Raw genomic sequence first — 47,119 nt, 5'->3', positions numbered from 1 at the left:
TACAAATATTTTACGCGATCAAACATTTTTTGTATTTATTTATGTGATTGCTTTTAAGCGAATAGATAGATTTTATGGAGGTGTAATGTTGAGGAAGAGAAAAGAAGTATTGATCGTGTTGTGTACAATAGCGATAATCATGATGATAGGTATTGGAATAGTTAGCCCTATATTACCGCATTATGCGAGGTCATTTGGAGTAAATATCGCTATGGTCGGACTTTTGATTACAGGATTTGGCGTTGCAAGAATTTTGGTGGATATTCCTGCCGGAAGATTGGTCGAGGTATTGGGAAGGCGGCCCATGTTGATTGCCGGGCCAGCTTTACTGGGGGGAGCGTCCTTTTTTTGCGCCCTGGCCAAGACCTATCCGCAACTGTTGTTTTTCAGATTTTTGCAGGGTCTGGGCTCCGGTTTATATACAACAGCTGCGATGGTCATGCTTGCCGATATCAGCAACGTTAGGACCAGAGGTCCCATGATGAGCTTTTATCAAGGCGCCATATTAATCGGTGCAGGGCTTGGTCCGACTCTTGGGGGGTACATAGCTGATATATGGGGCATTCGAGCTCCCTTCATAGTCTATGCATTCATGGCGGCTTTCGCTACAGCCTGGGCTTACTTTAAACTACCTGAAACTAAGTCCCCTAAGACGGTAAGGGAGATTTGCGACGACATTTCTATCGATGAAAGCGGAGATGCCAGGCCTGGAGCAACGTTTATGGGAAGCATATTGAAGTTATTTGAAAAGAAAGAATTCCTGCTTGGTTCGCTTGTGACCTTCGGTATATTTTTCACCCGTACCGGCACGCAAAACCAACTCATACCCTTGCTTGGAGCAGATAGATTGGACCTTTCGGCCTCGCTCATAGGTACAGTTTTGACTGTGGTAACAATTTTTCAGTTTTTGGCGCTGCTTGTCGCTAGCAGGCTATCCGCCAGACTTCCTAGGAAAATTTTAATAACGCCTGGGAGCGTTGCTTTGGGCATAGGATTGGCATTGGTGGCCTTCAGCAGAAGCTATTGGTCGTTAATCGTTAGTGCTATGGTTATGGGTATCGGCATAGGCTTAGCGGGGCCCGTTATATCTGCTTACGTCGCAGATACCCTGTCGCGGGAGGAATACGGGATAGGTATGGGATTGTACAGGGCAATAAGCGATATTGGCTTCGTGGTTGGGCCGGTTATGTTGGGTTGGCTTGCCGATAGGGTAGGTTTTTCGACACCGATACTTTTGAACGCTTCATTTGTTATATGTATAGCCTGTGTTTTTCACATCTTTGCCCGAGAGACCGCTAAGTAATAGAGCACTGAATAACAAATGGATATTGCATCTCATTAGCTCTTCTTGACAAAGTAGGGATGCTTTGCGAGAATTAAAAAGAGGTAGTGTATCTATGAATTCATTCAAAACAGAGGGGGTGAGAAAGGGGATATAAAATTTGCTCTATATTCCGCTAGAGAAAAACTTAAAAACTGAGGAGGGGGAAGGGTTTCATGGTTACTTTAATTGAAAAGATGCTTAATGAAGCAATTGATGCCACAAAATCCGTTTTTCTTGTGATAAAAGAAAAACGCGGTGGTCAGTTTAGGCTGGATGACTGCAAGCCCTATGTCGATGCGGTCAACAAGATGTCCGTAGGCGAGGGTCAGTGCAAGGAAGTCATCGATCTTCACGTCCAGTCGGTCAATGCCCATTACGAGATTTTAAAGGGCATGACGGACTACATCCGGCCGGAGGACGATCCCTTTGTAGAGCATTTCCAGACCCCGCCCATTCTCGAAATACTGTATGAGGAAGATCCGGAATTCAAGAAATCGATGGAGAAGTTCATCGAAGCTATCGGTGAAAACAGGGCGTTGATTGGGCGCGAGGCAGCACGCAGATATGGCGGCATGTACGGCCCTACATGTGTTGTTGATTTTGCGATGTCCGTAGGTTCTGTGCCTAATCTTGTGAATAAAATTTTACTCGGATTAGATATTCCGGACAAAGACAAAAAGACAATCCTTGCTTGCAAATCCTGGGGCATGAATACATCCTACGGCTTTGGTGCTGCCTTTCGGGCTGCCATTGAGGCAGGGAAATCGGCTGCCGAGGCGGAAGATGCAGAGATAAAACAGTTCCAGTTCATATATAAGGAACCTGTGGAAGCTCAGGCGAGGCTCATGGAGACTCATAACCTTGGCGGACACGGTCCTCACAGCTCCTTCGATGTGAGAAAGTATATGGCACAATATAAAGAAAGAATGCGTCCCTATGTTGTGGCTGCCTTGAAGGCCGGCGTGCATCCGGCCAACATAACGGCTGTTCCGGCTTATTGCGTCGGCGATGTGGGACATCACATTTCACAATCGGCGTACAATATGTTTAAAAACGACATGGTCTTTGGAATATACGATGCTGTAATGCAGGTCTTCGAAAACACCCTTAAGAAGGGTTTGAAAGAAGGGGCTTTCAAAAGCGAGTGGGACGTTTTGGCAGTCGCTACTGGGGCCCCGGCATGCGCCGTGGCTTATATCCTATGGCTTGACAGCTTCACTGTTCCTATGGTGATTGACCTTCTTACAAAGCGGTTCTATAACTATTGTGCCATGAACCCGAAGAGAGGGGAGGCCGACGAACTTCACAACGTGGATTTCATGGACGTAATATTGAGAGGGGAAGAAATTTTGGATATCAGTCCCCTTGGAGCAGGTGGTAAAATTAAGGGAATCGAGGTAGACCTTTCGCCAATTGACAAACACGAAATAGTGAGCAATCCTCAAAGGTACACCTATCCTGCCTGTGCCATAACTCAGAGGTTTGCTGCTTTGATGGCGCTGGCAGATTTTCCGTGCTACTTGACACCAGAATGTACTACCGCCACTTTGATGACAAACATCGTGGCCAAGAATCCCGGTATGCCCGGTGCTCCTGTTAGAGCCTGCAAGGGATGTGCCGTGACGAAGCTCATCAAGAGAAACGTCCCGTACGTCAAAGGTGAAGGGGCAGGCCCCTGCGGATACTGCGAATGGTATAGAGCTGTTTAGTTAGGGTCTTGTAGAATGGGGGGTTCGGAGAAATTCCGGCCCCCCTTAATATGCAAAGGGGGTAAATGTCTTGAAAAAAATCCTGCTTCAATTGGATTGCGATTCTTTGCCCAGCGTTTTCGATGCCGTAACAGCTTATGACGCCGGAGCTGATGTCGTCCTGCAATATGGAAATGTAACGAAAGAAAACGTCAGGGATTTAGTTTATGGAGTTATGTTTACCCGCGGAGGAGACAATTTGAAATTCAGCACCATCTTTATAGGCGGTTCCAAGGTGATTGAGGCTGCCGAAATAATTGAAATAGTCAAAAGTACATTTTTCGGTAACGTGAGGAATTCAGTCATGTTCGATCCCAGTGGTTGTAATACCACAGCTGCTGCTGCAGTTGCAAAGATGACCAAAGAATGTGACGTAAAGGGGCAAAAGGTAGTTGTTTTGGCGGGTACCGGTCCCGTAGGACAAAGGGCAGCAGCGATGTTTGCCATGGAAGGGGCAAAGGTCTTTGTTACATCCAGAAAGCTGGAAAAGGCAAAAAGGTCTGCGGAAGAGATAAAGGCTATGTTTGGTTTGGAAGTAAACGCATGTGCCGCCTTCGACGATGAAAGCACGAAAGAAGCCCTGGATAGTGCTGTAGCCGCTCTTTGCACCGGAGCGCCCGGAGTTACTTTAATCGGGGAGGAGTTGTGGAAGGGTCATCCTACTTTGCGAGTCCTTGGGGACGTCAACGCTGTGCCGCCCCTTGGCGTGGAGGGGATGAAATCTTCTTTCAACGGAGAAGTGATAGAGGGGAAGGTATTGTTTGGTTCCATGGGAATCGGCGGACTTAAGATGAGAGTGCACAGGGCATGCGTCGCAAAACTTTTCGAAAAAAACGACATCGTTTATGACGCAAAATCGATATTAGAGATGGCCAAGGAGCTTTCCTAATTGAGGGTCTTACTCGTAGGGGTGAGCACAAGGGCTATAGCGCAGTCTGCGTTAAAGGCGGGCCTAAATATCGTTGCTGTCGACTACTTCGGAGATCTTGATCAAAGGCTCATAATTCCCAGTTTGGCAGTAGGAAGGGATTTTGGTCTTCCTTTTAGCGAGGAATCGATCGTTAAAGTTTGTTCCTTGATCGAATATGATGCCGTTATTTATACCGGGGGAGCAGATATCAAGCCCTCTCTTATAGACTTTATTTCGAAAGACAAATTATTGTTAGGCAACGATTCTGAAGTTTTGCGCGACATTAGAAATCCTGTAACATTGCGCGACGCCTGTCGCACAATGGGGATTAATTTCCCAACGACCTTGCTGCCCGATGAAACGAGCAATATGGATCTTAATGAAAGATGGTTGATGAAACCGGTGTATGGTGGAAGCGGTTTTGGCATCCGTTTTTATGAGGGGGAGGAGCTAGGAGAAGGATTTTACATTCAAGAGTTCGTGTCAGGTCTTCCAGCCTCAGCGTCTTTCTTGTCTAACGGAAAGGACTGTCGACTTTTAGGCATGACACGACAGCTTATAGGTGATGAATTGCTTGGGGGTTCGGGCTTTAAGTGGTGCGGCAACGTGTTTCCCCTTTCGCCTGCTTTTGCTGGTCTGGCAGATGTGATATCACAATGGGGAGAGAAAATGGTGGGTCATTTTGGCCTAAAAGGCCTGTTCGGTATAGATTTTATATTAGGTGGAGACGAAAGACCCTGTTTAGTGGAGATCAATCCTCGATACACGGCTTCTATGGAGCTGATTGAACCCTATGTCAACATGCCCTTACTTGCCCTCCACAAATTGGCCTGCGAGGGCAAGTTGGAAGAGGTATCCTTGGTCAATACGTCAGAATGCGTCTCTAAAGGCATAGTTTATGCCAAAGCAGATTCAGTGACCCCCGATACATCCAGTTGGCTCGGGGTGCATGCCGACATTCCATTTCCAGGCGAGAGCATTCCCAAGGGTTCTCCTGTATGTAGCGTATTTGGTAAAGGTATAAGCGAAGGAGGCTGTCTTTTCCATCTATATGAAAGAGCAAATGAGGTATATCGAGAGTTAAGAAGCGACGATTATCATGAAAGGCGGAAAGATTGACGTGCAAGTTTGTACTTTGATATCCGGACGGACGCTGGAGCAGGCCAAGGGCATGCATGGCGGTAAAAATAATGACGGCTATAAAAAAGCAGTCGAAAAGGCCTTTTTATCGCCCCTGCTTCTGGAAAAACTTGGTTTAAGTGAGGGAGAGGAGATTTTATTGACGACTCCTTATGGAAGTGTGCGGGTAAAGACGTGCGCAGACATGGGATTGCCTGAAGACGTGGTTTTCATGCCCATGGGCCCAATGGTTAACCTTCTGGTAGGACCCGAGACTGAGGGGACAGGTATGCCATCCTTTAAGGGCTTAAAGGTGGAGGTCGACAAGGCGCGATGAAGATCGAAAAGAACGTCGTATGTACCTTTTGCGGTTGCCTGTGTGACGATATAACCCTAACTATTGAGAATAACAACATAACCAAGGTAGAGAAGGCATGTGCCAACGGAAGAGGTTTGTTCGAAGGTTACGATCCTCATTTCCGTGCGCCCCGAGTCAACGGTAAGGAGGTTGCCTTTCCGGAGGCGATAAAAGAAGCCTCGAATATTCTCTCCTCTGCTAGGTATCCATTAATATATGGTTTATCTTCCACATCGGTCGAAGCGCAACGCATCTCGGTGCAGCTCGCAGAAACTATCGGTGCTTCAATAGATTCTACTTCTTCTGTATGTCATGGGCCCACGGGTCTAGCCATGCAGTCTGTTGGAGAGTCAACCTGCACCTTGGGGGAGATAAAAAATAGGGCAGATTTGCTTGTATTTTGGGGTTGCAACCCTCTTGTATCTCATAGCAGACACTTCGCCAGGTATTCAGCCATGCCCAAGGGGCGTTTCATCTCAGAAGGGAGGAAAGACCGCAAAGTCGTAGTCGTTGATGTCCGTCGTTCAGAGACGGCCAAGTCGGCAGACCTATTTATACAAATAAGGCAAGGATATGACTACGAGGTCCTTTTAGCGATAAAGGCTCTTTTAAAAGGGAAGGTTTTAAGCGCAACCGAGGTTGGAGGGGTTCCGACAGAACTATTACAACAATTTGTTCATACGATGAAGTCATGTCGTTATGGTGTCATCTTTTTCGGAATGGGTTTGACCATGACGAAAGGTAGGGATTTAAACGTTCGCGAGGTCTTTTCTCTGGTCAGGGAGTTGAATAATTATACGAGATTTTCTGCTATGCCGATGCGAGGTCATGGCAACGTGACCGGAGCGGATCAGGTTATGTCCTGGCTATGCGGGTATCCTTTTGCCATCAACTTTTCCAAGGGGTATCCCAGGTACGGCCCCGGCGAGTTTACCGCTGTTGATTTATTGTCCGGCAGAGAGGCAGACGCTTTGCTAGTCATAGCATCAGATCCGGTTGCACACTTTCCTGCTGAGGCAGTAAGGTATATCGAGAATATTCCATCCATAGTGATAGATCCCGTGGAGAGCTTGACCGCGAAAATCGCTACTGTTTATTTTCCAACTGCTATGTATGGGGTAGACTGCGAAGGCACTGCCTATAGAATGGACAGTGTACCCTTGCGATTAAAAGCTCCTTTGGAACGGCAGAGAAAGAGTGATGAAGAGGTTTTGGAAGCTATCTTTGAGGGCGTGAAAGAATGTTAGTGATAAAAAACGGTCGGGTATATGACCCGATAAACGGTGTAAAGGGAGAAATTAGGGACATTTACATTGAGGGCGGCAAGATTGTGGGAAAGCCCGAACACATCACTAAAGATACAATATCAATAGATGCAGATGGCATGATTGTGATGCCGGGTGGTATTGATATGCATGCTCATATTGCAGGGTCAAAAGTGAATATGGGCAGAAAGCTCTGCCCCGAAGATCATTATGAGCATTTTAGGGTTGCCGAAAGGGGATTGAGGTCCGGCGTCGGTTCCAGAGTGCCTACGACTTTCATGACTGCCTACAGATACGTCGAGATGGGGTACACCACGGTCGTAGAAGCTGCATCTGCCCCACTGGTAACACGTCATACACATGAAGAATTAAGAGACATGCCTTCTGTGGATAAAGCAATATTAATTACCATGGGTAATAACGAAATTTTAATGGATAGGATTTCGCAGGGCAAAATCGACGAAGCAAGGGATATCGTGGCCTGGCTGCTGAAATCAACTGGAGGTTATGGCGTTAAAGTAGTAAATCCAGGCGGAGTGGAGAACTGGAAGTGGGGAGGTAATGTAGAAAGTTGGGATGACGAAGTACGACATTTTGACATTTCATCGAGAAAATTGATAAATACTCTAGTCACTATAGTTGATGAGCTCAAACTTCCCCATTCGGTGCATCTACACGGAATTAACTTAGGGTTGCCCGGAAACGCAGATACGACAGCGGAGATCATAAAAGATATCCCCGGCAGACTTCACCTCTGTCACCTGCAGTTTATGAGCTATGGAAGGAACAAAAAAGGTGGGCTTCGCAGTGACGCCTGGACTGTTGCCGAAGTTTTAAATGGGCATCCCAACGTGACAATGGACGTCGGCCAAATCGTTTTCGGCAATGCCGTCACTATGACGTCCGATGGGCCTCTTGAGTATAGAATACAAAAAATGACGGGCCATAAGTGGTGTAATGATGATGTGGAGTGTGAGACCGGCGGCGGAATAGTTCCTTTGGAATATAAAATTAAATCGGTCTCGTCGGCAGTTCAATGGATTACTGGTATGGAGCTTTTTTTACTGACTAAAGATCCGTGGCAGTTGGCTCTCACGACAGATCATCCCAATGCAGGGCCTTTCTTCTGTTATCCTCAGGTTGTAAGGCTTTTGATGGATAAAGATTACAGGGATCACTTTATAAGCTTATTGCCTCCTAAGGCCTTCAAGGGGTCGGTCTTGAGGGAATTGAATCGAGAGTATACTCTTTATGAAATAGCGATAATAACGAGAGCTGCTCCAGCAAAGATATTAGGCTTGCCGGAAAAGGGACATCTGGGCATTGGAGCCGATGGAGACGTGGCGGTATATGATCCTAATCAGTTCGGAAAAAGAAAGTGTCTCTGCAGCTTTAAACCTTGTCTCCGAGCCCTTGATTTTCCGTCATGGGTTATTAAGGGTGGAGAAATAGTCGTGAGGGATGGTGTGATTTTAAGGGATATCCCCGGGGTGGTATATAGGGTGAATCCTTCTTATGACGGGCTAATCGAAGATAAAATAAGAGAAGATTTTGAGAGATACTATACCCTTTCTTTTGATAACTATCCCGTCCAGGAAGAGTACTTAAAAGACACTAAAGGGGTGGCCTGCCAATGAACTTACAGGAACAGAGACACGCTGCCTTTATCCTTTTAGGAGCCAACTTAGGCGACAGACAAAGCAATATTTTGCAGGCGCTTCAATATATCCAGGTAAGAGCGAAAGTAGAAAGGGTATCTTCTTTCTACGAAACGGAGCCGTTAGACGGAAGTGACCAGCCGAAGTACCTGAACATGGCTTGTCAAATTATCACCGACGATTCGCCTAAAGACCTGTTGGCTTTTTTGAAGTGGATAGAGAGGAGGATGGGACGCACCTTTGCTGAGAGAAATGCCCCCAGACCCATAGATATAGATCTTTTATTTTACGATGATCTCATAATAAAGGAAAGTGATATATGGATACCTCATCCTAGAATGCAGGAAAGAGCTTTTACTCTAATTCCCTTGGCTGAAATAGCTCCAGACTATGTTCACCCCCTTACAAACGAGACGATAAAAGATATGTCTCAAAAAATAGATGCTTCAACTGTGAAAAAGGTAGACAGAAGCCTTAAATTCAAACTGGAAAGCGATATACAGGGTGGTCGACCCTCGATCAATGTCGGCCTGTCCAGGGTGGGCATTACAAATTTGAATAGGGTAATAAGGTTGGGGGTTAAGGGTAAGGTGGAGCTTTTTTACGCCACGCTTGATTTTTTTGCCTACCTCGATCCATACAAAGCAGGTGTGCACATGTCAAGATTTACAGATGTATTGGAAGGCATAGTAGAAGAGATTTCCCTGGAACCTTCTCCGGATATTGAAAGCCTTGCCGAGAGGCTTGCCCTTCAGGTTGTTCAGTCTCAGAGAGCTAAGAAAGCCGAGGTGCGGATAAAAGCGAAGTATCCAATGGAAAGGGTGACTCCGATTTCGGCCAAGAAGACCGAGGAATTGTTTACATTCATCGGTATCGCATCGACTGACGGCAAAATGTCTCGCAGGGTTATCGGCGTAGAAGTTGATGGGATGACTGCCTGTCCCTGCGCTCAAGACATGATGGCTTCACATTCGAGGATGTTGCTTAAGGAAGCAGGTTATACTTCAGAGGAAGCAGCAAAGATCGTCAGTTTGATCCCGATGGCTACTCATAATCAGAGGGCAAGGGGGACGCTGCTCGTCGGTTCTGACATGTCCGTTCGAGCGGAGCATCTGGTACATATTATAGAGGCATCAATGAGTTCTGAGACATATGAACTGCTTAAGAGACCTGATGAGTTTTTTGTTGTCAATAAAGCTCATCAAAATGCCAGGTTTGCTGAGGACGTTGTTAGGCATATGCTGTTGAATTTGGTGGAAGTTTACCCCGATCTTCCCGATGATACTTTTGTATTGGCTAGAGAGGAGAGCTTGGAAAGCATCCATCAACATAATGCCTTTGCGGAAAGAAGCGGATTACTGGGCGATATAAGAGGTGAAATACGCTTAAAAGATGATATCTTATGTTCAAGTGTTACTATGGAAGAGTGGTTGAAGCTATGAAAGTCGCATGGGTTGTTACCGGGGCAGGACATTTTCTAAAAGAATGTTTGGAAATTGTCGAAAAAAACAAAGACAAAATAGACCTTTTTTTATCAAGCGCCGGCATTGAAGTAATAAAGATGTACAAATACGGCGATTTCTTAGAACGTAGGGACATCAACATAGTAAAAGACTACAAATCGAGCTCGCCATCCTGTGGAGCATTTGCTGCCGGAAGATACGATCTTTTGGTCATAGCGCCTGCGACCTCGAATACAGTGGCTAAGTGCGCTTTAGGGATAGCCGATTCCCTTCCGTCAAATCTATTTTCCCAGGCTGGAAAATCAAAAGTTCCGATATTTGTTTTACCAAGCGACGTATCTCCAAAGATAGAGTCTCTTACGCCAACGGGAAGAAAAATTATGGTGTACCCCAGGCCCGTCGATTTGCAACACCTCCGGACTCTGAAGACTTTTCCGGGTGTAGGGGTAGCAAATGATCTCAGGGAGTTGGAAGATTGTCTAAGATTTTATTTGTAACTGGCAGGTTAGCCCATAACGCCTTGCTTAATATTCTGAAGAATATGGACCCTCCTTTTTCTTATGAAGTGTCCGTTTTACCTATCTCCGTTGCGGCTCTTATGAACGTTACCTGGGTTATGTCGCAGTTGAGGAGCGTAGGGGATGCGGATGTCGTCATTTTGCCTGGCCTGTGTCAGGGCGATGAGAAGGTGCTTGCCGAAGCGTTGGGCGTGGAAGTCAAGAAGGGTCCTAAGGACCTAAAAGACCTCCCCAGCTTTTTCGGTTTTTCGACGCATTTGAAAAAGACAAAGCCCAATATAAGGATATTGGCCGAGATAGTTGATGCCCATAAGATGACGTTAAACGAAATTGTCAATAAAGCACTTGATTACAAAGCCAAGGGAGCAACGATAATTGACATTGGCGGACCAAATAAGGGGTCTATCTCCAACATTGGCGACATTGTGTCGGTTTTAAAGGAGTTGAACTTATGCGTTAGCCTCGACACATTTGACGAAAAGACAGCCCTAGAAGCTGATAAATTCGGCATCGACCTTTATTTGAGTGTCAACAGTTTTAACATAGATCTTGCCTTCAGGCTGTCATGTCCGGTGGTTGTAATACCCGATTTTGAAGACAAAAACCTTAATTCATTGGAAAGAAACGTGGCCAGATTAAGGGATAGAGGCAAGAAATATCTGGTTGATCCCATTCTTGACCCCCTTCCCTTTGGCCTTTCCGAGTCGATCGGACGCTACGTGGAATACAGAAGGCGCTTCCCTGATGATGAGATGCTTATGGGGATCGGAAATCTGACAGAACTTACGGAAGCAGACTCTACCGGAATAAATGCCATTCTTTTGGGTATTTGTGCGGAGCTCGAGATCAATTATGTCTTGACAACTGAAGTGACAAGTTGGGCTAGGGGTGCAGTAAGGGAAACATACCTGGCAAGCTTAATGCACGAAAGTGCAAGGGAATCGGGGGTGTTGCCCAAGGGTTTTAACCTGGGATTAGTGACAGCCAAGGATATTCCTTTCGAGGTCTATAGCGAAGAGGAGATAATCGACATTCATAAAAAAGTAACGGATAAAAACTTCCGTATTTTTGTAGCAAATGAGTATATATATATCTTCAACAATTCGATATTTTTGAAGGGCAAAGATATTAATATGCTTTTTCAATCCATTGGTGTTAACGATCCGGGTCATGCCTTTTATTTAGGGAGAGAGCTCGAAAAAGCTTCTTTGGCCGCGAAATTGGGCAAAAAATATATGCAGGAGCGCCCCTTGGACTGGGGTTATTTGTCAGACGATGATTTATGAAGTTATAGTTTCCACCTTGAATGCCGACGGATCTCCCAATTGGGCACCTATGGGCTTAAGGGAAAGTGAAGGCCGATATTTTTTGTACCCCTATAAATCCAGCCATACATACAGAAATCTATTGAGATTTGGCTACTTTGTAGCCAATATGACAGATGACATTTTATCCTTTTGCCTTAGCGCCCTGGATGATCCTGATCTTCAATGTCGACAAGCTCAAAAAATAGCCGGATTTGTATATGTAGATGTTTGTTCCTGGATTGAATTTGATGCCTGCGAAGTGAGCGGAGAGGCAGATAGAGGAAGCTTCCTCTGTTCTGTTCTTTATTATGGAATAGGGCGTCCCTTTAAGGGCTATAATAGAGCTAAATGTTCAATTATGGAACTTTTGATAGCAGCAACAAGATATCAATTTTACAAAAAGAGTTTTTTTGATAGGTGCATATCCGAGGCGAAGATCATAGTAGAAAAGACTGGAGGAGAGCGGGAAAGGGAAGCGCTTGCCGTCATAGATAATTATCTTAAGGGGGTATTTAGTTGAGGGCTGTTCACGTCGAGACAGGCGCTAGACTGCATTTTGGTTTTCTTGATTTAAATGGGAACCTTGGAAGAATTTTCGGCGGCATAGGCGTGGGCATAAATGAGCCAAAGGTAGTGCTGGATGTCTCCTTGAACGACATTTTGACAGGAGAGGGACCGGATGCTGAAAGGGCATTGCAGTACGCAGAGAAGTTTTTGTCTTTCTTCGGCATTCAAGGAGGTGTTGCCATAAAAATCATTTCCTCCATACCCTCCCACGTCGGGCTGGGATCGGGAACGCGATTGGCCTTAGCAGTAGGCAGGGCCCTTTCTGCCCTCTTCGGGATAGACGTATCGGTGAAGGATTTGGCAGGCATAATGGGAAGAAGCAAAAGGTCAAGTGTCGGTACTGTAACGTTTGAAAGAGGAGGGTTTGTCTTGGATGGGGGGCACAAAAGGTGGGACGGAACAGGTTTTCCTCCTTTGCTCTTTCACAGCCTGCTTCCGCGAGAGTGGGCCTTTGTCGTTGCAATACCTTTGTTTCTTGAAGGAATAAGCGGTGCTGAAGAGGACGAAAAATTTCGATCCCTAAGCATACACGAGGAGTTGTCTTCAAATATATGTCGAATTACATTGATGAAACTGTTGCCTTCCATTGTAGAAAAAGAAATCTGTGGTTTTGGTGAAGCTGTTACAGGAATACAGGATTTGGTTGGCCGTTGTTTTTCTAAGGCACAAGGGGGGAATTTCAACTCACAACTGTCTGAGGACATGGCGCTTTGTATGAAAAAAGAAGGAGCTGTAGGCATCGGGCAAAGTTCATGGGGGCCAACCGTTTACGGCATAACGCAAGATCATGGGACTGCACGAGTTATTTGCGCGAAGCTTAAAGACACATTTGGAGATGGCTCGTTGATATTTGTTACTTCCTGTGCGCAGGAAGGGGCAAGCGTGGAAGTGAGAGGGGATCGATGTAATGATTTATAATGGAGTTAATGTCGAAGATACTTACGCAGAGGCATTTTCAATGTGGGGAAGCCGCCTCGTAGTTACGGCAGATACCCCTGAATGGGCCATGACGGCAGCGGTGTCTGCCACAGGATTTGCTACATCCGTCATTGGTTGTGGCTGTGAGGCGGGAATAGAGGGGGAGTTGAATAGTACTCAGACGCCGGACGGCCGTCCCGGAACAAGCATTTTGATCTTTGGCGTTTCCAAGTCAGCTTTGGAGTCTCAGCTCATCTCTAGAATAGGCCAATCCATAATGACCTGTCCCACTACGGCCTGCTACAACGGACTTGATGAGGGAGAGCAGATAGACGTTGGCGGAAAACTCAGATATTTTGGGGATTCTTATCAATCGAGCAAATTTCTCGACAAGAGGAGATTTTGGAGGATTCCCGTAATGGATGGGGAGTTTTTGGTCGAGCAAAAGTTTTGCGTGAAGAAAGGCGTGGGTGGCGGAAACTTGTTGATTTTGGCTAAAGACGTTACCTCTTGTCTCGAAGCTGCCCAAAGGGCCGTAAAGTCCATGAAGAAAGTGCTAGGGATAATTCTTCCCTTTCCCGGCGGTATCGTCCGAAGCGGTAGTAAAGTTGGCTCTACATACCCTTTTTTGAACGCTTCCACAAATGTTTCTTTTTGTCCCACCCTGAAAAGGCAAGTAAAGACTTCGTTGTCAGAGGAAGTGAATGCCGTTTATGAAATAGTCATAGACGGTTTGGATGAAAAGTCTGTAAGAGATGCGATGGGCTACGGCCTCCTGGCCGTATGTGCCGCTGATGTAGTCTCGGTAACAGCAGGAAACTACGGCGGAAGTCTTGGGCAGTACAAATTTTATTTGCTCGATATTTTAAAAAATATATGATTTGATAATATATCATAAAAATATTAAGGTATATTCAAAAAATATCGATAAAAGACCTGTATTTATATATTTTAGGCTTAGCATATTAGGATGATCGTATTTCAGGGCAACTGCTCAAGGAAATTGCCAGGCAATTCTGGTGGGAATCGCAATAAGTTAATATCGGAGGATTCGGTAGTTAATTGGTCCCTGCTTTTTGAGGGGATAGGTTGCAGTAATTTAAGACCGAAGGCCGGGGTGAAATTTATGAGAGGTTGTGCCCTATGCACCTTGGGGAAAATCTATTCGGTGAATGAAAGGGGCGTTACCTTAACCTTGAAAGAAATCGGTAAAGTTCCTGTCGAAGTCGACGGAATTTTACCTGATACGGTGTTGAGCCTGGGTGCAAGGGAGATTGGCCAATTAAAGGTGCAAATTGGAAAGCAAACAGTTGAACTTGGGGATGTCTTTGATATCAAGTGCGACGGAGACGAGGCTTTGATATTCGAAGGAGACCTAAAACGCGTAAAGCGAATAGGCGAAAACATGTCTCAGGGACGAATCATGGTCAAGGGAGATGCAGGCATGCACTTGGGCCAACGCATGAAAGGCGGAACGATTGTCGTTAATGGTAATTTAGAGCCACGGTGCTGTTGTGAGATGTCGGGCGGGACGGTAATCGTAAAGGGCAATGCGAAGGCCATGCTAGGCTCTCCTCTTCCGGGAAACAGCAAGGGCATGAGAGGCGGTATGATCATGGTCTTCGGCTCTGTCGGAAACAGGGTTGGAGAGGGGATGAGGAGAGGCCTCATAGCAGTGACGGGAGATGCCGGAGATTTTGCTGGAGCCAACATGATAGCAGGTACGATCGTCGTATTTGGAAAATTGGGGCTCAACTCAGGCGGTGGCATGAAGAGGGGGAGCATAGTATCGATAGGAGGAACCGATAGAGTGCTTTCAACGTTTGGCTATAGTTGCCTTTATTCGCCCACATACCTGAAGCTTTATTTTAAGTATTTAAGGGATTGCGGTTTTCCCATGAACGATGAAATTTTTAACGGTCTTTACAGAAGGTATGTTGGAGATATGTCTTCGCTGGGGAAGGGGGAGATTTTGACTCTTGAAAACTCTTAATGAGGGAGCGTATGAACGCGTAAGCGAAATGATCGAAAAATCTCATGAATTGGGCATATCCGTTATTAAGACAAAGGCAGGATCGACAGTTTTAGACGTTGGCATAGGTTCGAATGGTTCTTATGAGGCAGGCAGACTTTTCGCAGAGGCATGCATGGGAGGCTTTGGAGAGGTAAGTTTCGGGGTCTATCCTGAATTATCAATCCCTAGCGTTACAGTGCAGGTTGCAAATCCTGCAGTTGCCTGCCTTGCTTCGCAATATGCTGGTTGGGCCCTGAAAGAGGGAGATTTTTTCGCACTGGGTTCCGGCCCCGCCAGGTCGCTTTACTGCAACGAGCCCTTGTATTCTGTGCTTGAATACAAAGAAACTTCGCCCGTTGCCGTGCTAGCGATCGAATCATCTATACTTCCCCCTGAAAGCTTATTGGATTCGATATCAAGAAAATGCGAAGTCGATCCGAGGGATCTGTACGTTTTGGTGGCACCCAGCAATTCCTTGGCAGGAGCCGTTCAGATCGTATCGAGAGTAGTTGAAACAGGGGTTCATAAACTATTCGAACTAGGTTACGATACGACGATGCTCATCCACGGTTACGGAATTTGCCCCATTCCCCCGACACCAGGAGATTTTATGACTGCTATGGGTTGGACTAATGATGCGGTATTATATGGTGGCAAGGTGTGGTTTACGCTCTGCGACAAAGATTCTGCAATCGATTCCATCGCCGAAAAACTGCCTTCCGCATCTTCTAAAGATTACGGTTTACCTTTTTCGGAGCTTTTTAAAAGATATAATTACGACTTTTACCATGTCGACCCCATGCTTTTCAGTCCGGCAAGCGTATCAATAAACAATATTGCTACAGGGCGTTGGCAGAACTTCGGAAGAGAAAACCTCGAGCTTCTGAGGCGCGAATGGTTTGAACAATGAAGGTAACGATATTGGGATCGGATAACGCCTGGCACGTTGAGGCACTGATAAGGGCATTTCAAAAAAGAGGTGTTGTCGTTAACGTTCTTCGCGCCAAAGAAATGAAGGCTTTTATAAAGGGCGATACACCTTGTCCGGGCGTTGGGACAGATATTGGAGATGTGGTTTTAGTACGTTCCTTGCCTGGAGGTTCGTTGGAGCAGGTGATATTTAGGGTCGACTTGCTTCATGTGCTGGAGGAAGTTAAGGACGTAGAGATTGTAAATTCCCCTCGGGCTTTGGAGAGGACTGTGGACAAGATGTATACTACAGCCTTGCTCTCCCGGGCAGGATTGAAAGTTCCGGAGACTTACATTACTGAAAGATATGAAGATGCCATGGCTGCCTTTAAGGAACTGGGATGTGATGTAGTGGTTAAGCCTCTCTTTGGTTCGGAAGGCAGGGGTATGATAAGGGTGACGGATCCCGAGACTGCTCATAGAGTATTTATGGCATTATATCAATGTAGATATGTATACTATCTTCAAAGGTTCATTCCCCACGAAGGTAGTGATATAAGGGTCTTCGTGGTAAATGGGCGTGTTATAGCGGCGATGAAGAGGCACTCATCTGATTGGAGGTGCAATGTGGCCCTAGGAGCAGAGGTTAGCCCTTTGGATCCGGACACCAGTATAGTCGATTTAAGCCTACGCGCTGTCGAGGCCGTTGGAGCATTTTATGCAGGAGTTGATATTTTGCCCTCCAAAGAAGGAGAGCTTTACTTATTGGAGGTTAACGGAATACCAGGTTGGAGAGGGCTCCAGCAGGTTGCGCAATCGGACATAGCATCGACCATTGTCGATGCTATGTTGTGATAGAGTGATTAAACATGATGTATGCTATAGACGAGATTCTCTGGGCCGCTCAATTAGCTTCAATCGTTGAAGTATGCTCAAAGAAACCTGGCAACGTTCATATAAACAGATCTTTTCACGACACTAACCCCTTTGATTTTTTTGCAGGGGCTGTCGCATTGGGTTCGGCCTTTCAAGAGCTTGACAGATTGTCCGTGGGAGAAATCGTTTTGGAAAGCATTAAAGCAAGAGCAAAGCTCACCTCTGCAAATGTGAATTTAGGCATTATATTGCTATTGGCTCCCCTTTCTAAGGCTGCCCTATGTTGCGATAACGATTCTGATACCGAAGCTATTCGCAATTCCTTAAGAGGTGTTCTTGGCAGTCTAAGCGAAAGCGACGCCGTCAAGACATATGAAGCCATAAGGATGTCGGGCGCAGGCGGTATGGGTCGGGTGGACCTATATGACGTAAATGAGATGCCTCAGGGAATCACTTTGAGAGAAGCAATGGCTGCTGCTTCGGATAGAGATTCTATCGCAAGGGAATACGTGACCGATTTTTCCATTACCTTCGAGCTCTCCTTGCCATCCTTTGCAGACGCGCTGGAGAGGGGGTTGAGATTGCGAGATGCAGCTGTGCAAGCCTTTTTGACAATCCTTTCCAAGGTTCCCGATACTTTGATATTCCGCAAGCTGGGATGGGAGGAAGCGGTAGAGATTTCCGGAAAGGCCTTCGAGGTTTTGGAGAGGGGAGGGGTTATGACCGAAAGAGGAAGAAAATCTATTCATAATTTCGATAACTTCCTCCGGAAAAAAGGAAATAAAAGAAATCCAGGCACGACGGCAGATTTGGTGGTATCGGGGATTTTTTTGTATTTCCTGGACGCTATTCATCGCGGCCTTATAAGAGATCTCGTCACACGCTGGTAGTTTATCGAGGCAGTGAATCGATAATTTTATTCGATCACCGAAGAGGGGATTTTTGAGCGACGAAAGGCGTTTCTTAATGACCTTTGTATTAATTATTTCCCCACGCAAAACTGGCTAAAAATCAAATGAATCAGGTCTTCGTCGAAATTACGTCCCAATAATCTGTCAATATGGTATCTCGCCTCGAGCAAATTGGAGGCGACGAGATCTTGCGGCTCTCCGGATGCTAGGGAGGATATGGAATTTTCAACACAGGACAACACGCTTTTCAAGGTCTCTATTTGCCTTGCCGTTGCATTGAAACCCTCGTTTATTGCCGAATCTTTGAACAGTTTCTTGACAATTCGTTCCTTTAATTCCCCTATGGCTTCTTTGTCATAAGAGGAGAGGACCATGATTTCGCTTTCTGGAAGCATTTGCTTAACGTCTTCAAGTGAAATTACTTGGGGGATATCGGCTTTATTGATCGTCACGATGTGGGAGTGATTTTTAAGCTCCATCGCCATGTCGATCTCTTCTTTGGTGAGTTGCTCGCTTCCATCTATTATCCATAGCCTCAAGTCGGCCTCTCTTAAAGCCTTTTGAGCCATGCTTACGCCAATTGTTTCCACTAGGTCATCCGTTGCCCTCAAGCCTGCTGTATCCATAAATATGATGGGAATTCCTTTGTGCACTATGCTTCCTTCTATGATGTCTCTTGTAGTGCCTGGTATAGGAGTTACAATAGCACGCGTTTCCTCTAAAAGGGCGTTAAATATGGAAGATTTCCCCACATTCGGGCGGCCGACTATCGCTACCTTTATTCCCTCTCTGAGTGCTTTGCCAACTTTGCAGCGATATATCACATCTTGGAGATTTAAAGCTATTGCATTCAAACTTTGGAAGAGATCATCTTGAGATAGATATGGTATATCTTCCTCGGGAAAATCGAGGTTAGCCTCTAAAGTTGCAGAAATATTGAGCAGGGAATCGTATATACCATTGACCCTGGCGGACAGCTCCCCACGCAAGGTTCTTGCAGCAGAAAGGAGCGCTTCGTCACTTTTGGCTCTTATCACACCAAGTACTGCTTCGGCCTGGGTTAAATCTATTCTTCCGTTCAGAAAAGCCCTCTGTGTAAATTCTCCTGGCTCAGCAAGGCGGGCACCATGAGCGATCAGAAGCTCGAGACATTTTGAGGCGACAAGCAAGCCGCCATGGCAGTGGATCTCTACCACATCTTCGCCCGTATAGCTTTTTGGCGCGCGAAACCAAACTCCCAACACCTCATCTATTGGGGCACCCCTTTCGTCGAGTAAGAATCCGTTTCGCATATATCTGGGGGGCGTGTCTTTAAGGGGTTTGATTCCTCTAAATGCTTTTTCTGCAATATCAAGAGCTTGGGGACCGGAAAGCCTTACTATGGCTATTCCGGCCTCACCCCAAGCTGTAGATATAGATGCGATAGTGTCATCTAAGTTTAAAAAACTTTTTTCCAACACAAATTATTCTTTCCCTTGTCCAAAAGATCATATGATTATACCTCTTCTTTCTTGGAACAGAAAGAAGAGGGCAGTTGTTTTTCGCTAGGACTTCAAAAGCTCTTTCATAGCCTCTCCTAGACGTTTGATGCCTTCGTCCATGTCGCTTGGGGAAGCGAAGGTGAAGCACATTCTGAAGCAGTTTTTGCCGCCGTTTTGATTTGGGTAAAAGGATTCGCCAGGAACAAAAGCTACCTTTTTTTGCAAGGCCTTCTCATAAAGATCGGCCGTCTTTAAATTTTTCATCTCAAGCCAGTAAAAAAACCCTCCCATTGGCTTTACCCAGGTAACTTCTTCCAGGGGGAGGTATTTTTTGAGGCATTCCTCCATGTTGTCTCTTTTCTTGCGATAATGATCAACGATATTGGGTAAGTAGCTGTCGAGGTGTCCCTTTCTGCAATATTCATATACCAACGCTTGGGCTACTACACTTGAGCATAAATCGATGCCTTGTTTGAAGATCGCCATTTTTCTTATTATTTCCTTGTTGCCTACAGCCCAAGCAACGCGCGTTCCGGGAGCCAGGATCTTGGAAAAAGTGCAGGCATGGACTACAAGGCCGGACTGATCTAATGAAAAGAGCGTGGGCAGGTCTTCGCCCTCAAAGCGTATGTATGCATAAGGGTCGTCTTCGAGAATGGCAATCCCGTATCTGTTGGCTATTTCGACCAGTTTCTTCCTTCTTTCTAAGGACATAGTGCAACCAAGGGGGTTGTGGAAGTTAGGTATTGTGTAGATAAACTTTATCCGCTTGCCCTGAGATAGGGCTTTTTCTATCTTTTCGGGTAGCTGATCCACAAGCATTCCATCGGCGTCACATGGTATGGTTAGAAATTGAGCGCCATGATTGTGCATGGTCAGTGCAGTCCCTACGAAGGTGGGCTCTTCCGTTATGATCAAGTCGCCCTTGTCCAAAATTGCCCAACAAAGGAGATCTACCACTTGAGTGGATCCCGTCGTTATTAAAAGTTCATCTTCCGTGATGGCCCTGCCCATTCTGGGTTTAAGCCACGAACAGAGAAAGCTTTTGAGTGGAGGATATCCCTCAGTGGTTCCGTATTGGAGCACGTCTTTTCCTTGTTCTTTTAAAATACTGGCAGACTCATAGAACAAGTCCACCGGAAAGCTTTGGGGGTCGGGATTACCGCCTGCAAAAGAGATCATTCCCGGTTGCCTTATCACGTGCAGCATTTCCCTTATCGGCGAAGGCCTCAAAGTGCTTACCTTTTCGCTGTACAGCTTTTCCCAAACGCTCATTATCTCTCGCCTCCTACTTTTGTTAGTCCTGCCACAAAACATAGTTATATTATAGCATGCAATCTAGTGACTGCTCAAAGAGTTTTTGCTGCTCGCACCGTCATGAATAATAAAATTGGTGTAAAATATCATAAACAAACATAGGATACGAAAATTGCAGGAGGTGGCTTTGGCACATGAAAAGAATAGATCTGTTGAGCGAGTTAGTGCTGGAAAACCAAACAAAACTATTATTACTGGTGATAGACGGGCTAGGCGGTTTGCCGGGGGAGAACGGCAAAACGGAGTTAGAGGCCGCCTCGACTCCTAACCTTGATAAGTTGGCCTCTAAAGGCGAAGTCGGATTGCTGCAGATGGTAGAACTGGGAATTACTCCGGGCAGCGGTCCTGGACATTTGGCCTTATTCGGCTATGATCCCTTGGACTTTCGCATTGGAAGAGGAATCCTCGAAGCTTTGGGCGTAGGGGCTCAAGTAGCACCACAGGATGTATGCGTGAGGGGGAACTTCGCGACCTGGGGCCCCGACGATGTCATAGTCGACAGAAGGGCCGGTCGTATATCCACGGAAAAAAACAGGGAGCTAATAGCCTTTCTTTCGAAAAATATAGAGGAAATAAAGGGAGTAAAAGTAAAACTTTACCCTGGGGAAGAACATAGATTCGTGGCTGTATTCTCCGGTGATGGCCTGTCGGAGGAAGTCGAGGACGCTGACCCCCAGAAGAATGGTCTTCCTATGAGGTGGGCAGAACCCTCATCTTCAAGGGGAAATCTTATGGCGAGCGTAGCGAACGAATTTATAAAGAGGGTTAGAGAGTTGCTGGCGGAGGAAGAACAGGCCAACGGTTGTTTGTTGAGAGGTTTTTCACAAGCTCCCCATATGCCTTCTTTATCTCAGCTCTATAAGATAAATCCCGTTGCAATCGCCACCTATCCCATGTATAAAGGCATTGCCCGTCTGGTTGGCATGGAAGTGGTTGAGGCTGACAGAGGATTAGAGGGACCTTTCGAAGCCCTTTCCTCTCAATGGGACAAATACGATTTCTTTTACGTCCACGTAAAGTATAGCGACAGCTACGGCGAAGATGGTAATTATGAGGCTAAAAAGGAAGTTTTGGAAAAACTTGATTCCTTGATACCAAAGGTATTGGAGCTTAAGCCCGATGTCTTAGTAGTAACCGGAGATCATAGCACCCCAAGCCAATTAAAAAGCCATTCCTGGCATCCGGTGCCTGTTTTGTTGGTTAGTCCGTACGTTCGTCACGGCAATTGCTCCGGCTTTGGTGAAAGGGAGTGTGCCAAGGGAGCGCTGGGAATTATGTCCGCCCATCATCTCATGGGTTTAATGTTAGCTCACGGGTTGAGGCTGTCAAAGTACGGCGCCTAAATCTCTTTGTGAGCGGGAGTTGGTGAATGTCAATGGCAAGCGCACCGTATGCACATTATGAAGGCGCATCCTTCTATCGATCAAAAAAATGGTCCATAGGGGAAGGCGAGATAGGGGGCAAGGCAAAGGGAGTAGCTTTTGCTGCGGAAGCCCTTCAGACCAACCCTTTGGGGAAGTGTATAGATTTTCCCAGGGTGTCCTATGTACTTACCACAGAGGTATTTAATGACTTCATGGTGCGCAATAATTTAGAGCCCATCGTCAGGGGTGCCGAAAATTTTGAGGAGATTGAGAGGGCTTTTGAAGCGGCCAATTTTTCTGAGAGTTTGCGCCATACCCTTGTTAACATTTTGCTTGATATCGACACTCCAGTGGCAGTCAGGTCTTCGTCAGTTCTGGAAGACGATCTTGCCTTTTCCTTTGCCGGCAAATACTCGACGAGGTTTTTTGGAAATAGCGGAGATCTGGAGTACAGACTTCACAGGTTTGAAAGGGCAATAAAATTAGTTTACGCATCCACTTTCAACCCATCTGCCAAGGAGTATCGCAGAAGACACGGTATTAAACTGGCGCAGGAAAGGATGGCCATAATAATACAGCCAATTGTAGGCAGAGAGCGAGGCCAATTATATTACCCCGAGTTGGCCGGAGTAGCCTTCTCAAAGGTATATCGTCGCCCAAGTCCTAGAGTAAAAAGAGAGGAGGGCTTGTTGCGACTGTGTTTTGGCCTTGGTACCAGGGCCGTCGCAAGGGCTAATGCCAAGGTTTTTTACTTAAGCCTGCCGGGGCTTAGAGTCGAGGGCAACAGGGCCAGCGATATCATCGCTCATGCTCAAGACGAATTCGATTATATCGATTTAAAAAGAGGTTTCTTTTTAAGCAACAGAATAGATATGGCCTTAGACCACATAATTACTCACCACAAAAATGCCTCTTCCTTTTTGGAATTGAGCGACGGAGAGATGTTTTATATGCTACACGGCGGTATTGTTTCTGATATTCAAAAAATGTGGCCTGTTATGACTTTCTCCAACTTTCCTCGCAGATTCTCCACATTTTTTGAAAAAATACGTTCCCTGTTGAGGCTGATGGAGGAAAAAGCGGGACTTGCTGTGGATTTGGAATTTACGTACGAGACCGAAGATGATCGGCTTGCTTTAGTGCAAATGAGGCCTCTTGCTACTTTTGAAGAGTGGGGTGATGTGGAGATTCCCCAAATACCGTCCGAGCGGATGGTATTGCGAGGAAACAGAATGATTTCCAACGGAAAGTTGAGGGGTGTTCGCCATCTCGTCTATGTCGACCCCAAGCTATATATGGATACGAGGGAATTCGTTCAGATTGCGCGAGCCGTAGGGAAGGCAAACGAAAAGCTTTTGGGAAAAAGGTACATATTGGTAGGCCCCGGAAGATGGGGCAGTACAAATCCTTTGCTTGGAGTACCCGTATCATACGGAGAGATATCGGGATGCGGCTGCATAGTGGAGGTAAGTGTCCCCAGTGCCGGAGTTGTGCCTGAATTGTCCTATGGATCTCACTTCTTCCTTGACCTCGACACAGACAAGATACTATATTTACCCGTTTTTTGCGGAGAGCATGGCAATATTTGCAACGAGCAGTGGTTTGAGAAGACACCCTTCTTTATGGGCGAACATGAAGCCGTAAGGATCTATGAAGGAAATTTCGGAGTGTATTTAAATGGAGAAAGAGAAATAGGAGTCATTGTCGACGAGACCTAAAGGAGGTTTAGGTTGTGGGTTCTGAAGTTTCTGGCAGAGTGCGAGAGGATAAATTGGCAAGCTATTTTTCTTGGGACCCATGTAACGATGATCGTTTTGCAAGCTCGATCGTGGGAGCCGGTCATATCGGCGGAAAGGGAAGGTCCCTTCTTTTTGGAATGAAATCCCTTCTCGAAAGTGGTGTCGATGAACTTGTTTCTACGGAGATGCCGGAATCTATTTTTATAAGCATCGAGGCCTTCGATAAATTTTTAAGCCAAATAGATGATTTGGACAACGTCTTGGACGGTGAGCCCGAAAGAATAGAGCGAAGGTTTCTTGACGCTGAATTGCCCAGTTATGTAAGGGAACGTATAGCTTCATTTCTTGAATGTATCGATTCCCCCATCGCGGTACGTTCATCGTCCATGCTGGAAGATTCGCTCAAATATTCCTTCGCCGGAAAATACAGATCACGGCTACTGCACGCCAGCGGAGACTTAAACGAACGAGTTTTGGCGATCGAGAACGAAATAAAGCGAATATACGCCAGGACCTTTTTCCCAACGGCTGTGGAATACCGCAACAAACACAAATTGGGCGATGACAAAATGGGAATAATCGTCATGCGAGCCTCAGGTAAATGGAAGGGTCGCTATTATTTCCCAACTACGGCAGGAGTCGGATATTCATTAAACTTGAGAAGGTGGTGCACTCGCCTGAACGTAGAAGATGGTTTATTGCGGCTGGTATTTGGCCTTGGAACAATGAGCACTAGGCGTGGTTACGCTAGAATTTTTTCGCTTTCCAATCCAAATCTTAGGCCGGAGGGTAATCATCCTTACAATGTAATGAGACATTCCCAGGAGAGCTTTCAAATGATCGACGGAGATAGAGGAGATATAGTAACTTACAACATAAACGACAAGGGAATATTAGATTATTTGTTGACGCATTACGGAAGAGAGCTTGGAGAGTATGCCCAGGTATATCGTGAAGATGACGGTAACGGTTATTGGGAAAACCTCGATTTGTCTTATTTCAGGCAACAGGAGGATGACAGCAAGGTTTGCATTACCTTTGAAAGGTTTGCGAGACACAACCCTGACTTCTTTGCAAGAATGCAAAAACTTCTTAAGCATTTGGAAGATTCCATGGGTGCCCCTGTGGATATAGAGTTTGCCTACGAACCTAGCGAAAGGAAATTGGAGTTGCTGCAGGCCAGGCCTCTTTGGACGGGTTGCTGTGAGTCTAAATTTGATGAAAGGGACCTGGAGGGTAAGCTTGTGATTCTCAAGGCGGATAGAATGGTCACCGACGGACAGCTTGAGAACGTGCCATATCTAGTATATGTTGATCATAAAATATACGTGACGGCGGCTAATAAACATGAAATTGCGAGAGCCATAGGAGAGATCAACAAGAAGTTGTATCCTAATTCCTATATTTTGGTGGCACCCGGTAGAGTTGGATCCAGCAATCCTGCCTTAGGAGTCCCTGTTCAATATAGCGAATTAACCAACTGTAAGTGCATCGTAGAGGTTGGAATTCCCGTGTTGGGATTTATGCCCGAACTTTCCTATGGTACCCATTTTTATTCCGATCTGGAAATAGATAACGTCCTCTATATGCCGGTCTTCGCAGGGGAGAAGGGTAATGTCTTCAGTGAGGAGTGGTTCGAATCGGCATGTTGCGAGAAGATGCAAGATCTGGGGATCAAAATATACAAAGGATTCTTTGATGTATATATGGACTGTGCAAGAAATATAGGAATCGTTGCCGTCAGAAAAGGTACGTGCGATGGCGAAAATATGGAAGATAGATGAAGATTACGATTGCGTCAGGCTGGATAGATTCCTGCGAAAGAAATATAGTCAGGTACCCCTGGGTGCCATTATGCGCGCTATCAGAAAAGGAAAGGTCACTGTTAACGGAGAAAAAACAGACCCCTCCTATCGCTTATACAGGGGAGACGAAATCAGCGTACCCTTTGAAGATCCTGCGAAACTAAAGCCCTCGCTAAATGTAGCGGATAAACCTTTGGAAGTTATATTTATGGATGAAAATGTTTTGATAATAAATAAGCCTGCAGGGCTTTTAAGCCAACCGGCATCCAAAGAGGATGACTCGGTCGTTAACAGAGCACTCAATTTGATCAATAAAACTAAGGGAGGTTTTATTCCGACCCCGGCACACAGGCTAGACCGTAATATATCCGGGGTAATGGCCCTCGCCTTAAACCCTCGTTCTTTAAGAGCACTGACAGCTATGTTCAGAAACAGAAGGGTTGCCAAGAAATATTTGGCCGTTGTAAGGGGGCGTCTATCCGGAGAAGGCGTAATAGAAGCTCCTCTTGAAAGGGACGAACGTTTCCTCAAGACGGTAGTAAACAAAAGGGAAGGCAAGAGGTCTGCCACGCGATACATGTCTTTGTCGGCAGGAAATCATGCCTCTTTGGTGGCATTGGAGCCTATTACCGGAAGGCCCCATCAACTTAGGGTTCATCTATCGTACATCGGGCATCCTATCGTTGGCGATGTCAAGTACGGCGACGGCGGCGGCAAAGAAGCAGGAAGGCCAATGCTGCACGCCTACTCTCTGGAAATTTTTGGGAATGATTTGAGTTATTTGGCGGGCAAAAAATTTTGTGCTCCATTACCGGCAGATCTGGCAGGTGTGATAAATCTTTTTGATTTATCCTTGGATACCATAATAGGTATGCTATAATAGCTTTAAATTGCATGAGATACTTGTTGGAGGTGAAATTTAATGGAAAATATAGTTAAATTGGGTGTTTCTATATCTGAAGATGCTCGCAAAAAGCTAAAAGAGTCGGGCAATGAAGGATACATTACGGTGAAAAGAATGGGAGGGGGTTGATCTTCCTATTATGCTGCCCTCGTTGAGGGCGGGAAGCCGGCTAATCTCGAAGGTTACTTTGAGGTTAAGGATGGAGATGTCGATTTGTGGGTTCCGAAGGGCATGGCCTTTCAAAGTGATACCATAGACATCCAAGTAATGCGTTCCATTTGGGGGTCGAAATTAATAGTTAAGTCTGCAATGCTTCCAACTTCAGGATGCTCGGGTTGTAAATAAATTGTCGATACCATGGCTCACTAAAGATAATAATTTCGTGGGCCATGGTATTTTTTAAAGTGCGTTTCTGATCTGCAATCCGCCATCTAATTTTGAAGAGTTTGTCAGTCATAGCAAGTGTGATAAACTTTATTCATGAGTGACAATAAAACCTTTTCGATGCCAAGAGTTATATTTGCAGACGAGCGAGATGAATCGTTGATCCCTCCAGGTGTAATTATGGCCATTGCGTTGCAACAGGCAGGTTATAAGATAAAACCCTTCGTAGTGGGCATCGACGAGCATATGACGGCTTTGCTGCATGTCCTCTTTGGTGAGCGCGCAACCGTATTGGATTCGCTTTTGCTTGAAAATATACACCGCTTGAAACAACTGTTCGTCACAGCGGCACGGGAAGATCATTTAAATATACTCTTTGCTCCCCTCGGAAGTTGTAGCGAGGAGAAAATCAAAGTTAACCCTGTTTTGGAGTCTGTGGCTGAGCAATTGAAATGCCCTATTATTCCCGTATTTTTTTCCAGCGGTTCCTCTGCCATAACTGCAAGGCGCGTTTTGGAGTTTGCGCGGCAATTGCCTAACTCCATTTCAAATTTGATAAAAGCTGTCGCCTTCTCCTCCGTCTTAAACCCTAGGGAGTATCAACTTCTAGAAATATCTGTCGGCAGAGAACTTTCATGGACGGCTTTGGGTTATATACCGGGTTTTATTTTCAAGCAAAAACCGGATTTTTTGTCCATAGTTGGCCAATTGTCGGGCAACCGTTCCTTGCTGTCGTTGAAAACTGCAGCCGCCCGGCTCATTGCGATGGAAAGACAAATCGAGTGGGAGGTAATTGTGGCTCATGCTCGTGGCGCACCACAGTTGAACGTGGAAATGTTGGAGTTTGATATAAGCTATCGTTCCGATAAGAGAAAGGTTGGAGTTGTGCATCATCCTGCACTTGCTTTGGGAGGGGACAATAACGAAAAGTTGCTGGTTGCCCTAGGATATGACGTAATATCACTTCCATATGATGAAATAACTAATTATAGTGACTTAGACTTCATATATGTTCCCCATGGCGTAGGATATGTGTTTATGAAAGATCTTGTTGAAAATCACTCTTTAGCAAAAGCTTTTTCGTCTGTTCTCGTTAAGGGGAAACTCTTAATCGAAGGGGGATCATCTCCAATATTCGGAGAATCCTTTTTTCTGCCCAATGGAGATCAGATAAGGGGCTTGTCATTTTTCCCTTTCAAGGGTTATTATGCAGAGAGCTCAGGCCCATGCCATAAAGTCAATATCGATCATATATCTTCCGAAAAACGCACCGGGAAATCTTTGAGCGGATATTGGCCTACCTGGGTTAAGCTTGAGGTGAAGGGTTTTAACTGCATGCCAACGTGGACTGTAAAGCAAGAGGGTTCTCAAGCTCCGATAGAAGACGGTTGGGTGTATGGAAATGCTTCGGCCTTTGCGGTGAAGCCGGAGTTTTGGAGCAATCCCGAAATTATGCTAAAAATGTTTAGTTGACGACGGTGATGGTTGTGGGAATATCGAAGCAAGAGAGGCTCAAGACAAAAGAAGATCTTTTTGAAGAGGCAACTAATATTTACGATCAATTGGTCGAGTGGAGAAGAGGTTTTCACGTTTTTCCCGAGTTGGCCTTTGAGGAAAGGGTAACATCTTCCAGAGTTTTCCAAATCCTCAAAAGCATGCCCGGTGTTGAAGTTACGCAGGCCTTTGGAGAAACCACCGCCGTCATAGGAAAAATAAGTGGCAAAAGGGAAGGAAGGGCAATAATGATCAGGTGTCCTATGGACGCCCTGCCTCTTCAAGAGGAAACCGATCTTACATTTGCTTCGTGTATCCCTGGGGTAATGCACGGTTGTGGTCATGATGCCCACATGGCGGTGTTGTTGGGAGTGGCACTGCTTTTATCCCAAAGAAGGGAGATGCTCGACAGATCCGTGGTGTTGGTGTTTCAACCGGCCGAAGAAGGTCTTGGTGGGGCAAAACGGTTGATCGATGCGGGTCTTTTGGACAGCTATAATATTGGTTATGCTTTGGGTTTTCATTTTTGGCCCAAATACGGGTACGGCAAATTATTGTTGAGGCCTGGAATTATGACTGCCCTCTCCGACAGGTTTCACATATCTATTCAAGGTGTCGGTGGCCATGCCGCTGCCCCCCATCTTACGGTAGATCCTTGGACGATCATTGCCCATGTAATACTCGCTGCTCAGGCGTTAGTGGGTAGGGAAATAGACCCTACGGAAAGCGCCGTTATCTCCTTTGGGCACCTGGAAGCAGGAGAAGCGCATAATGTTATTCCCGAACAAATAGACCTGTGGGGCTCTCTGAGGGCATTGAACGTAGAGGTTCGCGATTTTCTTCAAAACAGACTGGAGGAAGTGGTTCCTTTATTGGCAAAAACCTTTAGGGGGCTTGGTACTATTAAATATCATCGTAACTACCCCCAGGTGATAAACGATGAAGGGCTTACAAGCTTAGTTTTAAGGATTGTCCGTGACTCTTTTGGAGACGAGAACTTTGAGATTTTGGATAGACCATTGATGGCCGGCGAAGATTTCGCTTTTTACACGCAAGTCATTCCGTCATGTTTTCTTCTGTTTGGGACGGGAGGTAAATATTGGTTGCATCATCCGAAGTACGATGTGCCGGAAGATCTGCTTCCTTTTGCAACAGGTTCGGAAGCCTATCTTGCTTTTTGTTTGTCTAACATGCTCTCTATGGGGGAAGATGAGATTGGATAGATTGGATAAAGAGATAGAATCCATCTGCCGTAGATTTCCTTGGGACAGAGCAATTTGGTTTAATGGGGTTTGGTGGTCTCGCGGAGCTTTCTGGGGTTTGGTGGAAGCTGTTACGGAAAAGCTTTACGGCAGTGGATTTAAATCGGGTATGCATTTGGGTTTAGTGATGCCGAACTGCCCCTCCTTTTGGGCCCACGTTTTGGCAGCATGGCGTTTAGGGGGTGCTGTAGTTCCATATAATCATCGCGAGCCGGTAAATGCCGTTACAAGTGCCTTGAAACATGCAAAGGTTTCTATGGTCGTTTTGTCTAAAGAGCGTTCCAATTTGGTTGACGAGCTGAATCGTGAGCATATCCCTTGGGGGCTGGCCCTATACGATGCACCTTTTAAGGAATCTGTTCAAGCTTTACCGGAATACCCCGGACAAGAAGGCGGCGCCGTCATATTTTATACTTCTGGGACAGGCGGTAAGCCGAAAGCCGTCCCATTAAGTCACTCATCTTTATATATGAACGCCATAAGTTGCATCGATCAGGTAGAACCCATAAAGGATGGAGATATACTTCTTAATGCTCTTCCCAATTCTCACGTTCTCGGATTTTCAATATGTGGTCTATTGCCACTGTTGTTAAACCTTTCTCAATGCATGTTGTCCAGTTTTATGCCCGTAAAAAACGTATTGGAAGCGATTAGAAGCTCCGAGACCAATGTATTGGTCGGCGTACCAATGATGTATCAATTCATAACGTCAGCTCTATCACAGGGAGAAAGCTTGCCAAGGCGTATTAAAGCTGCAATCTCCGGGGGAGATAGGTTCCCCTTTGCTTTGGACGAAATTCTCGAAAAGTATTTAGGGATCGGCGTGCTGGAGGGGTATGGTTTGACGGAAGCATCGCCGGTGGTAGCCGTTAACAGGTCTTATTCTGCGAGAAAACTTGGCACTGTAGGCCCTGCCCTTCCGATAGTGGAAACCAAAGTATGCGATCATGAGGGAAAGGAATTGCCCAAAGGGCATGAGGGCGTGCTTTGGATTAGAGGCGCCTCAGTAGCGGATGGCTACTTCGAAGACGACGGGTTGACTGGCGCTTTCTTCAAAGACGGTTGGTTTAATACGGGGGATATAGTGTCGATCGATGACGATGGTTACATAAGGCTTCACTCTCGCGAGAGCGATGTAATTATGGTTGGAGGCTTCAAAGTATTTCCGGAAGAAGTCGAAGAGATCCTTCTGAAACACCCATCAGTAAAAGAAGCTGCCGTTATTGGAGTAAACCAGAGCATGAGCGGACAAATCGTTAAAGCTTTTATAGTGCCTAAATTAGATAAGCAGCCGGCAAAAAGAGATATATGGTCCCATTGCAGACGGCTTTTGGCCTCTTATAAAATCCCAAAGATCATCGAATTTGTAGATAACCTGCCCAAAACTGCCCTAGGGAAGGCCAAAAGATCAGCATTGCGAGAAGGATAGGGGAGTATCCGTGAAAGCGAAGCGATGCAAAGTTGCCGTAGTGGGGGATGTTATGCTTGACCATTATATCATTGGTCGTGCGAGCAGATTGTCGCCTGAAGCCCCCGTTCCGGTAGTTGAAGTTATCGAGGAGGATTATCGGCCGGGTGGAGCGGCTAATGTGGCTAATAACGTTGCTGCTTTCGGATTCGATGCTGTTTTAGTGGCCCCCAAGGGGCAGGATATTTACTGGGACCTGTTGGAGTCTCTGCTGAATAAGACAAGGGTTGCCATATGTTCTCCAATAACTTTAAACATTCCGACGATACGTAAGACGAGGATTCTTGCCCGTTCTCAGCAGATTGTACGAGTAGATTGGGATAACTATATTGATGATCGTTTATGCGATATTTCGAAAGATATTTTAAAAGTTTTGTCTACTCTTGATGCCGATGTATTGGTCATTTCAGATTACGCGAAGGGTACTGTAAGCGAAAAAGTGGCTGGTGGGTGCATCAATTGGGCCAAAGGAAGGGGTATTCCCGTTATAGTCGACCCTAAACCGCAACATAAAGAACGGTATATAGGAGCGACTGTTATGACTCCCAATAAATTGGAAGCGGAAATGCTTTTAGGGCGTGTCTTTGATGGGAATTTCACTCCTCTGGAGGGTGCTCAGTTGCTTAGGGAACGTCTTTCCATGGAGGCTGTTGTCATCACCCTTGGAGACCAGGGTATGGTACTTGCCGCAAAGGATGAATTGATCCATTTCCCGGCCCGTGCAAGGGAGGTTTACGATGTTTCCGGGGCTGGTGATACGGTAGTCGCATCTATAGCCGTTGCCCTTGGATTGAGGCTGCCTCGGCGTGTAGCTTGTGAATTTGCTACTTTGACAGCCGGGCTGGTCGTACAAAAGATGGGTACTGCCACTGTTACTCCGGAAGAAATCAAGAATTCTCCCGAGTGGGAAAAGTTAAAGCCCTATTTCGACGGAGACCAATGATTTAATCGATAAACCCCAGTTCGGACAGTGCCTTTTGCGCATCTTCAAAGACCAAAGGTAAGTCCTTAGGGGTTTTGCCGACATATACGAACTTTCCTCTGCCAAATCTTTTAGCCGATTCCAAATCGCTGCTCGTATCTCCGAAAAATATCGGATTTTTGGCACCCACCCTCGCGGACAAGACTTCTAAGCCTTCGGGGGAAGGCTTAGGCATACCGTCCTCTAAAGTGAATATCCTCTCCTTTGGAAGGTCTTCCCAGCCAAGAAGCTTTAGCCCAAGAAGACACTCTTTCCGCGACCTTCCTGTGAAAATGCAGACGGGCAAGGGAAGATCTTTCCAATGCACATCGATGAGAGCCCTTTCTCTTCGCCAAAGTCCCTTTCCTTTGTACCATTTGGGTTCTTTGCTATGTAAAGAAATGTATTCCTCACGACCGAAGTAGATCTCCTCGCACAACTGTCTCACAGATGATCTGGGAACGATATTGTTAAAATTGTCAGAAAGCAGTAGCGAAGGGTCGTCGCCATTGAAATTTTGCAGAATTTCTTCCCACTGTTTTGGGGTGGGAAAAGCCTTTTTTAAAGATCTTATTCCCTTTGAAGCTGCAAGGGACAATAAAATCCATGCAATATCATAGTCATCGTTAAAGGCCGGATGTGTCTTGCTGATGTAGAAATGTCCATAAGAAAAGGCGGTACAATTTACGTCATTGCCGAGCAGGTAGCGCCACCCCCATTGTACAGCCATTCTTATGACCATTGGATAAGAGAAGGTTGCATCAATGAGCACGCCATCCATGTCGAAAATAAGGGCATCGTGAATTTTTTTTAATTTGTCCATATTTCCTCCCATGTCTTGGTGCTATATATTTTATGCGATATATTGAGATAATCGCATGATTAAACATAATATGTTGTCATGTCAAAGAGTGTTCAGACGTCCAAGCATAATTAGTTTGACATCGACAGGCGATTTATTCAAGGGGATGGTTGTTATGTTGGAGATACCTCTGGAGCGCGGGTCTAAAACTCCTCTTTATCACCAGATAGCGTTTCATCTGAAGCGCATGATCGAAAGCGGTACGCTTCCAGAGGGGTATAAACTGCCGGGAACGCGCCAATTGGCCGGGGATTTGAGCGTAAGCAGGACTACCGTAAATGAAGCCATGCTTCTTCTGGAAGCAGAGGGCTATGTCGAGTTAAAGAAAAAGAGCGGGTGTTATGTCCGCCGCAAAAATGTTGCCGGTGTATCAAGAGAAAAAGTGATGTGCTCAGAAAAAGTTATATGGGACCTAGCTTCCGGATTACCCGATAAAAGTCTGATTGCGACACGTTTTTTGTCCAAGATGTTGAAAGACCTGTCATTGAATGTAGGTAAAGATTTGATTTTGCCGGCGCCTTTGGCCGGGGTTCCCGAACTTAGAAGGGCACTGGTTAAGCATGCCGCTTTAAGGGGGATTCCAGCACGATCCGATGAAGTGCTGGTTACTGCTGGCGGATTGGAGGCACTTGCCATTTTGATCGCAGCGATTAAAGAACAGGGCGTAAGAAATATATTTGTAGAAGAACTAACCTACTCTCCTGTCGTAGAGTTGGCCACGAAGAATAAAATGCAAGTTTGTTGCATATCTTTGAACGATCCGGCCTACAGTTTAAAAGATGCCTCCAAGGGCGATGTCCTTTATCTGATACCGAGTTTCCACAATCCTACGGGGCGCACGCTTTCTTTAGAGACGCGAAGTTCGATATTGGAAATCGCAAAAAGGAAGTCGCTTTTGATAATAGAAGATGATACCTATGGGGAATTGAGGTACGGCAAGGAGAGCGTGCCCGCTTTGAAGGCCATGGAAAATGCCGAAAAGATAGCATATTTGGGATCCTTCAGCCAAGTGCTTTTCCCGGGTTTCAGAATGAGTTACCTCCTTTTGCCTGAAAATTTGATGAAAAGTTGCCTCGACATAAAAAGGATTTTTTACGGCTCTGTTTCATCTTTGGTCCAATATTTCGTGCTTACATTTCTTGAAGAAGGGGGGTTGTATGAAACGCTGGAATTTGTTCGAAATCAAATCTCCATGCGAATGAGATCGTTGTGCGAGGGCTTTAGGAAAATGCTGCCTCAAGCCCTTTTTGAGATGCCCTTAGGCGGTATTTACCTATGGCTTAATTTGCCAAGCCTTAAAGGCAGCAAGGCGGCTCTCAAGGCGGCGGCCCAAGGAGTTTCAGTTGTCCCCGGGGTTGCGTTTTCGGTTAAAGGGGAGGATGTGGAAGCAGTCAGGCTTTCTGTCAGCTCTTTAAGGCTATCGGATATTTCTTTTGTCCTTTCTATTCTCTGTAGTTCTTGGAATGACGAGCTTCTTCCACAGCATTAAGGCAAGGGTGCCGCATGAAATTCCGCCCAATAATCCTATCAAAATCAGATCCCTTCTGCCGGAACCATATAAAAAGGTGCTTATGCCAGCCACGGCATAACCGATAAAGAACGTTGCAGCTATAGATAAAATTAAGATTATTAGCCTCACATTCAGCTCTCCTTATTCAAATACAGGGTTGTGTACATTTCAAAACTCTGATACAATACGGTAAATCTCGGATTTTGGTTGCATTATACAGTAAAGGGCGGTCGATATGTTCATTTCTATTTAGTTTATCGTATAATGCAATCTCATATATCTTGGATCCAAATTGGGAGGAATTAACCATGTTGAGAGAAGAAAAACTTTATACCACATCATCGGATTATGTGTATGACGAATTGCTTCATAAGATATTGATGAGACAGATGAAGCCGGGAGAGCGCCTAGCTGAGGTTAATCTCGCCGTGGCCTTAGGTGTGAGCAGAACTCCTGTAAGAGAGGCTCTGCGCAGATTGGCAAGCCAAGGCCTGTTGGAAATAATTCCGAACGTTGGTGCCCGATTGGTATCGCCATCTCAAAAGGATGTCGAGGATACCTTTAAAGTGCGTAGTGTTTTGGAAACAACGGCAATAAGGTTTGCCTTACAGAATATGGATGACACAAACCTGGAAGAGTTGGAAGAGGGTATCGCGCAAGAAGAAAAGGCGATCCGGAGAGGCGAGTTTGAAGAATATCTTGCAGTAAATGAAGACTTTCATCGCATAATAGCTCATCTTAGCGGCAATGAAGTCTTAGAAAGTTTTATAAAGAACTGCATAGCGCGGATTAGCATATATACTGCTATCATCGATTCCCCAATACATGAAATCCTGGAGTCCAGCCTTTCCGAGCACAAGAAAATATTGGAAGCGATCAGGGAAAGGGATGTATCTAAGGCCGAAAAAAATATGGAGGAACATATGATCAATACGTCAAATTTCTTATTTTCATATGGGAAAAAGATGGTTTAATTTCATATTGGGAAGGAGATAATAAATACATGATGAATGTGCCGGCCTTTGATTTAAAAAGAAATTATGAAATGTTGAAGGATGAGCTGAAAGATACTGTTAACAGAGTATTAGAATCGCAAAGGTTTATATTGGGAGAAGAGGTTGAGGGTTTTGAAAGAGAAGTTGCCTCTTATCTGGGCGTAAGTAATGCCCTGGGGTGTGCTTCCGGTACCGATGCCCTGCTGCTTTCTCTTATGGCTTTGGGAATAAGAGAAGGTGATGAAGTTATTACGACGCCCTATACTTTTTTTGCAACTGCTAGTGTGGTTTCCAGGCTTGGTGCCAGGCCCGTCTTTGTCGATATCGATCCTGTAACCTACAACATAGATATCGACAAAATATACGATCATATTACACCTAAGACGAAAGCGGTTATAGTGGTTCATTTGTTTGGTCATATGGCTCAGGTCGAGAAAATTGAGGGCCTTTTGCGCGATAAAAGGATTTATTTAATAGAAGATTGCGCGCAATCCTTTGGAGCATGGCGCAAGATAGACGACGATATCAGGTATTGTGGGACCATTGGGACCTTTGGGTGTTTTTCCTTTTATCCTACGAAAAATCTGGGCGGATATGGTGATGGCGGTTTAGTAACTACCAATGATGATTACCTTGCAGACAGGATTAGAAAGTTAAGAGTTCATGGTTTATGCGGTGAATATGTTCACGAGGAATTGGGCATGAACAGTCGTTTAGATGCAATCCAAGCCGCTATTTTAAGATGCAGGTTGCCTCATGTTGACGAGTGGAACAAACAACGCAGGATAATAGCGGAGCGATATCGAATATTGTTCGATACATATGGCATTTCAGAGTTCGTTAAAAGTCCCCATGAAGACACTGACGGATATCACGTATTTCATCAATATGTGGTCAGATGCGACAAGAGGGACGAGTTGATGAAATATCTTACAGAAAATGGGGTTGGGACAAGGGTTTATTATCCTTTGCCCTTACATTTGCAACCGGCATTCAGCTCTTTGGGATACAAAATGGGAGATTTTCCCCAAGCCGAAGCGTTGAGCAAAAACAGTTTATCTTTGCCGATGTATCCGGAATTATTGCCTGAGGAGCAAGAATACGTTGTGGATACGATGGCTAAATTTTACAGGCGTAATTAGCGAGGTGTGGTATATGACATCTTCCATTATAATATGTGAGGGGGAACTGGTTCGCGGAGGAGGTGAACGATAATGTATTTCCCGTTGTTTTTCGATCCAACTTTTATAATTCTGATACCTGCGCTTCTTTTGGCGATATGGGCACAAATAAAAGTACAGGGTGCCTTCAATCAATTTTCGAAGGTATATTCACGAAAGGGAGTAAGGGCCTACGAAGCCGCGAGAGCGCTATTGGATCGTTTCGGGCTTTCAAACGTTCCTATAGAGAGAATATCTGGATCGCTAACCGATCATTACGATCCTAGGACTAAGGTGTTGCGTTTATCCGAGAGCGTTTACTCGAGTCCAAGCATTGCAGCGATAGGAGTGGCAGCTCACGAGGTTGGACATGCAATACAGGATGCCAATGCTTACAAACCATTGAAAGTTCGAAATGCGATAGTCCCGGTGGCGAATTTGGGTACAGGTTTAGCATTTCCGCTCTTTTTTATAGGGTTGCTTTTTAGAGCGCCCGTATTGATGGATATAGGCATTCTGTTTTTCGTCGCTGTGATTATATTTCATCTTGTCACCCTGCCTGTTGAGTTCGATGCCAGCGCAAGGGCCTTGCGCTACCTAACCGATACTGGGTTGTTGGCGCAAGACGAAGTTGGCGGTGCACGAGCTGTTTTAAATGCGGCTGCTTTGACCTATGTGGCAGCTACTGTAATGGCGATGGCTCAGCTTTTGCGTCTGTTGGCTTTTAGGAATATGGTGGACAGAAGGTAAGTCTTCTTTTCTTGGGCTTATCGCAATTAATTTGTGATAATATAAGGGGTGGTTTGCCACCCCTTATATTATCCGACGCGGAGGATCTGGTTATGCCGATTTTATTGTTATTTTTAATATTATTGTTCGTGGCTCCCTGGGCTTTTGGGTTATTGTTGGTTTTTTTCCTCATATTTCTATTGGTATTTATTCCTCTGGGTTTTGCCGCTCAATCTTTTATATGGTTAATCGTGGGCCCGGGACAGTTGTTGCGTATATTGTTTAACAAAAAAGTCAGGCGAAACCATGCCCTGGAACATGCCACTGTTAACGTCATTGAAGAGAATTATGGTCCAACCAATATTGCGGGGATGGCTTATGAGAACGGATTTACCTTGAAAGGCGTTATGGATCCTCATTTAGTGTTGGCAGCAGCGAGGGAAGGGTTGTACAGGATGAGTCGTGGCGAGAGAAAATTGGCCGTGCATCCAAGGTGTGGGACAACTATCGTCGTGACGAACACAGTGGCTGCTGCCGTATTTGTTGGATTTCTTTTCCTTACCGGGCATTTAAGTTTGTTTTCGATATTGTTGGCAATACTTTGTGCCCATGCATTTGGTGCTTTTTTTAGCAAAATTGCACAATATTATATCACAACAAGTCAAGACGTCAGTGGCATGACGATAGATGGGATAGAGGTTAGGTCAAATCCGGTGAATTTTTTGGGGATGAAATTTATGATGCCTTCGGAGCTGTTTATTTCGACGAGACAGCCGGAAGATGGCCTAAGCGTTGAGGTGGTGGATTAGTGAAGGGTGTTGAGGCGGCCTTAGCGATATGGGAGGAAACTCGTAAAGGCTTGTTTCTCTCACAGGTTCTGAGACGATTCGGGGAAGATTTGCCTGAAGGTGAACGCAAGTTGGCTTCTACATTGGTCTATTGTGCAATGCGCCGCTACAATCTTTGGGTAGAGATACTAAGATCCTTTTTGAGAAGGCCCTTTGAGACTTTGCAGGCTGAAACTCGTGACATCTTAATCTTGGGTTGTGCCGGTTTGTTGGAGATTAAACACTTCGTTCCGCAGTCATTGGTAAATGCCTTTGTGGAGGCGACTAAAAAGAAGAATCCGGCTGATGCCGCTCTAGTCAACGCCGTCCTTCGCAAGATTGCATCCGATGGCAGAGAGAAGTTAGAGGAGTTGAAAAATAGCCCAAACCAAATAAATCAGGCTTTATTCTGGGGTTTACCGCAATGGATAGCTAGGCGATGGATGGAGAGTTGGGGGCAGGATCTGGCCAAGAAGCTATTTGTATCACAGCTGATAAAACCCTATCTCTCTTTTAGGCTGTCTCCTCGGACTGATCCTGGGGAAATGGGCGAGAAGTTTTTTGAAGAGGGTGTGAAAAGCTGGAGGTCTCCATATTTTAACTATGTTCTCAGAAGCAATTCCTTTGGGCATCCCCCTTCGATGCTAGGCTACAACGAGGGCCTGTGGACGCCTCAAACTGAATCGTCAATTTTTGTTTCCGATAAAGTGCTGTCTCTGTCTTCGTCGCTGGGGAAAAGGAAGATATTGGACATGTGTGCCGGACGGGGCATAAAAGCCGGACATATTTTGGAAAGAGCGCAAGACGTGACAATCGAAGCCTGGGATCTTTCAAAAAACAGAGTATATGCGGGACGCAGAGAGCTTCGGAGGTTGGGCGTGCAGGAGAGATCCATATGGAAGGTTGGAGATTCTCTCAAATTAGCGCCAGAAGAGGCACCCGAAATAGTGTTGTTAGATGCTCCCTGCTCCGGAAGCGGGACTTGGGGCAGGCATCCGGAAGGCAAATGGAGGCTTTCTCCGGGAAAGTTATCCTCATATTCGGATCTTCAAAGGGATTTGTTGGAACGTGCTATCGGCATGGTAACTACCGGGGGAATTGTCGTTTACAGCACCTGTAGCGTCTTTAGAGAAGAAAACGAAAGGGTAATAGGCGAGGCCCTTTGCTCTAACCCCGATATCATAGAAATTGAGATAGAGGGAGGAGGGTTCCCTTTACAGAGGGGGCGACCCTTTGGTTATTACTTGTTGCCCGGGAGTCCTTGGGTGGATGGTTTCTTTTTATGTATTTTAATGAAACGCTGAGGGGGGAAAGAAATGAGGCGATGGATTAGCCTCTCTTTACTGATTGTCTTATTGGTATTAGTTTGCAGCGGTTTGACCATGCTCTATTTTGTCTTCTTCGGTGGGAGCAGTGTAACGATGCCTGATTTAGTAGGGAAAAGTGCCATCGTGGCAATGGAAAATCTCCAGCAATTGGGGTTGTTGCCCAAGGTGGAGGAAGTCGGTTCCTATCAAATGCCTGGAGTGGTCTTGGGGCAATTGCCCGAAGCAGGAGATAAAGTGAAACGCGGCAGAGTTGTTATATTGCGAGTGAGTAGCGGTGGCGAGCGTCATGCACTTCCTGATGTCAGGGGAATGCAGTATGAAAGTGCATTGAGTAAGCTAGAAGAATCGGGCTTTATTGCTGGAGATGTCTTGCGCATTTACGATAGCAATGTTCCTCCTGGAGTTGTTATTGCCCAAAGTCCTGCAGCTCCTGCCAGGGTGCCGCCAAAAACCCGCGTCAATGTGTTGGTCAGCCTCGGCCCTAACGTTGGCGACAATAACGTTTTTCCCTTGCCCAACGTTACGGGAATGAACGTTGAAGAGGCCAAAAAAGTGTTGAGCGAAGTGGGCTTATTTGCAAAAAATATAGAATATATAGATACAATTTCGACTCAACAGGGAGTTGTAATGTCGACCAAGCCTAGAGACGGAACGCAAGTGGCGAGGGGGAGCCAAGTCACTTTGATAGTATCCAGCGGGAAAGCTCCTCAAAAACAACCTTCTCAGGAAGTAGTCAGAGTTCCCGGAGCTGCGATTTCTCAAGATGTCGTTGCTTCGCCCCCTAAACCTGCAGCCAAGGAACCGGCAAAACCTGATGGCGAAGGAACACAACATGAGGAGGTAAAAACCGAGAAACCGCAACCTAAGCCTGCAGATGTTTCCGGACAAAAAGGAGCCGATGAGCAGCAAGCAGAGACGAAACAGGCCAAAGTTAGATATCCCGTTCCTCCTTTATCGCGACCTTTGGAGTTAGTCATTAAGGCGACCGATAAAAGAGGGGAACGTACTATTTTGAGTAAAGAGGTAAAGGGTAACGAATATATAACGCTCGACATACCGTACACGGAGCAGTTGGTCGTAACTATATACTTAGGAGGAGAGTTTGTCTGGGAGGAGAGGTATTTTTGAGAAAAGTTATTTTAGCTCCATCTCTTTTGTCGGCTAACCCGCTCGATATAGCGGGTGATATTGAAAAAATTAAAGGGCAGTGCGACTGGTTACATATTGATGTGATGGATGGTCATTTTGTGCCAAATTTGGCCTACGGGCCAAATTTGGTGGCTGCACTTAGAAGTGATGAAAACATTTCTCTTCCTATCGATGTGCATCTTATGGTCGAATCGCCTGAGTGTTTTATAGATTTATTTCTTCCCCTAGGTGTCGACTACTTGACAATACAGATAGAGGCAACCCCTCACGCTCATAGAGTTTTACAACGCATAAGAGACAGCGGTATAAAATGTGGTATTGCCCTTAATCCCGGAACACCTGTGGAGTGGGTTGCTCCACTCCTTCCTTTCCTGGACATGGTTTTGGTTATGTCAGTAAATCCGGGGTTTGGAGGTCAAAAGTTCATTCCGCAGGTTTTGGAAAAGGCTGGATGGCTTTACAGAGAACGGGCAGTTAAAAATTTTAACTTTTTAATAGAGATGGATGGAGGATTAGGACTGGAAAATGTACAAACCGCAGTGCGCTACGGTTGTGATGTGATTGTAGCCGGGAACGCCGTATTTGGCCATAGCGATCCTGCCTTTGCTTTAAAAACCATGCGGGATAAGATAATGGAGGTGTTCCAATAGGTGGCGAAGGATAAAGATCTCAAGGGCAAAAGTCTCTCGGAATTAGGCGATATTCTTCGACGCACGCGAGAGGAAAGGCGGTTATCTTTGGATGACGTAGCCAAAGATACCAAAATACCTCGCAGTCATCTGTTAGCTATTGAATGCGGCGAAATGGATCGATTGCCAGGAAGGATATTTGCCCGTTTCTTTATTAAGGAATATTTGAGCTACCTCGGACTTTCGGAGTTGTGGTCTCAATATGATTCGTTTCTTCCAATGGACGAGCAGGTCGAAATATCATCTGTTCTGGGTACTTATACCCCCCCGCCCAAAGGGTTCAAGGCAACCTCAAGGTGGTGGATATATGCTGTCTTGATCTTGCTTTTGGGGGCAAGCGGGAGTTTGCTTTATCTTCGCAGGGAGCATGTTATAGACATAATTAAACAGCCTAAAAATGTCGTATCAGTGGAGACGGAAGTTGGCCCAGACGCCTCGCCGGAGGATATCCTAGCTGTAATAAACGGCTTTGAAGATAATCAAGAACAATCCATTATTGTTGAAAGACACGATGAAGATGTTTCTTTACAAGCCACCTTACCTCACGTCGAGGGCGGGGAAGCGATGAAAGCACAAGAAAAAGAGAAAGAGGAAACTGCAAAGGAAATCTCTAAGATATTGGAGATCAAGGCTTCCAGAGGAAGGTGTTGGGTGCGAGTTTCAAGGGGAGACGAAAAAATATACGAAGGAACTCTTCAGCGAAACGAGACGAAGACCTTTGAGACAACTGGCGAGCCTATCAAGGTGCGTTTTGGCAACGTGGCTGCAGTGGATGTAACGTGGATGGGAACAAAGGCAGAGATGCCCAGAGGTTCCGTGGTTACAGTCCTTTATCAGGCAGACGGGAAGGTCGTGAAGGCGGATTAATGAAAGAAAGAGTTTTCATAGTAAGTTTAGGGTGTGCAAAAAATCAGGTAGATAGCGAAAAGCTTGCCGGGGCAATGACTTCAAAGGGATTTGGGTTTGCGGAAAATTTCGAGTCAGCCGACGTCATACTCGTGAACACCTGCGCCTTCATAGAGCCTGCAGTTAAGGAGAGTATCGATGTCATCCTGCATTTGGAAGAGCTTAAAGGTTTGGGAAAGGTTAAAAAAATTGGCGTTTTAGGCTGTCTCTTGAACCGGTATGGCGACGACTTAAAAAGGGAGTTCCCAACGGTAGACATATGGGCAAGGTCGGAAGAATGGGAACATGTTTTGAGCTGTCTTGGCGTAAATGACACGAGCTTTTCGCCTTGTTTGCGGGGTTTTATCCCGGAGACGACAACGTGGAGCAGGTATCTAAAGATAACGGAAGGATGCAATAATTGCTGCAGCTATTGCACTATACCCTCTATTAGGGGTCGACTGAGAAGCAGGTCTATTGATGAGATTTTAGAAGAAGCGGAAAATCTCGTATTGCAGGGAGCAAAGGAGATTTGCCTAGTGGGACAAGATTTGACTGCCTATGGCATGGATTGGGACGGTTCCTCTCATTTAGTTGAGTTGCTTGATTTGTTGGAAAAACATGTGCCCGACGGTATGTGGATTAGGCCTTTATATCTTCATCCGATGCGTGTTAATGAAAAATTTCTAGAGCGCATCGCCAGCTATAAAAATGTCCTAAGATATCTTGACATTCCAATCCAACATGTTGATGATGAGATCCTTTCGTGTATGAATAGAAATGTGACCGAATCGGATTTACGAAGGATATTTTCCTACGCAAGAAAAATAGATCCGGATTTTGCACTGAGGACTACTATAATTGTTGGTTTTCCGGGAGAAGATAATTTTAAATTTAAAAAAGTACTGCGCTTTCTCGAGGATATGGAGATAGACAGAGTTGGAGCCTTTTTGTATTCGCCGGAAGAGGGCACCAAGGCAGCTGGCATAAAGAAACAGGTTTCTGACGAGGTCAAAAGGAAAAGGTTAGACATATTGATGGAACTGCAGGCAGATATATCATTGAGCCGACAGGAACGTTTTTTAGGTCGCAAGCTAAAGGTCATCGTAGAAGAAAGAAACTACGAGGATTGTGTATTGGGAAGATCCTTTAGAGAAGCTCCGGAGGTTGACGGCGTTATTGCAATAAAGGGAGTGAAGGATGTACCTTGTGGGGGCTTTCTAAATGTGAGAATTAATGCAGTTACAGAGCACGATATGGAAGCCGAGGTAGTTGTCGATGAGGGGTAATTTTTTTGAAGAAGCTGCTGTTTTGTGGGGAGTAGGTAGAGTGTCGTCGATGCCGGGCACTCTGGCATCATGCGTAGCCGCAGCTGTTTTTGTTATTACAAGGCCTTCCTGGTGGCTGATAATTGTTATTGCGCTGGCTGGAGTTATCGCCTCCGATAGATATTCCAAAAGAATAAAAGAGAAAGACCCCAAGGAAGTTGTCATAGATGAGGTCATAGGTACTTGGATAGCATTGTATGGACACCCCACCGGTTATGTAATAGCAGGCCTTTTTCTCTTCAGAGTCCTTGATATATTCAAGCCATTTCCTATTTCCTGGAGCGAAAAAGCACCCGGCGGATGGGGTATAATGGCCGATGATTTTGTGGGTGGCGTAATGACCAATCTTATATTATGTGTCGTTAAGTGGCTTTATTTTGATGGTGGTTTTGTAAACATATTGGCGAGGTAGGAAAGTATGTTTATAAAAAAGGCGTTGTTAGTCGCTATTGGCGATGAGCTCGTTTTAGGACTTAAAAGGGAAGACAATGTTTCATGGCTCTCCAGGGAGTTGGCCCTTAGAGATTATGATGTAAGAGCTTTAGAAGTCATTAGAGATGAAGAGGAAATTCTTATAGACTTACTGAATTATTGGGTTGGTAAAGTGGACCTCATTGTTATTTCAGGCGGTCTTGGCCCCACACATGATGACAGGACGAGAGCAGCTATAGCCAAGTTTCTAGAGGTTCCTCTGGTGAGGGATGATGAAACTTACGATTGCATCATTGCCCGGCATTCGTTTGAATCTAAAAAATATCTAGAAGGATGTTGCGATAAGCAGGCGTCCATTCCATTGGGTTCAAAGGCTATTTTTAACCCTGTGGGTTCTGCTCTAGGTTTTTTGGTTCACGCCGGGAAAACCGAAATTCTAGCCCTACCGGGAGTGCCGATGGAATTTAAGGCTATGGCGCAGCAATATCTGAGTGGCCTGAAAAAGGTTGCCTCCATACGCCTTGCTTTATGCAAGATCGTAGGATGGCCTGAAAGTGAACTGAAGGAAGCTCTAGGCGACCTAGTTAAAAAGTTTCCCAACTATATTATGTTTTTGCCGGAACCCAATGTAGTGACTTTGGCCATAAAGGGATCTGAGGAATTAACGTCCACTCTTCTGTGTGAAATTAAAACAATTCTCGAGGATGACGTGCTTCCCGACGATGTTTCTTGTTTAGAAGAAGCCATAATTGCACTTGCGTCAGATTTAAAAGCAAGCTTAGCTTTCGCCGAATCTTGTACGGGTGGTATGGTAGGAGAATCCATTACAAGAATTCCGGGAGCGTCTTCGGTTTTTGCGGGAAGTGCTGTATGTTACAGCAATTTAGCTAAGAAGATCATTTTGGGAGTCCCTGAGAAAGTATTGGATAGTTTTGGAGCAGTTAGCGAGGAATGTGCGCTTGCCATGGCGAGTGGTGCTATGAGAATTTTCAAAGCCGACTATGCGGTCTCTGTTACCGGTATTGCTGGGCCATCGGGGGGAAGCCCTAATAAGCCCGTCGGAACAGTATGTTTCGCCGTCTCTTCCGCAAGGGGTGACGAGAGGGCCTTTACGAGGCATCTCAACGGAGATAGGGAAACTATACGCCTTTGGAGCAAAAATATAGCCTTAGAGGCAATTTGGAGGGAGTTAAAGAGGCTTGGCCAAAAAAGATAATGTTCAAAATAATCAAATCAGGTGTTTTCTAAGCATCGAGCTAGACGACTATTTAAAGGACGAAATTGAAGAAATAACGGAAAAACTTAAACCCCTAGCCCCTAACCTTAAATGGGTGAGCAGAGAAGCACTTCATTTAACGCTTAAGTTTTGCGGCAATATATCACAACCCACCGTGGATATGATATCTCGAGAATTGAAAGAGAGGCTCGATACTTCGAGGATTGATCCTTTCACTTTAAAACTTTCTGGTATAGGCGGATTCCCAAGTCTAAAGCGGCCCAGAGTTTTATGGTTAGGGATATCAGGTGATTTGTCTCCTTTATTTAAGCTGCAATTAATGGTAGAGAAAGTATGTTCTTCCTTTAAGGGCGTTCATAAAGACGAAAAACCCTTTTCTCCCCATTTAACTTTAGCAAGAGTCAAAAAACCGTCTGATGTTACGCCAACTTTAATCGATTTTATGGCCAACATGAAAGTTCGTGACATATCTTGGCCTGTAGAAATTTTTACTTTTATGAAAAGCGACCTAACGCCCAGGGGAGCTATTTACACTCCTTTGGTTCGTTACAAACTGGGAGGTGCCTTATAAATTATGGCAAAAAAAGAAAGCGCTAAAACGAGAGAAGATATACTTCAACAGGCTATTTCTGATATTAAAAGCAAGTTCGGGGAAGGAGCCATAATGCGTTTAGGCGATGGAGGCGTTTCGTCTGTGGAGGTAATACCAACCGGCATATTGCCTTTGGATATCGCACTTGGTACGGGGGGATTGCCCCGCGGCAGAATAATAGAGATATTTGGGCCTGAGGGATCCGGAAAGACTACGCTCGCCCTGCATCCCGTAGCGGAGGCTCAAAAGCTGGGAGGTGTAGCGGCATTTATAGACGCCGAACATGCACTTGATCCCTCTTTAGCCATTTCCGTCGGTGTGGACACAAAAAGCCTCTTTATTTCCCAACCAGATAGCGGAGAACAGGCGCTGTATATTTTAGACTCCCTCGTGCGGAGCGGAGCCGTAGATATCTTAGTAGTGGATTCCGTTGCGGCGCTCACTCCTCAAGCGGAAATAGACGGCAAGATTGGAGAAACCCAAGTTGGGTTGCAGGCGCGTTTGATGTCCTATGCTCTAAGGAGGCTTGCGGCTTCAATATCCAAGAGCAAGTGTGTTGTCGTCTTTATAAACCAACTGAGAGCTCAAATTGGAATGTCCGGATATGGCGGGCCCCAAGAGACGACGACCGGAGGAAGAGCGCTGAAATTTTACAGTTCCGTTCGCATAGAAGTGCGCAGGGGAAAGTCGATCACAAAGGGAGATAGCATCATCGGACACGAACTTTGGATCAAAGTAGTCAAAAATAAGCAAGCGCCGCCCTTCAGGGTAGCTCATGCTTCATTGATATACGGAAGAGGAATCCCGAAGGCAATGGCAATCTTGGACATGGCGTTAGATATGGATGTGATCAAAAAAAGAGGTTCTTGGCTGGCGTATAAAGGAGAAACACTTGGCCAAGGCAAAGAAAAGGTTGCTCAGCTGATGGAAGAACAACCGGAATTAATGGAAGAGATAGCTCAGGAAGTTAAAAGCATTTTGGCTGAAACGGCTGGTCTGGTGAATTTGTCGCCTCCGAGGTATGCAAAGGAAGAGGATGCCAGCGAGGAGGAACGTGGGGGAAATTCCGACGGGATAGTACTTGGTGACGAAGAGGAAGTACTTGAATTGGAAGTAGATGATTCGGAATAGTTATGACATAGATTATTTGTTGTGCTTGTCCCTTTTATTTAATATAAATTATAGTTTATAGTAAGTTATTCATATCATATAGTATGTATCTTATTTATGAAACTGATACTCATAGTTGGTATTGACAAATGGTATCGATGAAGCTAATATAACACTTACCTTCGGGCTGCAATGATTTCGTAACACACCGGAGGTATTCAATCAGCACCTTGACAAGTTCA

At 45.5% G+C, this 47,119-nt stretch carries 42 protein-coding genes; 39 read left to right on the top strand and 3 right to left on the bottom strand.

Going from position 1 to position 47,119, the window contains the following annotated elements; all coding sequences use genetic code 11:
• Positions 1 to 85 precede the first annotated feature (85 nt).
• From B3N34_RS01110 to B3N34_RS01030, 17 genes are all read left to right on the top strand, one after another.
• Entirely contained in the window at positions 86 to 1,303 is a 1,218-nt protein-coding gene (locus tag B3N34_RS01110) for an MFS transporter (RefSeq protein WP_286974092.1), read from the top strand.
• Positions 1,304 to 1,497: 194 nt separating this feature from the next.
• Positions 1,498 to 3,033 carry a DUF2193 domain-containing protein gene (locus tag B3N34_RS01105; protein WP_286974090.1) on the top strand — a complete coding sequence of 512 codons (1,536 nt, stop codon included), beginning with the start codon at positions 1,498 to 1,500 and terminating at the stop codon, positions 3,031 to 3,033.
• A 70-nt stretch (positions 3,034 to 3,103) separates the two neighbouring features.
• Positions 3,104 to 3,961: an NADP-dependent methylenetetrahydromethanopterin/methylenetetrahydrofolate dehydrogenase gene (locus B3N34_RS01100; protein ID WP_286974089.1), complete on the top strand. Its 858-nt coding sequence runs from the start codon at positions 3,104 to 3,106 to the stop codon at positions 3,959 to 3,961.
• A complete protein-coding gene (locus B3N34_RS01095; RefSeq protein ID WP_286974088.1) occupies positions 3,962 to 5,101 on the top strand; it encodes an ATP-grasp domain-containing protein in 1,140 nt (379 codons plus the stop codon).
• Positions 5,082 to 5,438: a molybdopterin dinucleotide binding domain-containing protein gene (locus tag B3N34_RS01090; protein ID WP_009202344.1), complete on the top strand. Its 357-nt coding sequence runs from the start codon at positions 5,082 to 5,084 to the stop codon at positions 5,436 to 5,438. Before B3N34_RS01095 ends, B3N34_RS01090 begins: the two co-directional genes overlap by 20 nt.
• Positions 5,435 to 6,706: a formylmethanofuran dehydrogenase subunit B gene (locus B3N34_RS01085; protein WP_286974087.1), complete on the top strand. Its 1,272-nt coding sequence runs from the start codon at positions 5,435 to 5,437 to the stop codon at positions 6,704 to 6,706. The genes B3N34_RS01090 and B3N34_RS01085 overlap by 4 nt, the downstream gene beginning before the upstream one ends.
• Positions 6,700 to 8,361, top strand: coding sequence for a formylmethanofuran dehydrogenase subunit A (locus B3N34_RS01080; protein WP_286974085.1), 1,662 nt, complete (start codon positions 6,700 to 6,702; stop codon positions 8,359 to 8,361). The genes B3N34_RS01085 and B3N34_RS01080 overlap by 7 nt, the downstream gene beginning before the upstream one ends.
• Positions 8,358 to 9,824: a GTP cyclohydrolase MptA gene (mptA, locus tag B3N34_RS01075; RefSeq protein ID WP_286974083.1), complete on the top strand. Its 1,467-nt coding sequence runs from the start codon at positions 8,358 to 8,360 to the stop codon at positions 9,822 to 9,824. The genes B3N34_RS01080 and mptA overlap by 4 nt, the downstream gene beginning before the upstream one ends.
• On the top strand, positions 9,821 to 10,342 hold the full coding sequence (locus tag B3N34_RS01070; RefSeq protein ID WP_286974081.1) for a flavoprotein: 522 nt from the start codon (positions 9,821 to 9,823) through the stop codon (positions 10,340 to 10,342). The genes mptA and B3N34_RS01070 overlap by 4 nt, the downstream gene beginning before the upstream one ends.
• On the top strand, positions 10,321 to 11,649 hold the full coding sequence (locus tag B3N34_RS01065; RefSeq protein ID WP_286974079.1) for a DUF6513 domain-containing protein: 1,329 nt from the start codon (positions 10,321 to 10,323) through the stop codon (positions 11,647 to 11,649). The genes B3N34_RS01070 and B3N34_RS01065 overlap by 22 nt, the downstream gene beginning before the upstream one ends.
• The gene (locus B3N34_RS01060; protein WP_286974078.1) at positions 11,639 to 12,190 is read left to right on the top strand and encodes a DUF447 domain-containing protein; all 552 of its coding nucleotides are present in this window, start codon (positions 11,639 to 11,641) and stop codon (positions 12,188 to 12,190) included. Before B3N34_RS01065 ends, B3N34_RS01060 begins: the two co-directional genes overlap by 11 nt.
• A complete protein-coding gene (locus B3N34_RS01055; protein WP_286974076.1) occupies positions 12,187 to 13,155 on the top strand; it encodes a beta-ribofuranosylaminobenzene 5'-phosphate synthase family protein in 969 nt (322 codons plus the stop codon). The genes B3N34_RS01060 and B3N34_RS01055 overlap by 4 nt, the downstream gene beginning before the upstream one ends.
• Positions 13,145 to 14,035 (top strand): formylmethanofuran--tetrahydromethanopterin N-formyltransferase, encoded by an 891-nt coding sequence (gene fhcD / locus B3N34_RS01050; RefSeq protein ID WP_286974074.1) that lies wholly within the window; start codon positions 13,145 to 13,147, stop codon positions 14,033 to 14,035. Before B3N34_RS01055 ends, fhcD begins: the two co-directional genes overlap by 11 nt.
• 246 nt (positions 14,036 to 14,281) lie before the next feature.
• A complete protein-coding gene (locus B3N34_RS01045; protein ID WP_286974072.1) occupies positions 14,282 to 15,148 on the top strand; it encodes a formylmethanofuran dehydrogenase subunit C in 867 nt (288 codons plus the stop codon).
• Positions 15,135 to 16,079 (top strand): methenyltetrahydromethanopterin cyclohydrolase, encoded by a 945-nt coding sequence (gene mch, locus B3N34_RS01040; RefSeq protein WP_286974071.1) that lies wholly within the window; start codon positions 15,135 to 15,137, stop codon positions 16,077 to 16,079. The genes B3N34_RS01045 and mch overlap by 14 nt, the downstream gene beginning before the upstream one ends.
• Entirely contained in the window at positions 16,076 to 16,933 is an 858-nt protein-coding gene (locus B3N34_RS01035) for an ATP-grasp domain-containing protein (RefSeq protein WP_286974070.1), read from the top strand. The genes mch and B3N34_RS01035 overlap by 4 nt, the downstream gene beginning before the upstream one ends.
• A gap of 14 nt (positions 16,934 to 16,947) precedes the next feature.
• Positions 16,948 to 17,844: a triphosphoribosyl-dephospho-CoA synthase gene (locus B3N34_RS01030; protein ID WP_286974069.1), complete on the top strand. Its 897-nt coding sequence runs from the start codon at positions 16,948 to 16,950 to the stop codon at positions 17,842 to 17,844.
• Between the two features lie 92 nt (positions 17,845 to 17,936).
• On the opposite strand, the gene mnmE is transcribed toward B3N34_RS01030, so the two are convergent.
• Positions 17,937 to 19,325, bottom strand: a complete 1,389-nt coding sequence (gene mnmE, locus B3N34_RS01025; protein WP_286974068.1) for a tRNA uridine-5-carboxymethylaminomethyl(34) synthesis GTPase MnmE — start codon at positions 19,323 to 19,325, stop codon at positions 17,937 to 17,939.
• A gap of 84 nt (positions 19,326 to 19,409) precedes the next feature.
• The gene (locus B3N34_RS01020) at positions 19,410 to 20,621 is read right to left on the bottom strand and encodes a PLP-dependent aminotransferase family protein (RefSeq protein ID WP_286974067.1); all 1,212 of its coding nucleotides are present in this window, start codon (positions 20,619 to 20,621) and stop codon (positions 19,410 to 19,412) included.
• A gap of 176 nt (positions 20,622 to 20,797) precedes the next feature.
• Between B3N34_RS01020 and B3N34_RS01015 the strand changes: the two genes are divergently transcribed.
• From B3N34_RS01015 to B3N34_RS00980, 8 genes are all read left to right on the top strand, one after another.
• Positions 20,798 to 22,006 carry a 2,3-bisphosphoglycerate-independent phosphoglycerate mutase gene (locus B3N34_RS01015; protein ID WP_286974065.1) on the top strand — a complete coding sequence of 403 codons (1,209 nt, stop codon included), beginning with the start codon at positions 20,798 to 20,800 and terminating at the stop codon, positions 22,004 to 22,006.
• Positions 22,007 to 22,038: 32 nt separating this feature from the next.
• Positions 22,039 to 23,745 carry a PEP/pyruvate-binding domain-containing protein gene (locus tag B3N34_RS01010; protein ID WP_286974047.1) on the top strand — a complete coding sequence of 569 codons (1,707 nt, stop codon included), beginning with the start codon at positions 22,039 to 22,041 and terminating at the stop codon, positions 23,743 to 23,745.
• Positions 23,746 to 23,759: 14 nt separating this feature from the next.
• A complete protein-coding gene (locus B3N34_RS01005) occupies positions 23,760 to 25,550 on the top strand; it encodes a PEP/pyruvate-binding domain-containing protein (RefSeq protein WP_286974044.1) in 1,791 nt (596 codons plus the stop codon).
• Positions 25,525 to 26,451 (top strand): RluA family pseudouridine synthase, encoded by a 927-nt coding sequence (locus B3N34_RS01000; protein ID WP_286974041.1) that lies wholly within the window; start codon positions 25,525 to 25,527, stop codon positions 26,449 to 26,451. The genes B3N34_RS01005 and B3N34_RS01000 overlap by 26 nt, the downstream gene beginning before the upstream one ends.
• A 504-nt stretch (positions 26,452 to 26,955) precedes the next feature.
• A complete protein-coding gene (locus tag B3N34_RS00995) occupies positions 26,956 to 28,332 on the top strand; it encodes a hydrogenobyrinic acid a,c-diamide synthase (RefSeq protein WP_286974038.1) in 1,377 nt (458 codons plus the stop codon).
• An 8-nt stretch (positions 28,333 to 28,340) separates the two neighbouring features.
• A complete protein-coding gene (locus B3N34_RS00990; protein ID WP_286974035.1) occupies positions 28,341 to 29,576 on the top strand; it encodes a M20 metallopeptidase family protein in 1,236 nt (411 codons plus the stop codon).
• Positions 29,563 to 31,044 carry an AMP-binding protein gene (locus B3N34_RS00985; RefSeq protein WP_286974034.1) on the top strand — a complete coding sequence of 494 codons (1,482 nt, stop codon included), beginning with the start codon at positions 29,563 to 29,565 and terminating at the stop codon, positions 31,042 to 31,044. The genes B3N34_RS00990 and B3N34_RS00985 overlap by 14 nt, the downstream gene beginning before the upstream one ends.
• A 10-nt stretch (positions 31,045 to 31,054) precedes the next feature.
• Entirely contained in the window at positions 31,055 to 32,026 is a 972-nt protein-coding gene (locus B3N34_RS00980) for a bifunctional heptose 7-phosphate kinase/heptose 1-phosphate adenyltransferase (RefSeq protein ID WP_286974033.1), read from the top strand.
• Between the two features lies 1 nt (position 32,027).
• Here B3N34_RS00980 and B3N34_RS00975 read toward each other — a convergent pair whose 3' ends face one another.
• Positions 32,028 to 32,867, bottom strand: a complete 840-nt coding sequence (locus B3N34_RS00975; protein ID WP_286974031.1) for an HAD family hydrolase — start codon at positions 32,865 to 32,867, stop codon at positions 32,028 to 32,030.
• A 154-nt stretch (positions 32,868 to 33,021) separates the two neighbouring features.
• On the opposite strand from B3N34_RS00975, the gene B3N34_RS00970 reads away from it, so the two are divergent.
• The 14 genes from B3N34_RS00970 (at position 33,022) to recA (ending at position 46,898) form a co-directional block, all read left to right on the top strand.
• Positions 33,022 to 34,395 (top strand): PLP-dependent aminotransferase family protein, encoded by a 1,374-nt coding sequence (locus tag B3N34_RS00970; protein WP_286974030.1) that lies wholly within the window; start codon positions 33,022 to 33,024, stop codon positions 34,393 to 34,395.
• A 329-nt stretch (positions 34,396 to 34,724) separates the two neighbouring features.
• A complete protein-coding gene (locus tag B3N34_RS00965; RefSeq protein ID WP_286974027.1) occupies positions 34,725 to 35,390 on the top strand; it encodes a GntR family transcriptional regulator in 666 nt (221 codons plus the stop codon).
• Positions 35,391 to 35,419: 29 nt separating this feature from the next.
• Positions 35,420 to 36,553 carry a DegT/DnrJ/EryC1/StrS family aminotransferase gene (locus B3N34_RS00960; protein WP_286974024.1) on the top strand — a complete coding sequence of 378 codons (1,134 nt, stop codon included), beginning with the start codon at positions 35,420 to 35,422 and terminating at the stop codon, positions 36,551 to 36,553.
• A 72-nt stretch (positions 36,554 to 36,625) separates the two neighbouring features.
• On the top strand, positions 36,626 to 37,321 hold the full coding sequence (locus tag B3N34_RS00955) for a zinc metallopeptidase (protein WP_009202372.1): 696 nt from the start codon (positions 36,626 to 36,628) through the stop codon (positions 37,319 to 37,321).
• A 92-nt stretch (positions 37,322 to 37,413) separates the two neighbouring features.
• Positions 37,414 to 38,109, top strand: coding sequence for a DUF6391 domain-containing protein (locus B3N34_RS00950; RefSeq protein WP_009202373.1), 696 nt, complete (start codon positions 37,414 to 37,416; stop codon positions 38,107 to 38,109).
• Positions 38,109 to 39,431 carry an RsmB/NOP family class I SAM-dependent RNA methyltransferase gene (locus B3N34_RS00945; RefSeq protein ID WP_286974015.1) on the top strand — a complete coding sequence of 441 codons (1,323 nt, stop codon included), beginning with the start codon at positions 38,109 to 38,111 and terminating at the stop codon, positions 39,429 to 39,431. Before B3N34_RS00950 ends, B3N34_RS00945 begins: the two co-directional genes overlap by 1 nt.
• Before the next feature lie 12 nt (positions 39,432 to 39,443).
• Entirely contained in the window at positions 39,444 to 40,583 is a 1,140-nt protein-coding gene (locus tag B3N34_RS00940) for a PASTA domain-containing protein (RefSeq protein WP_286974012.1), read from the top strand.
• Entirely contained in the window at positions 40,580 to 41,254 is a 675-nt protein-coding gene (rpe, locus tag B3N34_RS00935) for a ribulose-phosphate 3-epimerase (protein WP_286974008.1), read from the top strand. The genes B3N34_RS00940 and rpe overlap by 4 nt, the downstream gene beginning before the upstream one ends.
• The gene (locus tag B3N34_RS00930; RefSeq protein WP_286974005.1) at positions 41,255 to 42,160 is read left to right on the top strand and encodes a helix-turn-helix domain-containing protein; all 906 of its coding nucleotides are present in this window, start codon (positions 41,255 to 41,257) and stop codon (positions 42,158 to 42,160) included. It begins immediately after the preceding gene.
• A complete protein-coding gene (rimO, locus tag B3N34_RS00925; RefSeq protein ID WP_286974002.1) occupies positions 42,160 to 43,467 on the top strand; it encodes a 30S ribosomal protein S12 methylthiotransferase RimO in 1,308 nt (435 codons plus the stop codon). Before B3N34_RS00930 ends, rimO begins: the two co-directional genes overlap by 1 nt.
• The gene (locus B3N34_RS00920) at positions 43,457 to 43,918 is read left to right on the top strand and encodes a phosphatidylglycerophosphatase A family protein (RefSeq protein ID WP_286973993.1); all 462 of its coding nucleotides are present in this window, start codon (positions 43,457 to 43,459) and stop codon (positions 43,916 to 43,918) included. Before rimO ends, B3N34_RS00920 begins: the two co-directional genes overlap by 11 nt.
• 6 nt (positions 43,919 to 43,924) lie before the next feature.
• The gene (locus B3N34_RS00915) at positions 43,925 to 45,154 is read left to right on the top strand and encodes a nicotinamide-nucleotide amidohydrolase family protein (protein ID WP_286973991.1); all 1,230 of its coding nucleotides are present in this window, start codon (positions 43,925 to 43,927) and stop codon (positions 45,152 to 45,154) included.
• A complete protein-coding gene (thpR, locus tag B3N34_RS00910) occupies positions 45,138 to 45,746 on the top strand; it encodes an RNA 2',3'-cyclic phosphodiesterase (RefSeq protein ID WP_286973988.1) in 609 nt (202 codons plus the stop codon). Before B3N34_RS00915 ends, thpR begins: the two co-directional genes overlap by 17 nt.
• Positions 45,747 to 45,749: 3 nt before the next feature.
• Positions 45,750 to 46,898, top strand: coding sequence for a recombinase RecA (gene recA, locus B3N34_RS00905; protein WP_091462400.1), 1,149 nt, complete (start codon positions 45,750 to 45,752; stop codon positions 46,896 to 46,898).
• Positions 46,899 to 47,119: the final 221 nt, after the last annotated feature.

Source organism: Acetomicrobium sp. UBA5826 (assembly GCF_002433005.1).
In the GTDB taxonomy this organism is placed as follows: domain Bacteria; phylum Synergistota; class Synergistia; order Synergistales; family Acetomicrobiaceae; genus Acetomicrobium.
This window is presented reverse-complemented; position numbering and strand designations above follow the sequence as displayed.

Coding starts and splice junctions, on each gene's coding strand:
- B3N34_RS01110 (WP_286974092.1), top strand. CDS start 86: ATGTTGAGGAAGAGAAAAGAAGTATTGATCGTGTTGTGTACAATAGCG.
- B3N34_RS01105 (WP_286974090.1), top strand. CDS start 1,498: ATGGTTACTTTAATTGAAAAGATGCTTAATGAAGCAATTGATGCCACA.
- B3N34_RS01090 (WP_009202344.1), top strand. CDS start 5,082: ATGAAAGGCGGAAAGATTGACGTGCAAGTTTGTACTTTGATATCCGGA.
- B3N34_RS01085 (WP_286974087.1), top strand. CDS start 5,435: ATGAAGATCGAAAAGAACGTCGTATGTACCTTTTGCGGTTGCCTGTGT.
- B3N34_RS01080 (WP_286974085.1), top strand. CDS start 6,700: ATGTTAGTGATAAAAAACGGTCGGGTATATGACCCGATAAACGGTGTA.
- mptA (WP_286974083.1), top strand. CDS start 8,358: ATGAACTTACAGGAACAGAGACACGCTGCCTTTATCCTTTTAGGAGCC.
- B3N34_RS01070 (WP_286974081.1), top strand. CDS start 9,821: ATGAAAGTCGCATGGGTTGTTACCGGGGCAGGACATTTTCTAAAAGAA.
- B3N34_RS01060 (WP_286974078.1), top strand. CDS start 11,639: ATGATTTATGAAGTTATAGTTTCCACCTTGAATGCCGACGGATCTCCC.
- fhcD (WP_286974074.1), top strand. CDS start 13,145: ATGATTTATAATGGAGTTAATGTCGAAGATACTTACGCAGAGGCATTT.
- B3N34_RS01045 (WP_286974072.1), top strand. CDS start 14,282: ATGAGAGGTTGTGCCCTATGCACCTTGGGGAAAATCTATTCGGTGAAT.
- B3N34_RS01035 (WP_286974070.1), top strand. CDS start 16,076: ATGAAGGTAACGATATTGGGATCGGATAACGCCTGGCACGTTGAGGCA.
- B3N34_RS01030 (WP_286974069.1), top strand. CDS start 16,948: ATGATGTATGCTATAGACGAGATTCTCTGGGCCGCTCAATTAGCTTCA.
- B3N34_RS01020 (WP_286974067.1), bottom strand. CDS start 20,621: ATGAGCGTTTGGGAAAAGCTGTACAGCGAAAAGGTAAGCACTTTGAGG.
- B3N34_RS01015 (WP_286974065.1), top strand. CDS start 20,798: ATGAAAAGAATAGATCTGTTGAGCGAGTTAGTGCTGGAAAACCAAACA.
- B3N34_RS01010 (WP_286974047.1), top strand. CDS start 22,039: ATGGCAAGCGCACCGTATGCACATTATGAAGGCGCATCCTTCTATCGA.
- B3N34_RS01000 (WP_286974041.1), top strand. CDS start 25,525: ATGGCGAAAATATGGAAGATAGATGAAGATTACGATTGCGTCAGGCTG.
- B3N34_RS00995 (WP_286974038.1), top strand. CDS start 26,956: ATGAGTGACAATAAAACCTTTTCGATGCCAAGAGTTATATTTGCAGAC.
- B3N34_RS00990 (WP_286974035.1), top strand. CDS start 28,341: ATGGTTGTGGGAATATCGAAGCAAGAGAGGCTCAAGACAAAAGAAGAT.
- B3N34_RS00985 (WP_286974034.1), top strand. CDS start 29,563: ATGAGATTGGATAGATTGGATAAAGAGATAGAATCCATCTGCCGTAGA.
- B3N34_RS00975 (WP_286974031.1), bottom strand. CDS start 32,867: ATGGACAAATTAAAAAAAATTCACGATGCCCTTATTTTCGACATGGAT.
- B3N34_RS00970 (WP_286974030.1), top strand. CDS start 33,022: ATGTTGGAGATACCTCTGGAGCGCGGGTCTAAAACTCCTCTTTATCAC.
- B3N34_RS00965 (WP_286974027.1), top strand. CDS start 34,725: ATGTTGAGAGAAGAAAAACTTTATACCACATCATCGGATTATGTGTAT.
- B3N34_RS00960 (WP_286974024.1), top strand. CDS start 35,420: ATGATGAATGTGCCGGCCTTTGATTTAAAAAGAAATTATGAAATGTTG.
- B3N34_RS00955 (WP_009202372.1), top strand. CDS start 36,626: ATGTATTTCCCGTTGTTTTTCGATCCAACTTTTATAATTCTGATACCT.
- B3N34_RS00950 (WP_009202373.1), top strand. CDS start 37,414: ATGCCGATTTTATTGTTATTTTTAATATTATTGTTCGTGGCTCCCTGG.
- B3N34_RS00940 (WP_286974012.1), top strand. CDS start 39,444: ATGAGGCGATGGATTAGCCTCTCTTTACTGATTGTCTTATTGGTATTA.
- rimO (WP_286974002.1), top strand. CDS start 42,160: ATGAAAGAAAGAGTTTTCATAGTAAGTTTAGGGTGTGCAAAAAATCAG.
- B3N34_RS00920 (WP_286973993.1), top strand. CDS start 43,457: ATGAGGGGTAATTTTTTTGAAGAAGCTGCTGTTTTGTGGGGAGTAGGT.
- B3N34_RS00915 (WP_286973991.1), top strand. CDS start 43,925: ATGTTTATAAAAAAGGCGTTGTTAGTCGCTATTGGCGATGAGCTCGTT.
- recA (WP_091462400.1), top strand. CDS start 45,750: ATGGCAAAAAAAGAAAGCGCTAAAACGAGAGAAGATATACTTCAACAG.